The organism is Mycobacterium sp. E1386, assembly GCF_001672745.1.
Taxonomy (GTDB): domain Bacteria; phylum Actinomycetota; class Actinomycetes; order Mycobacteriales; family Mycobacteriaceae; genus Mycobacterium.
In genome coordinates this window covers 1-51,831 of sequence record NZ_LZKH01000145.1, presented here as the reverse complement: position 1 = coordinate 51,831, position 51,831 = coordinate 1, and the positions used below count along the sequence as shown (strand labels likewise).

Here is a 51,831-nt window from a genome sequence, read left to right as displayed (position 1 = left end):
TGTAGACCTCCTCCAGGTGCGACAGCAGCGCCGGACCCTCATACCAGGGCGTCTGGTCCGATTTGGTCACCACGTTGTCGCCGTGCAGTGCGGAAAGCGGGATGGTGGCCACGTCGTGCACATCAAGTCGGGCGGCGAAGGCGTGGAATTCGTCCCGGATGGCCTCGAATTTGTCTCTGTCCCAACCGATCAGGTCCATCTTATTGACGGCGAGAACGATGTGCTGGATGCCGAGCAGCGAGGCCAGGAAGGCGTGCCGGCGGGACTGCTCCAGCAGGCCGTGCCGGGCATCGACGAGCACGATCACGAGTTGGGCGGTCGACGCGCCCGTCACCATGTTGCGGGTGTACTGGATGTGGCCCGGGGTGTCGGCGATGATGAATTTCCGCTTGGGAGTGGCGAAATAGCGGTAGGCGACGTCAATCGTGATGCCCTGCTCGCGTTCGGCGCGCAAGCCATCGGTCACCAGGGCCAGGTCGGTGTAATCGTGGCCACGATCCTTGGACGTCTGTTCCACCGCAGCCCACTGGTCCTCCATGACGGCCTTGGAGTCGTAGAGCAGGCGGCCGATCAGGGTGGACTTGCCGTCGTCGACGGAACCCGCGGTGGCGAGGCGAAGCAACGTGGTGGGTGTGGCCATCAGAAGTACCCCTGCCGTTTGCGGTCTTCCATCCCGGCCTCCGAGATCCGGTCGTCGGCCCTGGTCGCGCCGCGTTCGGTCAGCCGGGAAACCGCCGTCTCGGCAATGACCTCCTCCACCGTCGAGGCCTCCGATTCCACGCATCCGGTGCAGGTGACGTCCCCGACGGTGCGGAAACGCACCGTCGCTTCGAACACCGGCTCGTCGTCGCGCGGCTGCATGTGCCGGTCGACCGCCAGCAGCATGCCGTCGCGACGGAACACCTTGCGCCGATGTGCGTAATAGATCGAGGGCAGCCCGATGTTCTCCGCGCCGATGTAGGACCAAATGTCGAACTCGGTCCAGTTCGACAGCGGGAAGGCGCGGATGTGCTCGCCCTTATGGTGCCGACCGTTGTAGAGGTTCCACAGCTCCGGCCGCTGCGCCTTCGGGTCCCATTGGCCGAACTCGTCGCGGAAGCTGAACACCCGCTCCTTGGCGCGGGCCTTCTCCTCGTCACGGCGCGCTCCCCCGAACGCCGCGTCGAACTTGTTCTCCCGGATGGCGCGCAGCAGCGTCACGGTCTGGATCGGGTTGCGACCCTGCTTTGGCTCGACCACGCGCCCGGCGTCGATGTCCTCCTGGACCGAGGCGACCACTAGGCGCACGCCGTGCTCGGCGACCAGCTCGTCACGGGTGGCGATCACCTCGTCGAAGTTGTGGCCGGTGTCGACGTGCATCACGGGGAACGGCAACCGCCCGGGCCGAAACGCCCGCAGCGCCAGGTGCAGCATGACGATGGAGTCCTTGCCCCCCGAGAACAGCAGCACGGGCCGCTCGAACTCGGCCGCCACCTCCCGGATGATGTGGATCGCTTCGGCCTCCAATGAGCGCAGATGGCTCAACTCGTACTGGCCGGCGGTGGGGGCCGCTTTCAGATCGCTGGTCATAGCTTCCTCGGGGTAAACCTGGTTGAATCGGTCATATTTGGCAGCTTTGCCCTCCATAGCATCAGTTCGCGCCGACGGTTGTCAAGTGGGGAGGACGGCCATGGGACGTATCGAGTCAAGACCGGCGGCCACCCTTTTCCGGGCGATGCCTGGTGCGACAGCATGAAGGGATGACCTCTGACCCTGCGCCGGCCGGCCCGAGCGGCCGCGACGTCATCGCGCAATTCCTCCCCCAATCGGCGTTCGTCACGAAGCTGGGCATCGTCGCCGACCAACTGGAGGAGCACGAGGTCAGGCTGCGTCTGCCGTGGGACCCGTCGAACGTCACGATCGGCGACATGGTCCATGGCGGCGCTATCGCCACCCTCGCCGACGTCACCGTGATGGCGGCTGCGTGGTGCGGGGCCGAGGCGCCCCCGGAACTGCGGGGCGTCACCGTGTCGATGTCGTTGGACTTCATGGCCCCCGCCCGGGCCACCGACGTGATCGGGGTCGGCCGGGTGCTGCGGCGCGGCCGGTCGCTGGTCAACTGCGAGGCCGACATCATCGACGCGCAGGGCCAGCTCGTCGCGAAGGCCCTCGCCACCTACAAGGTCGGCTAGTACATCGCCGAACGTGTTCTCAGGGCGCAGAAACGGGCAATTTCTCGCCCTGAGAACACGCTCGGCGAATGGGGCGACGCTAGAGCGTCACTTCCTCGAGCTTGCCCGTGGCGACGTCGAAGACGAACCCGCGAAGCGAGACATGCTTGGTGACGAACGGGCTGCTGTCGATGCGGCGCAGCGACTGCTGGACGTCCTCGCCCACGTCGGGAAACGCCTCGGCCGCCCACGGCGGCTTGAGGCCCGTCTCCTCCTGGATGGCGCGCTTGAAGTCGTCGTCGGTGAACGTCAGCATCCCGCAGTCGGTGTGGTGGATCAGGATGACCTCCCGGGTCCCCAGCAGCCGCTGGCTGATCGCAAGCGAGCGGATGACGTCGTCGGTGGCGACCCCGCCGGCGTTGCGGATGACGTGCGCCTCCCCCTCCTTGAGGCCGAGGAGGCGGTAGACGTCGAGCCGGGCGTCCATACACGCGACCACCGCCACGTGTTTGCTCGGCGGCATCGGCAGCGGGCCATGGAAACCGCTCGCGTATTGGGCGTTGTTCGCCAAGTAGTCATCGGTAACCGTCACGCACGCCTCCTCGGGATATCGCGGCCCGAAAGTAGCAACGAACCACTCGTAATTCACTCATGAGAATCAGCCGGATCACAAGGACGGGGGAGGCTCGTTAACCTGTCCCAATGCGAGGCGGGCGGTGCGGTCGGGGATGATCCGCTTCTTGGCGCGCCGATTGCTGAACTACGTCGTGCTGCTGGCGCTGGCGTCGTTTCTGACGTTCTGCCTGACGTCGGTCGCGTTCCGGCCACTCGACAGCCTGTTGCAGCGCAGTCCTCGGCCGCCGCAGTCGGTGATCGACGCCAAGGCTCACGCACTCAACTTGGACAAGCCGATACCGATCCGCTACGCGCAGTGGGCCTCGCACGCGGTTCGCGGCGACTTCGGCAAGACGATCACCGGACAGCCCGTCGGCGCCACCCTCTGGCGCCGCGTCGGGGTCACCCTGCGGCTCCTGGTCGTCGGGTCGCTGGCCGGCACGGTACTGGGCATCGTGGCCGGGGCCTGGGGAGCCATCCGCCAATACCGACTCAGTGACCGCCTCGTCACCATGGTGGCGCTGCTGGTCCTGAGCACTCCGACGTTCGTCATCGCCAGCCTGCTGATCCTGGCTGCACTGCGAGTGAACTGGGCTTTGGGTGTGCAGTTGTTCGATTACACCGGCGAAACCTCGCCCGGGGTGAGCGGCGGGCTCGGACACCAGTTGGTGGACCGGTTGCGGCATTTGATCCTGCCCACCCTGACCCTGACCTTGGCCGCCGCCGCCGGATACAGCCGCTATCAGCGCAACGCGATGCTCGACGTTCTGGGCCAGGATTTCATTCGCACCGCGCGCGCCAAAGGGCTTACCCGCCGGCGCGCGTTGGTCAAACACGGGCTGCGTACGGCGCTGATACCGTTGGCCACCCTGTTCGCCTATGGGGTGGCCGGGCTGGTCACCGGTGCGGTGTTCGTCGAAAAGATCTTCGGCTGGCATGGCATGGGTGAATGGCTGGTGCAGGGCATCGCCACACAGGACACTTACATAATCGCCGCGATCACACTGTTCTCGGGCACGGTGGTGCTGCTGGCCGGGCTACTCTCCGACGTCTTCTACGCCGCTCTCGATCCGAGGGTGCGGGTGTCATGACAACCGAGCCCAAAGTGGAAGGCGCTCAGGGACTCTCGGACCCGAAGGCATCGCGATTCACCTCGCGCCGGACCCTCGTGCTACGCAGGTTCGTTCGCAACCGATTGGCCGTCGTGTCGCTGACGCTGCTGGTGCTGCTCTTCGTCGGCTGCTACACGCTGCCTGCGGTGCTGCCGTATTCCTATGACGACCTCGACTTCGAGGCCCTGCTGCGACCACCGAACGGCCGGCACTGGTTGGGCACCAACGCACTCGGTCAGGACTTGCTGGCGCAAATCCTCCGCGGCATGCAGAAGTCAATGCTGATCGGTGTCTGCGTGGCGGTCATCTCAACCGGCATCGCCGCCACCGTCGGTTCGATCGCCGGCTATTTCGGCGGCTGGCGCGACCGCGCGCTGATGTGGCTGGTCGACCTGCTGCTGGTGGTGCCCAGCTTCATCCTCATCGCGATTGTCACACCGCGAACCAAGAGCTCGGCCAACATCCTGATGCTCGTCTTGCTGCTGGCCGGATTCGGCTGGATGATCAGCTCGCGCATGGTGCGCGGCATGACCATGAGTCTGCGTGAACGCGAATTCATCAGGGCCGCAAGGTACATGGGGGTGTCCAGCCGAGGGATCATCCTCGGCCACGTGGTACCGAACGTGGCCTCCATCTTGATCATCGACGCCGCCCTCAACGTCGCCTCGGCCATCCTGGCCGAGACCGGGCTCAGCTTTCTCGGTTTCGGCATTCAGCCGCCCGACGTGTCACTGGGCACGCTGATCGCCAATGGCACCCAGTCCGCGACCACCTTCCCCTGGGTGTTCCTGTTTCCGGCGGGCGTGTTGGTGTTGATCCTGGTGTGCGCCAACGTGACCGGCGACGGCCTGCGCGACGCGCTGGATCCCGGCAGCGGCATGCTGCGAGGTGGCGCCCGGTGAGCGCGCTGCTCGAGGTGAGCGACTTGGCCGTCACCTTTCCGACGGACGGCCAACCGGTGACCGCGGTGCGCGGCATCAGTTACAGCATCGCCCCGGGTGAGGTTGTGGCGATGGTCGGCGAATCGGGCTCGGGCAAGTCCGTTTCGGCGATGGCGGTGATGGGCCTGCTGCCGGAATACGCGCGGGTGCGAGGCTCGGTGCGGTTGCACGACACCGAGTTGCTGGGCCTCGGGGACGAGGCGATGTCGCGGTTTCGCGGCAAGACGGTCGGCATGGTGTTCCAGGACCCGATGTCCGCGCTGACGCCCGTCTACACCGTCGGCGACCAGATCGCCGAGGCGATCGCGATTCACCAGCCGCACGTGGGCAAGAACGCAGCCCGCCGGCGCGCCGTGGAGCTGCTCGAGTTGGTCGGTATCGCGCAGCCGGAACGCCGCGCCCGGGCGTTTCCGCACGAGCTGTCCGGCGGCGAGCGACAGCGGGTGGTCATCGCGATCGCGATCGCCAACGACCCGGATCTGCTGATCTGTGACGAACCCACCACCGCGCTGGACGTCACCGTGCAGGCGCAGATCCTCGAGGTGCTCAAGACGGCGCGCGACGTCACCGGCGCGGGGGTGCTGATCATCACCCACGACCTGGGCGTGGTCGCCGAGTTCGCCGACCGGGCGTTGGTGATGTACGCCGGCCGGGTCGTCGAATCCGCCGGGGTGCACGACCTTTACCGCGCTCGCCGAATGCCCTACACCGTTGGGCTATTGGGCTCCGTTCCCCGGCTGGACGCCGCCCAGGGCACTCGGCTGGTCCCAATCCCCGGCGCGCCCCCGTCGCTGGTAGGCCTGGAGCCCGGCTGCCCCTTCGCGCCGCGCTGCCCCCTGGTCATCGACGAATGCCGCGCGGACGAACCGGAGTTGCTCCCGGTCGGGGTGGATCACCGCGCGGCCTGCATCCGCACCGACCGGGTCAACGGGCGCAGCGCCGCTGACATCTACGGGGTCAATACGGAAGCCCCCCGAATCGAATCCGGTGACTCGACGGTCGTCGTGCGCGTGCGCGATCTGGTCAAGACGTACCGGCTGACGAAGGGCGTGTTGTTGCGCCGCACGGTCGGTGAGGTCCGCGCGGTCGACGGTGTCAGTTTCGAGCTGCGCCAGGGCCGCACGCTGGGCATCGTCGGCGAGTCCGGCTCCGGCAAGTCGACCACCCTGCACGAGATCCTGGAGCTCGTTGCGCCGCAATCGGGCTCGATCGAAGTGCTCGGTAGCGATGTCGCCACCCTGAGCGCCTCCCGCCGGCGATCGTTGCGACGCGACCTTCAGGTGGTGTTCCAGGATCCGGTGGCCGCGCTGGACCCCCGCCTACCGGTGTTCGACCTGATCGCCGAACCGTTGCTGGCCAACGGCTTCGACAACGACCAGACCAACGCGCGCGTCGCAGAGCTGCTCGACATCGTGGGGTTGCGCCGGGCCGACGCCGCACGCTATCCGGCCGAGTTCTCCGGCGGGCAGAAGCAGCGCATCGGCATCGCCCGGGCGCTGGCATTGCAACCGAAGATCCTGGCGCTCGACGAGCCGGTGTCCGCTCTCGACGTCTCCATCCAGGCCGGCATCATCAACCTGCTGCTCGACCTGCAGGAGCGGTTCGGCCTGTCGTATCTGTTTGTGTCCCATGACCTTTCGGTGGTCAAACACCTTGCTCACCAGGTGGTGGTGATGTATGCCGGTGCGATCGTGGAGCAGGGCGACAGCCGGCAGGTGTTCGGCGATCCGCAGCACGAATACACCCGGCGGCTTCTGGGCGCCGTGCCACAACCGGATCCGGGCAACCGTGTCTAGGCGGGCCGCGACGGCGGTTCTCGTTGTGGCGCTTACGCTCTCCGGCTGCTCACCGGCCATCAACGTCATGCCGGAAACCGGACATAACGCCGCCGAGATCGGCACGACCAGCGATATCAACCCCCAGGACCCCGCCACCTTGCGGGACGGCGGCAGCCTGCGGCTGGCGCTCAGCGACTTTCCGCCCAACTTCAACATCCTGCACATCGACGGCAATTCGGCGGAAGTGGCCGCCATGATGAAGGCCACGTTGCCACGGGCATTCATCATCGGCGCCGACGGCTCGACCACGGTCGACACCGACTACTTCACCAGCGTCGAACTCACCGGCACCGCACCGCAGGTGGTGACTTACACGATCAACCCGAAGGCGGTGTGGTCCGACGGCACCCCGATCACGTGGGAAGACATCGCCAGCCAAATCCACGCGCTGAGCGGAGCGGACAAGACGTTCGAGATCGCGGGACCCGGCGGAGCCGACCGGGTCGCGTCGGTCACCCGGGGTGTCGACGACCGGCAGGCCGTCATGACCTTCGCCAAACCGTATGCTGAGTGGCGCGGCATGTTCGCCGGCAACGGCATGTTGCTGCCCAAGAGCGTCACGGCCACGCCGGAGGCGTTCAACAAGGGCCAACTCGATGGGCCCGGCCCGTCTGCCGGCCCCTTCATCGTCACGTCGCTGGACCGCACCACCCAACGGATCGTGTTATCCCGCAACCCGAAATGGTGGGGCGCCCGTCCCCGCCTGGACAACATCACCTACCTGGTGCTGGATGACGCCGCGCGGCTGCCCGCACTGCAGAACAACACCATCGACGCGTCGGGCGTCGGTACGGTCGACCAGCTGACCATCGCGCAGCGCACGAAGGGAATCTCGATCCGGCGGGCCCCGGCCCCCGCGTGGTCGCACTTCACGTTCAACGGGGCGCCCGGATCGATCCTGGCCGACAGGGCGCTGCGCCTCGCCGTAGCCAAGGGCATCGACCGGCGCACCATCGCCAAGGTCGTCCAATACGGCCTCACCAGCGATCCGGTGGCGCTGGGCAACCACATCTATGTCGCGGGGCAGAAGGGCTACCAGGACAACAGCGCCGTCCTCCCGTACGACCCGGACGCGGCCAAGCGGGAGCTCGACGCCTTGGGCTGGAAGCTCAACGGCCAATTCCGCGAGAAGGACGGCCGCCCGCTGGTCATCCGCGACCTGTTCTACGACGCCCAGGGCAGCCGCCAGTTCGCCCAGATCGCGCAGCACAGTCTCGCCCAGATCGGCGTCAAGCTCGACCTCGTCGCCAGAGCCGGCAGCGGGTTCTTCACCAACTACATCAACGTCGGGGATTTCGACATCGCCCAATTCAGTTGGCTCGGCGATGCGTTCCCGCTGTCGGCGCTGACCCAGATCTACCTATCCGGCGGCGAGAGCAACTTCGGCAAGATCGGCAGCCCGCAAATCGACGCGGCTATCGAGCGGACCCTCGAAGAGCTCGACCCCGGCAAGGCGCAGGAGTTGGCCAACGATCTCGACAAACTCATCTGGGCCGAGGGGTTCAGCCTGCCGCTGACGCAATCGCCGGGCGATGTCGCGGTGCGCAGCACGCTGGCCAATTTCGGCGCCGCCGGGCTCGGCGACCTGCGCTACACCGCCATCGGGTTCATGCGCGGCTGACCCGCCGCAGCGGCGCCGGGATCGGCAGGAGGCCCTCCACCGCGGCCGCCACCCCGATCGCCTTCCACAGCAGGCGCAGCTCGGGGCGCGGCGGAAGCGCGTCGAGCGCCTGGGCTTTCGCGGCGAGCCCGTCGAATTCGCCGCGCGACACCGCCTGGGCGATCGCGATCGCGGCGGGCTCGCGGAAGTCCAGCGCGCTGTGCGCCATGGTGGGCAGCTTCAACAGCACCGCGTGAGGCAGCAGTGCGGCGACGCGCTCGGCGACCGCCGGCGGCGTGATGAGGTCGCGGCCCCCGGAAACCACCGCGGTGGGCCACCCGAAGTGGGGCATCTCGGCCACCAGGTCATAGGGCTCGTCCTCGAAAGTCGCCGTCTGCGTGCGCGCCTCGCGTTCCGCCACGGCCGGGTCCAGCGGAAGCCCGTCGGGTTCGGCGGCGTAGTTGAGTTCGCGGAACGCGATGCGGCTCACCAGGTCTTCCTCGTAGCGATATGGCAGGTTGCTCAGGGTGGTGAACCGGGACATGACCCACCACAACAGCTTTCGGCCATTCAGCAGCAGGTCGAGTTCACGCTCGAGCAGGTCGGCGCCGCCATAGCCGTAGATCGTCGCCACGACTTGGGTATTCGCCGCGGTCATCACTCCGGCGTCGACGAGCTTGCGCATCTTGGGCGCCAGCGCCGCGGTTTCAGGGCTATCGCCCCTGAGCAGCAGCCGACGGATCGCGCGGCGCACGATCACGATGTCATGCCGCGACAGCAGCGGAGAATCGAGGATCATCGCCCGCACCCGGCCGGGATGGCGCACACCGAACCCGGAGGCGATGTAGGTGCCATACGACGCGCCGTAGATGACGGCCGATTCGACGTGGGCGTCGTCGAGCACGGCGGCGATGTCGTCGACGACCTGGTTCACGGTGATCGCTTCGGGGGGCAGGTCCGCGCCCGAGTCGTCGTGGCGCGACATACCCACCCCGCGGTGTTCGATCATGATGACGTCCAGGCCGGCCGCGGCCGCACGGCGCCGCAGGCCCTTGTACATCTGCACCGACGCCACACCGGGACCGCCCGGAATGATGACCAGCGGGTGCGCCGACTTCCGGCCGGTGCGCACGTAGTACAGATCGAACTCTTCGCTGGTCTCCGGCGAGATCGGCCGACGCACGGGTCGCACACCCGGTAACGCCGCGAGCTTCTCCTGAACCCGGCGCCGTTTGGCATTCATCGTCATCGGTGTCGGCCCGCCATGGTCCCATTCTGCCGGGACGGCCGGCGGGCACCGTCGCAGCGGTCCACAGCCGGCGTTCGAGGCAGCTCAGCGGGTTGGCGCTAGGCGCTGAGATCGATGCGGTGCGCGCCCTTGACGCCGTCATACCGGTCGGGACTGCAGGTGAGCACGATCACCTGACCGTGCGTGCCCACCGTGTCGAAGACCTCGCCCATCTTCGCCAGCCGGTCGGGATCGGTGAACCCCAGCGCGTCGTCGACCACCACCGGAACGGCGTCTTCCTTGGCGACCAGGGCGGCGCCGGCCAGTCGCGCCAGGATGCCGAGCTGCTCCTTGGCACCGCCCGAGAGGGATTCGTAGGGCACCGTGACGCCGTCGAGCGTGCGGCTACGGATGCACAGGTCGCTGTCGATGTCGACCTCGAACGTGGGCCCGAACACCGGCCGGCCGAGCCGCTCCAGTTCCGCCCGGTAGGGCTCGACGTACCGCTGCCGAGTGGTGTCGCGGTGGCGCGTCATGACCGATCGCAACAGCCGCGCCGCACGGGCCCGGCCGCCGACCCGGATGTGCTCGCTGGCGGCGTGTTCCCGTTCGGTTTCCGCGGCGTCGAGCTTGCCCTGGCGTCCCTCGCTGCCGAACACCGAGAGTTCGATGGTGATCTCGCGCAATGCGCGCGCCGCCTCTTCGTAGCGTTCGCGCAGTTCCTCGGCTCCCTTTGTAGCAGAGGCTAATTCGCTGTGCACCGCATCCGGATTCGCCGCCGCGAGCCCGGCGGCGAGCTCGGCGTGCCGATGTTCGGCGGCCCGCGCCGCTTGCAGCGCCGCGTCCGCCGAGGCCGCGAGTTCGTCATCGCCGGCCGACGCCCGCTCCCGGGCCAGCCTGTCGGTGGCGGCGTCGAGCTCGCCGCGTTGCGTCTCCAAGTTGTTGCGGAGAACCGTTGCGCGGGTCGCCAACTCGGTGAGCCGGGCGGATTCGGCGGTGGCGGTCCGACGGCGGTCGTCGCACTCCGCCATCGCGACCAGGTGAGCCTTCTCGAGTGCATCGAGTTCGTCCCGGGCCGCGCCGATGTCCGCCACGGGGAGACCGGCCTGGGCCGGCTGCCCGGCGCGCAGCTCTGCGAGTCGCGTGCGTAGCTGGTCGATCTCCTGGTCACCGCACAGGCCGGCCAGCGTTGCGCTCAGCTGGTCGCGGCTGCCCTGCAGTTCGCGGCGATGCTGATCGGCGGATCGAGCGGCGGCGAGATCGGCCACTCGGGCAGCGGATAACGCGGCGGCCAATTCTTCTTGCGCGGCAGTGTGTTTCGCTTGGACATCGAGCGCCGTCGCGCCCGGACTGATCCGCGCGGTCAGCACGCCGGGGACTTGGACCGAGGTGGGTCCGGTGGTCGTGATGGACCAGGTTTGACCCGCGGCCAAAGACACTCGTTGCTCACCGATGGTGAGCTCGATGTCCGCGGCGGCGGTGAACTCGACCGCGGCGGACGTCGACGCCAACTGGTCGCCGATGCGATCGGCCGCGGCGGCGGCGTTCTCGATTCGCCGCAGCAACTGCTCGGTGATGGCGATCTCGCTGAGTGCCGCACACACTTGATCGCGGTCCCGCAGGATGGCCTCGATCTTGGCCACTCGGGCGCTCAACCGGTCGGCTTCTTCGCGGTCGGCTTGCTGAGCGACGGCGCGCCGGGCGGATTCGACGCGGGACTGCAGGCCGACAAGCGCCGCGGCGGCATTCTCGGCTGCGGCGTCGGCGGCCTCGGCCCCGGCGCGCGCCGTGTCGCACGCGTCGGCGGCGGCCTGCGCTTCGGCCTCGGCGGTAGCGACAACGGTTGTGCGGGTGCTGATTTCGGCGAGCAGTTGCAGCCGTGAGTGGTGGGCGGTTGTCGCGGCGGCGCTCGTCGCCGCCGCTGCGGCCGCGATCAACTCGGCCTCGCGCGCCTGACTGGTGAGTTCGTCGATCTTTTCCGCGGCCTCTTGCGCCGCGGCGAGCCGGGGGCGGCCGGCGATGCGCTGCTGCGACAACTCCGCGACGCGTTCGGTGAGGACGGCATGGCGACACACCCGCTCGTCGACCTCGGCGACCGCCGCCGCGTACTCGGCGACCGCGGCTTCTGCGTCGGCCAGTCGCGTGATCGCCGCGGCCCATTCGCCCGTCGGACGCCCGGTGGCGGTGAAATAGCGTGCGTATTCGGCGTCGATCCGCTCGATGAGCAGTGGCTCGGTGCCCGACAGGGCCCCGGAGTCGCCTGCCGCGACATCGAGCGCGCGCGAGAGCGCGTCGCAGCCCGACAGGTCCACCGCCGCGGTCGACGCGGACTGCAGCACCCGCTGGGCATGCCACAGGTCGCTGTCCACCGTCTCGGCCAGCATCGCGCGGACGCGTTCGTGCGCCTCGTCGCCGGTGAGCTGCTCGCGGTGCGGGGCCTGAATCGTCAGCTCGGTTTCACATTTCTTGTGGAACCGCTTCCGGTAGATGAATCGATAAGGGCCACAGCTCAATTCGGCGCTCACCTCGGAGCCGACATCACTGTTGGTGGGTTTGACCTGCTTGACTTCCTTTTTCGTCGAGCGGTCCCTGGACTCCAGCAGTAGGTCCAGGGCCTCGACCATCGACGACTTGCCGATCTCGTTGGCGCCACACACCACGACGACGCCATGGTCGGGGAACTCGATCTCCCGATGCGTGATACCGCGGTAATTCGTCAGGGTCAGGCGGTGCAACTTCACGCGGCGCCCCGATCGGTGAGGCGCAGTAACAGCGCCAGCGCGGCCTGCGCGTCGACGGCCGTGTCGCAGTCACCCTCGCGCGCGGTTGCCACCAGCTCGTCCACCGCCGCCGCGGCGAATCCCCCGATACCGAGGTCGCTGAATTCGCCGTCGGCCGGGATGACCGCCAGGTCGGTGCGGCGTTCCCACAGGCCGAGCCAGGCGTACAACCGCGCGTACTTGTCCAGGCAGGCATCCAGCGCCGCGCGGTCGGTCACCGTCAGCGATCCGGTGAGCGCCAACCGCACCACGGTGCGGTCCTTTTCGGCCATCAAGTCCAAGTTGACGTCGAGGTCGGCGATGTCGCGGCGAGTGTCGACCTGTCGGTGCATGGTGACGAACCGCCAGCGGCCGACATGCCGCGAGTCCACCGTGACGGCGCGGCGCGGATCGGCTTCGTCGATCTCGACGATGAGGACATGCCCCGGGTCGGATTCCACATCGTCGAAGTTGGTGACCTCCGGCGCACCGGAGTACCAGACCCGGCCGCTGTTGCCGACGTGCGTGCGGGAATGCTTGTCGCCCAGTGCCACATAGTGCACCGTGCCGTTCGCCAGGGCATCGTCGAGCGCGGCGAGCCGGATCAGGGAAGGCTTGTCGCGATCGGGGTCCAGCACGTCGACCCCGCCGTGGGCGACCAGGATTCGGGTGACCGGTTCCGGGGTCAGGTCGTCAAGGACTTCCGCGACCAGGTCGGTGGTCGGGGCCTTGGATCGCCAAGGCGCGGCCACGATCTCGAGCCCGGGCCTGACCTGGTGCACGCCGGCCCGGTCGAGCACCACCACGTTGTCGGGGCGTTCGGCGGTGAAGAGTGCGCTGGTGTAGACCGAGGACGCGTCCAGCGGGTCGTGGTTGCCCGGCAGCAGGTAGACGGGAATCCCGATCGCGCGCATGGCTTCCAGGGACTGCCCGACAACCCGCGGGGGAAGCTGATTGTGTTCGAAGACATCACCGCTCACCACGACGAACTCGGCACCCACCTCCGCCGCCAGCGCCCCCAAACCGGCCACCGCATCCCGCCGGGCCGCGGAGTATCGCGGCTGGGCGTCGCCGGCGAGGAAGTGCCGGGTCATGCCGAGCTGCCAGTCCGCGGTGTGCAGGAATCGCATGGCGGTGGCCCCCTTTCGAACTGCGTGGTTACCAGGGCATTGCGAGCTTAAGTCCGCGCACCGACAAGACGCGGGACCTCGCCCGGCAGGTCTCCGAGCGGGTGCTTTGCGATTCTTTGGGCGCCGCGATTGCGAGTTTCGCGAGCACGGGCGAAAGGTCTAGCGCGAGTGTGCGTCTGTGGCGGTTTCAGGGGCCCCGCACCAACAACTTCCACCACCGGAGAAAAGCTTTTGCCTGACGGCGACGATGACGACGACGCGGCATAGGGGTTAGCGTGGCTTCCGTGAAAGACCAGCGCACGTTGCTGTTGATGCGCCACGCGAAATCCGACTACCCACCGGGGGTTGCGGACCACGACCGGCCGCTGGCGCCCCGCGGGATCCGAGAAGCCGGACTCGCCGGTGATTGGCTGCGCGCCAACGTGCCGGCGATCGACGCCGTGCTGTGCTCCACCGCGACACGTACCCGGCAGACGTTGGCCAACACGCGCATCGGTGCCCCGGTGCGGTACAGCGACCGGCTCTACGGCGCCACGCCCGGGACCATGATCGAGGAGATCAACACGGTCGGCGAGGAAGTCGAAACTCTGCTCGTCGTCGGTCACGAACCGACGATGTCCGCGGTGGCCCTCGGCCTGGCTGGCAGTGGCACCGATACCGCTGCGGCCGAACGAATTTCGGTCAAGTTCCCGACGTCCGCGATCGCCGTGCTGACGGTCACGTCCGGATGGGGAGACCTCGAACTCGGTAACGCGCAGTTGACCGGGTTCGAGGTGCCGCGCTGAGCTACGAGTTCGTGGCCAGCGTGAGTTCCATCAGCTTGAGGGCCTGACCGCAGGCGTCGATGCCGGGCGCCTGGGGGTTGACCCACCAGCCGACCACTCCGGCCGCGTCGCTGGCCACTCCGCACGCGCCGTTCGGGTCATCCGGGCGCATCACGATCGAATCGATTCCCGCGATGTTGCGCGTCTCGACCTTGTACTTTAGGAAGTCGGCGACCTTGCGTTCGTTGCTCAAGCTGCCCTGCTCGAACCAGAACCGGGTGATGTCGATCAGCCCGGCCGGGTTGGCGGCCTGCCACCGGCAGATCGCGCCGACGAACGTGCTCTGGATGTCGAGCGGGTCGGCACCCACGGTCTTGGCCAGGATGTCGCTGGTCAGCACCTCACACTCCTTGAGCAGGTTTGGATACTGCTGCTGGGAGTTGTTGTTGCGGGTGGGGCCGCCCGCCTTCACGGCGTTGCCGGCGACGGACCTCGAACATCCGGTCAATACCAGTAAGGCCGCGATCAAGACGGCTACCACGGCGCGGACGCTTCTTCTGGTCATTTGGAGTTCGCAATCGACTGACGCGCCAATTCTTTGGCTATGTCGCACGGCGGGGGGAACGGCTTTTGGCTGAAGCTGATCGACCACTCGATGAAGTCGTCCTGAAATTGGATGCCCACCTCGCAGAGCGAGTCGCCCAGGTTCGGCTCGTTTCCAATCGCGATGAAGCCGCCGTGTCCGTTGATGTTGATGTCATCGACGCTGGCGCGCGACAGCTCCTCGGTCTTGCGCTCACGTCCGATCGGGCTGCCGCGATACCAGGAGAAGGAGAAGTGCGGACCGAGGATGCCGCCACCCGCCAGCCATTGGCAGCCGACGGAGTTTCGTGCGGTGTTGATCAGCCCGGTTACCTTGGTCAGCTCGGCCACCGTCTGATCGCTGATGCCGCCGCACTGGGGAAACATCGGCCCGTGGTGGCCCTCCGAATTCCCCGGCGCTGTCGACGACGTCGCGCCCGGTTTGTTGCCCCCCGAATCGGAGCACGCCGCAACCGCGGGGACCAGGATCGCCAAGGCTAACGCCGCACCGGCCAGCGCCCTCGAGTTACGCCGCACCGCTACCCTGCTTCTGCTCAGCCTGCTGCCGGTCCACACGATGCACTGTAGCGGCAGCTCAGCGGGTCAACCACCGACGCGCCTGAGCAGGCGTTTCAGGCGCCCCCACGCGGGTTGGGCCATCCGGTGGCTGCTGGCCACCGCGGGACGCGCCGTATGCGACCCTTACGAAATGCTCCTGGCACTGCTGCGCCAGTACATCCAGCCGTACCGGCGGCTGGTCGCAGTGCTGATGGCGCTCCAGCTGACCAGCACGCTGGCTTCGCTCTACCTGCCGACGGTCAACGCCGCGATCATCGACGAGGGCGTCGCCAAGGGCGACACGGCCACCATCGTCCGGCTCGGCATGGTGATGCTCTCGGTCACCGGGTTGCAGGCGTTGTGCGCGGTCGCGGCGGTCTACTTCGGCTCACGAACCGGGATGGGTTTCGGTCGCGACCTGCGTGCCGCAATGTTCGACCACATCACCACCTTCTCCGAGCACGAGACCGCCCGCTTCGGCGCACCCACGCTCCTGACACGCAGCACCAACGACGTCCGCCAGATCCAGTACCTGGTTCAGATATCGAGCACGGTGCTGGTCACCGCGCCCATCATGTGCGTCGGCGGAATCTTGATGGCCATCCACCAGGAGGCGGCGCTGACCTGGCTGCTGCTGGTGAGCGTTCCCATCATGGCCGTGGCCAATTACTGGGTGATGGCGCACATGCTGCCCCTGTTCCGCAGGATGCAAGGCCTGATCGACGGCATCAATCGGGTGATGCGCGACCAGCTTTCCGGTGTCCGGGTCGTCCGCGCCTTCGCCCGCGAAGGCTACGAGCGCGACCGATTCGCCCGCGCCAACGCCGCCCTGTCGAACACGGCGCTGGCCGCCGGCAACTGGCAGGCGGTGATGCTGCCGGTGACCACGCTGACCGTCAACGTGTCCAGCGTCGCATTGATCTGGTTCGGTGGACTGCGCATCGATCGCGGCCAAATGCAGGTCGGCTCGCTGACCGCCTTTTTGGCCTACTTCACCCAGATCCTCATGGCGGTGTTGATGGCGACCATGACACTGGTGGTGCTCCCGCGAGCGTCCGTGTGCGCCGAACGAATCACCGAGGTGCTCGCCACCCGGTCCGCGGTCACCGACCCGCCGCGGCCGGTGTTCCCGGCCGGCGGGATCACCGGGGTGGTGCGCGTGGCGGGTGCGAGATTCACCTACCCGGGCGCCGACAGCCCGGTGCTGCAGGACATTTCGTTGACGGCATTGCCCGGCACCACCACGGCCATCGTCGGCAGCACCGGTTCGGGAAAGTCGACGCTGGTGTCGCTGATCTGCCGGCTCTACGACGTGACCGGCGGCGCCGTCCTGATCGACGACGTCGATGTCCGCGATTACCACACAGAGCGGCTCTGGTCCGCGATCGGGCTGGTTCCCCAGCGCGGCTATCTGTTCTCCGGGACCGTGGCCGACAACCTGCGCTATGGCAAGGCGGACGCGACTGACGACGAGATGTGGGAAGCGTTGCGGGTGGCCGACGCCGATGGATTCGTCCGCGCACACGATGACGGGCTGCGAATGCGGGTGGCCCAGGGCGGAATCAACTTCTCCGGCGGTCAGCGGCAGCGACTGGCGATTGCGCGCGCGGTCATCCGCCGCCCCACCATCTACCTCTTCGACGACTCGTTCGGGGCTCTCGACGTGCACACCGACGCGCGCGTGCGGACGTCGCTCAAGCAGGTAGCGGGCGAGGCCACCGTCATCGTTGTCACCCAACGGGTTTCGACCGCCGCCCAGGCCGACCAGGTGATCGTCGTCGACGGCGGGAAGCTGGTGGGCACCGGCACGCACGAATCGCTGGTCACCGACTGCGCCACCTACGCGGAGTTCGCCGACTCGCAGTCGGTGAGCGCATTGCGCTCAGGCCAGGCCGGGGGCGCCCCATGACCGTCACGGCCACCCGAGGGGTGACCCCGGCCCCGGCCGGGCGGTCGCGCGACTTCTGGGGTTCGGCCGCCCGGCTGGTGAAACGGCTTGCGCCGCAACGCCGGCTGAGCGCCGCGGTGATCACGCTGGGCGTCACGGGGACGGTGATCGGGGTCGTCGTCCCCCGAATCCTCGGGCATGCCACGGATCTGCTGTTCAACGGCATGCTCGGCCGACAGCTCCCAGCGGGCATCACGAAGGCGCAGGCCGTCGCCGCGGCCCGGGCCCGGGGCGAGGGCACCTTCGCAGACCTGCTGTCGGGGATGAATGTGGTGCCGGGCAAAGGAGTGGACTTCGGCGCGGTGGCGCGGACCCTGGTCCTGGCGCTGGGCCTGTATCTCATTTCGGCGCTGCTGATTTGGGCGCAAGCGCGGCTGCTCAACGTCACCGTGCAACGCACCATGGTCGCGCTGCGTTCCGATGTCGAGGACAAGATCCATCGGCTGCCGCTGTCGTACTTCGATGGGCGCCAGCGCGGCGAGCTGCTGAGCCGGGTCACCAACGATATCGACAACGTGCAGTCGTCGCTGTCGATGACCATCAGCCAGCTGGTGACGTCGATCCTGACCGTGGTGGCGGTACTGGCGATGATGGTGTCGATCTCGCCGCTGTTGGCGCTGATCGCGGTGGTGACGGTGCCGTTGTCGTTGATGGCGACGCGCGCGATAGCGCGGCGCGCGCAGCGCCTGTTCGTGGCGCAGTGGACCAGCATCGGTCGCCTCAACGCCCACATCGAGGAGACCTACAGCGGCTTCACGGTGGTCAAGACGTTCGGCCACCAGGCCGCGGCGCGCCAGCATTTCCGCGACTGCAACGACGACGTCTACCACGCCAGCTTCGGCGCTCAATTCTTCTCCGGCCTGGTGGCCCCGGCGACGGCGTTCATCGGCAACCTCGGCTACGTGGTCGTCGCCGTGGTAGGCGGCCTGCAGGTGGCCACCGGCCACATCACTCTCGGTGGTATCCAGGCGTTCATCCAGTACGTCCGGCAGTTCAACGCCCCGATCAGCCAGGTGGCCGGGATGTACAACACCCTGCAGTCCGGGGTGGCCAGCGCTGAGCGGGTGTTCGATCTGCTTGACGAGCCCGAGGAACCGCCGGATCCGGCACCCACCCTGGCGCCGCCCAACGGCGACGCCGCGCGGCCGGCGGGACGCGTCGAGTTCCAGCACGTGAACTTCGGCTACCGCCCGGATATCCCGGTGATCCATGACCTGTCGATGGTGGCCGAGCCGGGTACCACCGTGGCGATCGTCGGACCCACCGGTGCCGGCAAGACCACGTTGGTGAACCTGCTCATGCGGTTCTATGACGTCGACTCCGGCCGGATCCTGGTCGACGGGATCGACATCACCACGGTGAACAGGCAGTCGCTGCGGTCCCGGATCGGCATGGTCTTGCAGGACACCTGGCTCTTCGACGGGACGATCGCCGAGAACATCGCATACGGGCGGCCCGACGCCAGTGCGGACGAGGTGGTGCAGGCCGCCAGGGCGGCTTACGTCGACCGGTTTGTGCACACCCTGCCGGCGGGCTACGAGACGCGGATCAGCGGCGGGGGCGGCAACATCAGCGCCGGCGAGAAGCAACTCATCACCATCGCGCGCGCATTCCTGGCCAGGCCACAGCTACTGATCCTGGACGAGGCGACCAGCTCGGTCGACACCCGCACCGAAGCGCTCATCGCCCGGGCCATGTCCGAGCTTCGCCGAGACCGGACGAGCTTCATTATCGCGCACCGGCTTTCGACGATCCGCGATGCCGACCGCATCGTGGTGGTCGAGGCGGGCCGCATCGTTGAACAAGGCAGTCACGCCGAGCTGTTGGCCCGTCAAGGCGCCTACTACGCGATGACACGGGCATAGCGCGAGATCCCACGGCACGGCTTGGCCGCAATCGCGTCGCGGGGAACGCATTTCACTGCCGGTGCCAAAAGTTAGTGTCATTGCGTCGGCCCAGTGAGGGTTGCAGCACAATGGCGAAGGTAGTGACCGGAAGGACCGATGGTGGACAAGCGTCTCGAACTCGGCCTGCTCGGACCGCTGGAGATGAGCGTCGATGGCACGCTGGTGCCCCTGGGCACCCCCAAACAGCGGGCGGTGCTGGCTATGCTGCTGATGAACCGGAACAGTCCGGTGGGGGTGGACCGGCTCATCACGGCCCTGTGGGACGACAAGCCACCGTCGGGGGCGCGGGCCAGCATTCATTCCTACGTGTCCAACCTGCGTAAGCTGCTCAGCGGTGCCGGCATCGACCCGCGTGCGGTGTTGGCGGCGGCGCCTCCCGGATACCGGCTCAACATCGCCGAAAACGCTTGCGATCTGGGGCGGTTCATCGCCGAAAAGACGGCGGGCGTGCACGCCGCCGCCACCGGCAGATTCGAAGAGGCCAGCCAGCACTTGACCGCGGCATTGGCACAGTGGCGGGGGCCGGTGCTCGAGGACCTGCGCGAGTTCGGATTCGTCGACACCTTCGCCACTTCCCTTGTCGAGGAAAAGATTCTGGTCCATGGCGCAAAGGCGGAGGCCGAAATCGCCTGCGGGCGTGCGTTCGCCGTGATCACCGAGCTGGAATCGCTGACCGCGGAACATCCCTACCGCGAGCCGCTGTGGGCCCAGTTGATCACGGCCTACTACCTGACCGACCGCCAATCCGACGCGTTGGCGGCCTACCGCCGCGTCAAGACCGCTCTCGCCGACGACCTGGGGATCGATCCCGGACCGACACTGCGGTCGCTCAACGAGCAGATCCTGCGCCAAGAACCGCTGGACGTGAAGCGAACCGCCAAGACCGCCGCGGTCGACACGGTCACGGTCCTCGAGCAGCACACGATGGTGTCCGGCCAGCAGGCCATCGCTTATCTGCACGAGGCCTCGGGACGCAGCTATCCGCTGCGAGCGGCGGCGACCCGGATCGGGCGGCTCAGCGACAACGACATCGTCCTCGACAGCCCCAAAGTCAGCCGCCACCATGCGGTCATCGTCGACACGGGCACCAGCTTCATCATCAACGACCTCCGCTCGTCCAACGGGGTGCATGTGCAGCACGAGCGGATCCGCTCCGCCGCCACGCTGCGCGACGGCGACCACGTCCGCATTTGCGACCACGAATTCACGTTTCAGATCGCCGCGGACGACGACAGCGCCCCGGGCTAAATCGGTTGATTGTCGTGCGTCGGGCTGGGCGGGGGCTTACGGTCATGGTTGCTGGGTCAGGGGGTTGCGGCTGACCCGTGTGCCCGGCAATTGTTGGGTCTCGATGGCGTGGTGGCTGGGTGTGAAGGATCGGCGATGAGTGACGAGCAGGCCTCGCGGGCGGGGACGGAGTTTGGGCCTTATCACCTAAAGCGGCTGCTGGGCCGGGGTGGAATGGGGGAGGTCTACGAGGCCGAGCACACCGTCAAGGAGTGGACGGTGGCCGTCAAGCTGCTCTCGGAGACCTTCAGCAAGGACCCGGTGTTCCGGGAGCGGATGAAACGCGAAGCTCGCACCGCCGGTCGTTTGCAGGAGCCGCATGTGGTGCCCATCCACGACTACGGCGAAATCGATGGCCAGATGTTTTTGGAGATGCGCCTGATCGAGGGCACCGACTTAGACAGTGTGCTCAAACGCTTTGGCCCGCTGGCCCCGCCACGCGCGGTGGCCATCATCACCCAGATCGCCTCGGCGCTCGATGCCGCCCACGCCGCCGGGGTGATGCACCGCGACGTCAAACCGCAGAACATCCTGGTCACCCGCGACGACTTCGCCTATCTGGTCGACTTCGGCATCGCCAGCGCCACCACCGATGAGAAGCTCACCCAGTTGGGCACCGCGGTCGGCACCTGGAAATACATGGCGCCCGAACGGTTTTCCAACGCCGAAGTCACCTACCGCGCGGACATCTACGCCCTGGCGTGCGTGCTCTACGAATGCCTCACCGGCTCACCGCCGTACACATCCAGCAGCGCGGGCGCACTGGTAACCGCCCACACGATGAACCCCATCCCCCAGCCCACCGGGCTGCGCCCGGGCATCCCCAAGGGTTTCGACGCGGTAATCACCCGGGGGATGGCCAAGAAGCCCGAGGACCGCTACGCCAGCGCCGGCGACCTGGCCCTGGCCGCCCACGAAGCACTCAGCGACCCCGACCAAGACCACGCCGACACGATCTTGCGCCGCAGCCAAGAAGCCACCCTGCCGGGCACCGTCATGGCGCCTCCCCCGCCGCCGCACCCGGCGGCCAACACCCCGCCACCGTCGCCGGGCCAGAACTCACCGACGCCCCATTTGCCGCCCGGCTCGACTCCTGTTCCCGCGCAGGGCGTTCCGCCCTGGCGGCCCGACAGCGGGCCCATCCCGGCCGCCGCCCAGCCCCCGGTCACGCCCCCCTATTACCAAGCCGCCAACGCCAATTGGGGCAGCGCCCCACAACAGTTCGGCGGCCCGCCCGCCTGGAACCAGCCCCCACCGAGGCGACGCAACCCCTGGCCCATCGTCGCGGCCGTCGCCGCGCTGGTGATCGTCGTCGTCCTGGCCGCCGTGGGCATCGCAATCTTCATGGGAGGCGACGACGGCAACCCGCAGGCCAACCGCACGTCGACGACGACCACCACCACCACCAGGACCGTCCCCACCACGACAACCACCCGGCCCGCCAACCCGCAGAGCAAGCTGCTGGGCATGCTGCCCGCCGGGTATCCCAGTGGCAGCTGCACGCCCGCGACCCCGAAGTCCAACAGCATCTGGGTGAACGCGCTGGCTATGGTCGACTGCGACCAGAACACCAATCAGGGCGGCCCGTCCCGCGGGGTCTACGGCCTGTTCGCGAATGCGGACCTGCTCAAGAAGGCGTTCGACGACGACGTGGCCGCCGTGCAGCTGATGAATTGCCCCGGAGCCGGGGCATCACCGGACGGCTGGCATCACGACAGCACGCCGTCGGTGACCGCGGGCATGATCGCCTGCGGCACCTATAAGAACCACCCCAACGTGATATGGACCAACGAGGCGAAACTCATGCTCTGTGACGTCTACGGGGATCCCCCGGCCATCGAGGACCTGCACACGTGGTGGACCAATTACGGTGGCTGAGCGGATCCAAATTCGTTGCCGCACTGCGGCTTCGAATTACGACTGAAGGTCGGGGCCCTCGGCGCGCAGGTCGTCGACCGCCGACATGGCGCTACGCAACTTGGCCAACCATTCCTCGGCATGTTCGCCGACGAGCTTGACCGACCACGCGAGCGCGTCCGCGCGGGACCGGGCGACACCGGCGTCGACCAATGTGTCGAGCACCTGCCGTTCCGGCTGCTTCAAGCGCGTCATCACAGGTACTGCGATGTGAGTGAAGAGGATTCGCTCCGCGCCGGTGCTGGAGCCGACCTCGACGCCCCAGGAGACCTTGCGGCCGTAGCGATCCTGTGCCTCGTCGGCGATGCGCATTCGCTCCGAACGGGTTTCCTCGCGGAACCGCGATGCACGTCCTTCCGCGCGGGCCTCGGTCTCTTTCTCCGAGCCCTGCGGTTCCGGCAGTCTTCCGATGACCGTGATTTCTTCGCGGTCGACGATGACCGTCGGGTCGCCGTCGAACCAGCTTTCGGGCAGGCGCCCGGCGAACCATTCGGCGGCGTCGCTCGCGTCGGGTTGCTGAGCCTGCTGCCAGCCGCCGGGGCGGCCGTAGCGCCGGCCGTGCGTGTGGTGAGATTTCATAATTACATGATTACACCGTTACACCCGTAATGGAATGGCGTTCACCGCCGGCGAACGCGGCGCCGCGGCGGGCCGCGCGCGAATGGTGCGTCAAGTGCGGAGAACCCGTTGATATGGGCTGTTCAAAGTTGTATTTTTGGTAGCGAAGCAGGCCCGGAAACGACCAATTCCCAAGCGCCGGATGTCAGGGTAGAAAACCGGCCGCGTAGGACCCGCGCATGACGGAGCCCAACGCCCCCTAGAGTCGTCCGGGCCTGCCCATGTCCGCAGGTCTCCCAGTCAGTCGCTGCCGCCAGACCCGTCTCCGCGGCGGATCCGGAAGAGCTTGACCTCGTTCTTGATGCCCTTGAGGCGGCGGGCGCCGGCGAACGACCCGTCGAATATTCCGGTCTCGCCGATCGCCTCCCAGACCGAGTCAGCCGCCAGCACCGTGCCCGGGCGCGCCACACTGGTGACCCGGCTCGCGACGTTGACCGGGCTGCCGAACCAGTCGCCGGCCCGGCTCACCGCCATGCCAGAGGCCACGCCCGCTCGCAGCCGCGGGAAGTCGGCGTCGGTGTCGATGGTGTCCACGAGCTTCACCACGACGTCGAGCATCGGCAGCGGGTCGGGGCAGACGAACATGACGGCGTCGCCGATCGTCTTGATGAACCGGACGGGCGGGACGGTGATGTCTCGGGCGAGGACCGCCAGCCGGTTGGCCAGGTGACCCAGCTCCTCCGCCGATACCGCTTCGCCGATCCGGGTGAAGCCGACGAGGTCGGCGAAGGCCACCGTGATCTGACGCGCTCCCGGCAGCGGCTGGCCGGCGGCGCGCTCGGCGGCGTTGACCGCCTCGGTCTCCATCATGTGGCGCAGCTGCATGAACATCATGTGCTGAAGCATCGGACCGAGTTCGGGCGCGATTTTGCTGACCAATGCCTTTGACGCCTTGGCGATTTCCAGCTCGGTGGCCCCGGGCCGCATGATCGCCGAGAGCGCGGTGTAGCGCATGACCTCGGCGGCGCGTGACAGGCCTTCGGTGAGCACCCGGACGACCAGCACCACTTGCTCGGGATCCAGGCCCAACTCGACGAAACGCTGGGCGTAGGCGGCGGCCTCACCGTCGGCGCGCATGTGGATGACGGCATCGGGGTCGTCGACTCTGGCGAGACCGATCGCGCGCTGCACCTGTTGCAACAGCCCAAGGTCGATGCCGTACGCCTGGCTGATCTCTCGGGTCGACACGTAGGTGCCGTCGTCTCCGATGAGGTGGCGGGTTGCCAGCAGCAGTGGCGGGTTGGTCGTCCTGATCTCCTCGGGGGTGATGCCCTGCTCGAGTAGCCACTCCACCAATTCCGCCCGTTCGGCGCGTGCGCTGCCCTCGAGTCCGTCGAGCAGGTCCTCGTCCACTTCGCCAACGTACAACGCGCGCCGATCGCGAGCTCGGCAAAGCCGGGCGAAGCGGGTCGGCGCTAGGGGACGCCGCCGATCGCGAGCCATGATGGGAAGCGATGAGCACACCACTGCTACGGGGGTTCCCGCCGATCGTCGATGAGCACGCGATTGTGCTGATCCTGGGGTCGTTTCCGAGCGCGCAATCGCTGGCGCTCGGTCAGTACTACGGCAATCCACGCAATGCGTTCTGGCCGATCATGGGCGAGCTGTTCGGGTTCGACGCGGCCGCGCCGTACGAAACACGGCTGGCCGCGCTGCAATCGGCGGGTGTGGCCCTCTGGGACGTCTTGCGCACATGCCGTCGCCCCGGCAGCGCGGATGCGGCAATCGAGCCGAAAAGCTTGGTGGTCAACGACTTCGGTGAACTGTTCGCGCGGTACCCGACGATCGCGCGGGTCTACTTCAACGGCGCCAAGGCCGCGGAGCTGTATCGCAGGCTCGCCGAGGTCGACGAGCGGGTCGTGTACCGGCGGCTGCCGTCGACGAGCCCGGCCCACGCCGTCCGGCCGGACGCCAAGCTGGCCGCGTGGCGCGAGATCTCAGCGGAGCTATGACACCGGCGGTTGCCGGTGTGCCCACGGCCTGGCGGATTCGATCTGCGCGGCCAGCGACAACAGCGTCGCTTCGTCGTACGGCCGGCCCACCAGCTGCACGGCGATCGGCAGGCCGTCACCGTCGAAGTCCCACGGCACGGCCGCGGCGGGCTGTCCGGTCAGGTTCCAGACCTGCTGGTAGGGCACCCGCTGCGCCACCGCCAGCAGCGTCCACACCGCACCGCGGCGCTGGTAGGCGCCGATGCGGGAGGGGCCCGTCGCGTTGCCGGGCGTGACGACGACATCGACGTCGTCGAAGATCGCCTGGATCCGGGCGGCTGCCGCCGGCTCCGCGTCGCGAAGGGCGGTCATCCGGCGATCCGAGAAAAACGAGCCGGCGCGCGCCAGGTTGCGGGTGCGCGCTTCGAGGCGTTCGGGGTGAGCCAGTGAATCGGCGTCGTCACTGATACCGCGCAGATAGCGCGGCAGGTAATTGGTCATGATGGCCGACGGCGGATAGTCGGGGTCGGCGGTGATCACGTCATGACCCAGGTCGCGCAGCAACGCGCCGGCCTGTTCGACCGCCGTGAGCTGTTGCTTGCCGATCCTGACGGGCAGCGGGGTTGGCGACTTGGTGCTCAAGGCAATTCGCAGCTTGCCGGGGTGACGGGTCGCCGCGGCCGCGAACTCCCCCTCGGGTCCCGGAACGGTCGAGGTCGCATCGAGGAACAGCGCCGCGTCCAGCACCGACCGGGCGAGCGGGCCGTTGACACTCAACCCGTGCCACGCATCGTCGTGCGGCTCCAACGACACCCGATCCCGTTGAGGTTTGACACCGAACAGGCCGCACCAGATCGCCGGGATGCGAATCGACCCGCCACCGTCGGACCCCAGCGCCAGCGGAGCGAGCCCGGCGGCCACCGCGGCGGCACTACCGCCACTGCTGCCGCCCGGAGTGCGCCGGGGATTCCAGGGGTTGCGGGTCGCACCGAACGTCAACGATTCGGTGTAGGGGAACATCATCAGCTCGGGCACATTGGTTTTGCCGAGGATGACGGCGCCCGCGGCGCGTAACCGCCGCACCACCTCCGCGTCGGAGGTCGCGGCGGGGCGATGTCCGCCGCTGCCGTAGGTCGTCACCTCGCCGGCGACGTCGACATCGTCTTTGATCGCGATCGGCACCCCGAGGAGCGGGAGCCGCTCGCCGGCGTCGAGGCGGTCCTGCGCGACGGCGGCCTCGTAGCGCGCGCTGTCCGCGAGCACCACGCGATAGCAGCGCAACTGGCTGTCCAGCCGCGCGATCCGTTCCAGATAGATTTCGAGCAGCTCGGGCGCGGTCAGTTCGCCGTCGGCCAGCATTCTCGCCTGAGCGGCCGCGCCGGCAAAGGCCACGTCGCGAGCGTCCACTGCGGCAGCGTATCCCCCGCACCGGACCGGCCAGTACCGTGGGCGACATGTCCTGCGTGTTCTGTGCGATCGTCGCCGGGGAGGCCCCGGCGATCCGGATCTATGAAGACGACGACTACCTGGCGATCCTCGACATCCGCCCATTCACCCGCGGCCACACCCTGGTGATCCCCAAGGGGCACAGCGTGGATCTCACCGACACGCCGCCGGAGACGCTGGCGGGGATGGTCACCATCGGCCAACGGATCGCCCGCGCCGCCCGCGCGACGGAGTTGGCCGACGCGACCAACATCGCGATCAACGACGGCAGCGCCGCCTTTCAGACGGTGTTCCACATCCACCTGCACGTACTGCCCCGGCGCAACGGCGACAAGCTGTCGGTCGCCAAGGGCATGCTGCTGCGGCGCGATCCCGACCGGGACGCCACCGCGCAAATCTTGCGCTCGGCCCTGGCCCGCATTGACGCCAGCCAGTAATACTGGGCGGATGGCACTTCCGTCCTGGGTCGAGCAGCGGTTGCTGCCTCAGGTTCTGCGCGTACACGACACCGTTTATCGCCGGACGAACGGCTGGATCGGTCATCGCATGCTGCTGATACCCAGCCTGCTACTCCATACCGTGGGCGCGAAGACGGGCCAGGCGCGAACAGCGGCGCTCACCTATGCCCGCGACGGCGACGACTACCTGATCGTCGCCTCCAAGGGCGGCGACCCGCACGCACCCGGCTGGTATCACAACCTGCGCAAGCATCCGGACGTGGAAATCAACGTCGGGCCAAAGCGTTTGGCGGTGACCGCCCGCGCGGTGCTGCCGGACGACCCCGACTACCCCCGGCTGTGGCAGATCGTCAACAAGAACAACGGCGACCGGTATACGGCCTACCAGCAGAAGACCTCGCGGCCGATTCCCGTCGTGGTACTCACGCGACGTTGACCCTGATGCCGACGCGGAGGTTTATTCTCCACTAGCGCGCGGTGAACGCCTCGATGGTTCATCAAACGGCGCGGGATCGGCTGGAGCGGGTATGAGACCGTGGGCGGGAAACCCCTGGCGGCGATTCAGGCTGCCCCCGCGGCTCTGCTGGCTCTTCGCCGGTGCATACGGTGTGGCCGCCGCGCTGGTGGTGGCGTCCTCGATCGGCGGCTGGGAGGGCGCCTACGCAACCCGGCCCGTCGACGAAATCGCCCTGGCGGTCTGCCTGCTGTTCGGGGCGGGGTGTGCCGGCTACGCCGCCCGGTCGGCGGCCGGCCGGCACCGGGCCGGATGGCTGGCAATGATGACGGCCCAGCTGGGCTGGGCGGCGGGCGAGGTCATCTGGGCCGTATACGACGTGCGTCCGAAACTGGCCCACGCCACCCATCCCGCGGCCGCGGAGATCGTGCTGTTGCTATGGCCGTTCGGCGCCTACGCATCGTTGGTGCTGTTGTCGCGCTTCTCGCGGCAGAGCCCGCGGCGACTGGTGCTCGACGGCCTCATCGTGGCGACGTCGCTGTTCGTGGTGTCGTGGGTCTTCGTCCTCGAGAAGCAACTGCGCGAGGACAGCGGTTCGCAGGCGACGACGATCGCCGAAGTCTTCAACGACGTTCTCCTGCTGACGACCTCGATCCTGATGCTGTCCCGGGTTCGTCGCGGCGACCCGCCGAGCCGCAATCTGCTGGCCGGGGGCGTGACGACCATCAGCATCGCCGACATCACGATGGTGTTCAAGAGCGGGATCGGCAGCTACCAGGTCAGCGATCTCGTGGACCTCGGCAGAGTGGGTGGGCTCGCCATGATCGCGCTCGCCGCGCTGTCGAGCGTCTATGAGGCGCCCGCGCCGGGGACGCGTGACGACGAAATACGGTCGCGCACCCGGCTATGGCTGCCGTACCTGCCGCTGCTGGTGGCCGCCGCAGTCGGGCTGACCCGCGCGGTCAGGTTGATGGCGCACGGACCCCTGCTGATCGCGCTCGGAATCCTGGTGGCCGCGGTGCTCGTCCGGCAGTTCGTCATGCTGATGGAAAACCAGAGGTTGTTGTCCGAGGTTGCGCGGGAAGCGTTCCGTGACAGCCTGACGGGCCTGGCCAATCGCGCTTACTTCCTCGATCGGCTCGAGCAGGCCGTCGCCCGGCAATGCTGCGAAATTACGCCCATTGCGGTGTTGTGCCTCGATCTCGACAACTTCAAATCCGTCAACGACGCCCTCGGCCACCCCGCCGGTGACGAATTGCTGATCCGGGTCGCCGGGCGGCTCACCGCCGCCTTGGATGACAAGTGCGTCACGGCTCGCCTCGGTGGTGACGAGTTCGCCGTGCTAATCGAGGGGTCAATCGAGGAATCACAGGCGGCGGCGAGTCGAGTTCTCGAGGCGTTCAACGCCCCGATTGTCGTCGACGGCGTTCCTATACCGGTCCGGCCGAGCGTCGGTTACACGGTGGCCACCGCCTCGTCGGACTGCAGCGTCGAGCAGCTCCTCAGGCACGCCGACCTGGCCATGTACACCGCCAAACGCGAAGGCGGCCAATGCGTTCGCAGCTTCGTGCCGGATCTGTCCCTCTCGTTCTCGACCGCGCAACTAGCAGGGCCCGCCCCGGCGGCAGCGGAGGTCGCTGAGCCGAGTGCCGCACCGATGCTCAGGCGCGCCGCCGACGTGGGGGCGTCGAGACCGGTGCAACCCCAGGAAGGTATCGACGGCATCCGGTGGCCCCCGATGGCGATCCGGATTGCCCTGGGCCTCTTGATGATTGGCGTGATCGCCTTCACCGCGACCAGTGTCATCTACCCGAATGCCGGCCACAGCGTCTTCTTCGCCAAATCCCTCTACTCGGCGTTGAACCTGCTGGCGGCCGGGTTGATCGCCGTTCGCGCATACCGCCTCAAGGCCGATCGCCTTGCGTGGTCTTTGATCGCGGCCGGCATGGCATTGTCGGCGCTCGGTGACGTCGTCTATGCCGTGTGGGTCCCGAACGCCAAGTCACCCTCGGTTGCCGATCCCGAATACCTGGCGTTCTATCCGTTCGTCTATGCCGGGATTGTGCTGCTGATGCGATCGCGCCTGAAGCGGGTGCCGATGCCGATCCGCGTTGATTCCCTGGTGTGCGCATTGGCCGTCGCCGCACTGGCCGCGGCGCTGCGGGCCGGGCCCATGCATGCCGCCGCCGCAAAAGCGCCCGCGACCGTGCTGGTGGGCCTGATCTATCCGTGGGGCGATCTGGTACTGCTGGCGCTGGCAGTCGGCATGCTGCCGATCCTCGGTTGGCGCAGCGAGTTTCGCTGGGGTTTCCTGGTGGTCGGGCTGGTTGGCTTCGCGGTCGCCGACACCGCCTACCTCATTCAAACGTCGGACGGCTCATACCGGGTCGGCACCACCCTAGACGCGCTCTGGCCGGCTTCCTCGCTGCTGGTGGCGATGGCCAGCTGGGCGCGTGGGTCGTCGGCGGCGCCGACGCCGCGGCGCGGACTCGCCTCCTACGCGGTTCCGGTGACCTGCACCGTCATAGCGCTGGGCGTCGCCATCCTTGGGCACGATTCGCGGCTCGCGTCGACGCTCGCCGCACTGAGCCTCGTCGCGGTCGCCGCCCGATTCTCGGTTACCTTCCGGGACATCAGCATGCTGGCCGAAAGCCACCAGCAGGCCATGACAGACGAATTGACCGCCCTGCCCAATCGGCGATCACTGGCGACGGCGCTGACCGAGCTGTCGGCTTCCGCGTCATCCGTCAGGACGTCGTCGAATCGTGCGCTGCTCCTGCTGAATCTCCACAAGCTGCGGGAGATCAACGACTCCGTCGGTCGCCACTTCGGCGACGAGCTGGTGTGGCACATCGCAAACCGACTGGCGCACAGCGTTCGCCGCGATGATCTGCTCGCGCGCGTGAGCGACGAGGAATTCGCCATCCTGCTCGGCGAGGGATCGGATCTCGTCGCCGCACGCGCCCAAGCGGGCCGGTTGCTCGAAGGCGTCAGCATCCCATTCGAACTCGATGCCATCAGCGTGCAGATCGATGCGTCCATCGCCATCGCGCTCTACCCCGACCATTGCGACCATCCGCAAGAGCTGTTGAACCGCGCCGAGGCGGCGATCCCGCACGCCAGGTCCGCCCTCAGCAGGATCGCGGTGTACGAGTCCGCCTTCGAGATCGACCGGGACCACGACCCCAACCTCGTCGGGGAGCTGCGGGCCGCGGTGATCGATGGCGACCAGTTGACGGTGCACTACCAGCCCAAGGTGAATGCCGGCGACGGGAGCGTCCACAGCGTCGAGGCGCTGCTGCGCTGGCAGCATCCCACCCGCGGGTTGCTGCTGCCGGAGGAATTCCTTCCTGCCGCGGAGCGCGCCGGTTTGATGCGCACGGTCGCCAATCGCACCATCAACCTCACGCTCGAGCAGATCCGGTCCTGGCGCGACGACGGCATTCCGCTGACCGTTGCGGTGAACCTGTCCACGACGAACCTGCTCGACCTCGACCTCGCCGTCACCATCGAGCGGCTGCTTCGGGTCCACGGCCTACCGCCCGACGCGCTGATCGTCGAGATCACCGAGAGCGCGCTCGTCGACTCGGAGCGCTCCCGCAACACCGTCGCCGCCCTGCAGCTGCTCGGCGTTCGTATCTCGCTGGACGATTACGGCACCGGATGGTCGTCGCTTGCGCGCCTGCAGGATGTCTCGGTCGACGAGCTGAAACTCGACAGGCGATTCGTCGCGCGGCTGGCCCACGACCCGCGGTCGGTTGCCATCGTGCAGTCCACCGTGGACTTGGCGCAGAACCTGGGCGCCGACCTCGTCGCCGAGGGGGTCGAAGACGAGGAGACGCTGAGTGCGCTGCGCGGTTACGGCTGCACCATCACCCAGGGGTTCGTGCACAGCGAGCCGTTGCCGCCGGACGAACTGCAACGCTGGATCACGAGCAGGGGCGCGATCGCGGGCGTCGAATCTTAAGCGTTCGGCTGTGACGGACTGACCGGTTAGAACAACTCCTTGGCCAGCAATTCCAGGGTCAGCACCCGTGCCGGCGCGGTGGCCGGGTCGGTGCCGCGGCGCGCCGAGGCGACCGGATGCACCATCACCTCGTCGACGGCGAACCGTTGCGCAAGCGCCCGCAACTGGTCGGCGGCCTCGGCGGGTGTACCGAGGACCGCTCGTTGCAGCCCGCTCGCAACGATGTGCTGCTGCTGCGGCGTCAGCTCGGCGCCTTGGGCTTCCTCGACCAGGGGCACCGGGCCGAGGGGCTCTCCGGTGCGAAGCTTGGCCATGATCTGCAGGTTGGGCATCATCAATGCCGTTGCCTCTTCGCGTGTTTCGGCCACGGCGGCGTTCACCGTCAAAAACGTCACCGGCTCGGGCGTTAGGGCGCTCGGCTTGAATCGGGATCGATAGAGCTCGAGCGCCTCTTCGGTTCCGGTGCCGGAGAAGTGATGCGCGAAGACGTACGGCAGCCCCTTGGCGGCGGCCAGGTGCGCCGAGTACATCGACGAGCCCAGCAGCCAGAGGCGGGGCTCACCGGCCGCCGCCGGGGTCGCCTTGAGGCGATAGTCCCCCGAGCGCAGCGGCACCACCACGCCGCGCGCGCTCATCAGCGCCGCCACGTCGTCGAGATACTCCGGAAAGTTCTCGATGTCTTCTTCGCCGCGGCCGCCGCGCAGCGCGTAGGCGGTCACCGGGTCGGAACCGGGCGCGCGGCCGATGCCCAGGTCGATGCGGCCCGGCGCGGCGGCTTCCAGCAGGGCGAACTGCTCGGCCACCGCCAGCGGCGCGTGATTGGGCAGCATCACACCGCCGGACCCCAGCCGCAGCTGCGTGGTCTGCGCGGCCAGATAGGCGATCAGGACCGGCGGGCTGGTGGCGCCGACGGACGGCATGTTGTGGTGCTCGGCGACCCAGTAGCGCGTGAAACCCAGGCGGTCCGCGGCCTGTGCCAGCTGCACGGTCGCGGCGAGCGCATCGCTGGTCGTCTGGTCGGTGCGCAGCGGGACGAGATCAAGAACGGAAAGACGCACGTTCGCGTCAACGCCTTCGGGCCCGCGAACGTTCCCGGCGGTCAGTAGTCCTTGAGCGTGATCGAGCTGACGATGCGGTCGAAGACCTCCTGCGGGATCGGTGCCCCACCCGGGATGTTGTCGACGACCAGCCATTGGTTCCGCTTGACGTAGTCACTGAACTCTTTGTGGTAGTTGGCGAAGCCGAGTTCGTAATCGTCACCCGCGGCGGCGAGTTCGCCGGCCAGGATGTAGCCGCCCAGGAGAGCGACGCTGGTTCCCTGGCCCGACAACGGCGAACAGCAATACCCGGCATCGCCCACCAGCGCCAACCGGCCCGTCGACCAACGATCCATCTTGATCTGGGACATCTCGTCGAAGTAGAAATCCGGTGCGCCGCGCATGTACTCCAGCAGTTGCGGACGCACCCACCCGTCGTCGGCCATCCGCCGCTCCAGCTCGGCGAACTGCGCCTCGGTATCGCGGTAGTCGATGCGCAGGTCGGTGTCCATGAAACCCAGCATGGCGCGGGCCTCGCTGTTGTTGCGGGCGCTGTAGACCCCGGCCATCGTCGAATCCCCGTAATGCCAGGTCTGCCAATAGTCCAAACCGAGGAAATTGGGCACGGTGAAGATCGCCGCGTAAGTGCCCAGCCGCTCGATGAATTGCTCCTCGGGGCCGAACACCAGTCGGCGCACGTTCGAGTGCAGTCCGTCCGCCCCGATGACCAGGTCGAAGCTGCGGCCAGGAGCACGTTCGAAGGTCACGTTGACGGCCGCGCCGTCGTCGTCCAAGCCGGTGATGGTGTCATCGAAGATGTATTCGGCCGTCCATTGGCTTGCGCCGTACAACAATTCGACGAGGTCGTCACGCAAGAGCTCGATATCGGGACTGTCGATGGGCCCGCCGGTGGGCGTGGACTCCGTGTCTCGGGAGAGCTCGTTGCCGTCGCGGTCGACGACGGAAGCGCCGCGAATTTGCGTCTTCCGTTTTTGGGCGGCAGCCAGCAGCCCCATGCGTTCCAGCACTCCCAGCGCCGGCCCGCGCACGTCGATCGCCTGACCGCCCGGCCGCGGCCCGGAGTGCCGCTCCACCACGGTGACCGAATAGCCGTGCCGTCCAAGCCAATAAGCCGCCGTTGCACCGGCCACGCTCGCGCCGGAAATCAGAACGTCAGTCACTTGATCCCTGCCAGCCTTTTCGCGTCTCGGAAAACGTCGTCGAGCATTGCTGGTGTCAACCTACCGGTAAACATGTTTTGCTGGCTTGGGTGGTAGCAACCGAGTAACCGCACACCAGGGGCGAATTGCGCTACCACACCGTGGCCGAACCGCGGTTTGCGCATGGCGGACGCGCCCGGCAGGCGCAGCGCGATTTGCCAGGCGAAGCCGCCCAACGCCACGATCGTGCGCACATGATCGGACACCAGCCGCCATTCGGCCTCCAGCCAGGGCCAGCAGGTGTCGCGCTCCGCCGGCGTCGGCGCATTGGCCGGAGGCGCGCACCGCACCGGCGCCGCGATGCGAACCCCGTTGGCCCGCAATCCATCCGCGCCATCCACGCTGGTCGGTTGGTTCACCAGCCCGGCCCGGTGCAACGCCGCGTAAAGCTGATCGCCGGACCGGTCGCCGGTGAACATGCGTCCTGTCCGGTTGGCCCCGTGCGCGGCGGGCGCCAACCCGACGATCAACAGCCGCGGTCGCTCCGACCCCCAGCCCGGAACGGGCCGGCCCCAATACGGCTGGTCGGCGAAGGCGCGGCGCTTGAGGACGGCCACGTCTTCGCGCCATTCCACCAGCCGCGGGCAGGCGCGGCAGACGCTGATCAGGGCGTCGAGCTCGGGGATCGACGCGGCGTGCGGAGCGAGCGCGGCGACCTGTGCGGCATCGGCGGCCACGGTGGTCTGCGGGGTCGCCGGATCACCCGGCCATCCGGTGCCGGGAACCACTGGAGAATCGAACGCCTGGCCGGTACGAGGGTGGACGAGCACATGAACATCCTGCAGTGAACCGGTAGGCGGCGGCCGAACGCCCCGAATATTCAGTGGTCGCGCCGCAAATCGGCGGCTAAGTTCTCCCCGGGACATCTCATGAGCCATACGAGCCGCGGCCCGGCGTTTCTGATCCTGTCCGCCACGCTGATGGCGACGGCCGGTACCGGCATCTCGGTGATCGCGTTTCCGTGGCTGGCGTTGCAGCATCATGATCGCGCGCGCGACGCGTCGATCGTGGCCGCGGCCATGACGCTGCCACTGGTGCTGTCCACCCTGGTCGCCGGCACCGCGGTCGACTTTTTCGGGCGCCGCCGGATCTCGCTCGTTTCCGATTCGCTCTCCGGCGTGGCGGTGAGCGCCGTCCCCGTGACTGCCTGGCTGTTCGGCGCCGAGGCGCTCAACGTCGCCGAGCTGGCCGGGGTCGCCTTCTGCGCGGCCACCTTCGACCCGGCCGGGATGACCGCGCGCCAGTCGATGCTGCCCGAGGCCGCCGACCGCGCGGGCTGGTCGCTGGATCGCACCAACAGCCTCTACGAGGCGATCCTCAACCTCGGTTTCATGGTGGGCCCCGGCATTGGCGGCCTGATGATCGCAGCGGTCGGCGGCGTCAACACCATGTGGGTCACGGCGGGTTGTTTCGGCTTGTCGCTGTTGGCTATTGGTGCGCTGCGGCTCGACGGTACCGGCAAGCCCCACCACGCGACCCGCCCCGACGGGTTGGTCTCCGGCATCGTCGAAGGCCTGCGGTTCGTCTGGAGTCTGCGGGTGCTCCGGACGCTCGGCCTGATCGACCTGGCCGTCACCGCGTTGTACCTGCCTATGGAAAGTGTGCTGTTCCCAAAGTATTTCGCCGAACAGCACCAGCCCGCGGAGCTGGGTTGGGCGCTGATGGCGCTCGCGGTCGGCGGTGTGGCGGGCGCCCTGGGTTATGCGGCGCTCTCGAAATACACCCGGCGGCGTACGGCCGTGCTGACGGCCACCCTGACCTTCGGCGCGGCGACGGCGGGCATCGCATTCCTGCCGCCGCTGCCGGTGATTCTGCTGCTCTGCGCGGTGACCGGCCTGGTCTATGGGCCGATCCAGCCCATCTACAACTACGTCATGCAGACCCGGGCGCCGCACCATCTGCGCGGCAGGGTGGTCGGCGTGATGGCGGGGCTGACCTATGCCGCCGGGCCCTTGGGCCTGCTGGTGGCCGGTCCGCTCGCCGACACCGCCGGGTTGAAGGTCACCTTCCTGGCGCTGGCGGTGCCGATTCTGCTGATCGGCTTGTCGGCCTTGCGGCTGCCGTCGCTGCGGGAGTTGGACCGGGCGCCGGAGTCCGAGGCGCAAACGCCGTTGTGATACGTCAGTCGGCGAGGATCTTGCGCTTTTGCTGCTCGAATTCCTCATCGGTGAGCAGCCCCCGGTCTTTCAGCGCGGCCAGCCTCTCGAGCCGCTCGACCGGGTCCGCACCCGGTTGGGCCTGTGGCGCCTGCATGGCGTTGAGCGCCTGCTGCTGCATCTCGGCTCCGCGCCGCATCATCTCGTCCCGGAATGCGGTCGGATCGGCAATGGCCTGGCGGATGACGTCGGCCATCGGCATACCCATGACCTGAGCGCCCGCGAGGTCGGGACGGGCCGAGGTCACGGCGTCGATTGCGACATCGGCCGTCTCGGCCGGCTGATGGTCCAGTTGGACGCGGCTGTGGTCCTTGGGGTCGTAGAGCACCGGCACCCTCATGCCCGGACGCGGTGGGCTGAGTTGAGGTAGCAGCGCGGTGAGGCTGGCCTCGAACGGCGGTTCGGTGTCCGGCGTGACCCGCAGCAGCAGCTTCCAGCGAACTTCGGTGTTGTTGACCAGGTTCGGGTTGCCGATCGTGACGGCGATCGCCGACTGCTCGGCGGCGAGGACGTCCGCAAACGCGCGGATACCGACTTTGCTGAGATCTCGCCGTCCGAACATCTCTGACCCACCTTTCGCCAGAATCGCTCAACTGTACAGCGCCGAAGGGCCCGTAGGATCGGTCCGTGACCGCTGATGTCCTGGCCGAGCTCATCGCCGGCCTGCCCGACGGCATAGTCGTCACCGACCCGACCGTGACCGAGGGTTACCGCCAGGACCGCGCCTTCGACCCGTCGGCCGGCAAACCGTTGGCCGTGGTCCGGCCGCGGTGCACCGAACACGTGCAGACCGTGCTGCGCTGGGCCAGCGCCCACCGGGTGCCGGTGGTGACCCGGGGCGCCGGCAGCGGCCTGTCCGGCGGGGCGACAGCGCTGGACAACGGGATCGTCCTGTCGACGGAGAAGATGCGCGACATCACGGTCGACCCGGTCACCCGCACCGCGGTGTGCCAGCCCGGGCTGTTCAATGCCGAGGTCAAGACGGCCGCCGCCGAGCACGGCCTGTGGTATCCCCCGGATCCGTCGTCGTTCGAGATCTGCAGCATCGGCGGCAACATCGCCACCAACGCCGGTGGCCTGTGTTGCGTCAAATACGGCGTCACCACCGACTACGTGCTGGGCATGCAGGTGGTGCTGGCCGACGGCACGGCGGTCCGGCTCGGCGGCCCCCGACTCAAGGACGTCGCCGGGCTGTCCCTGACGAAGCTTTTCGTCGGCAGCGAAGGCACCCTGGGCGTCGTCACCGAGGTCACACTGCGACTGGTGCCCAAGCAGAACGCGTCCAGCATCGTGGTGGCCGCCTTCGCCACGGTCGAGGCGGCGGTCGATGCGGTGCTCGGGGTCACCGCGCGGTTGCGCCCGTCGATGCTGGAGTTCATGGACTCGGTGGCCATCAACGCCGTCGAGGACACCTTGCGCATGGATCTGGACAGGGGCGCGGCCGCGATGCTGGTTGCCGGGTCCGACGAGCGCGGCGGGGCGGGCAGTGAGGACGCCGAGGTAATAGCCGCGGTGTTCACCGAAAACGGTGCGACGGAAGTGTTTTCGACCGACGACCCCGACGAGGGCGAAGCGTTCGTCGCCGCCCGCCGGTTCTGCATCCCCGCGGTCGAGGCGAAGGGATCGCTACTGCTCGAGGACGTCGGCGTCCCGCTGCCGGCGCTGGGCAGACTGGTCACCGGCATCGCCCGCATCGCCGCCGAGCGTGACCTGACCATCTCGGTGATCGCCCACGCCGGTGACGGCAACACTCACCCGTTGATCGTGTACGACCCCGCGGACGCCGCGATGACCAAGCGGGCTCACCTCGCCTTCGGCGAGATCATGGACCTGGCCGTCGGGCTCGGTGGGACGATCACCGGCGAGCACGGCGTCGGCCGGTTGAAGCGCCCGTGGCTGGCCGGCTATCTCGGGCCCGAGGTGATGGACCTGAACCGGCGGATCAAGCAGGCCCTGGACCCGCAGGGCATCCTCAACCCGGGCGCGGGGATCTAGGGCTTTGCTCCTACTCGAGTGAGTGTGCGGCCGCCCGCACACTCGGTGCTCAGCGTGCGGCTGGCCGCACACTCGCCGCGGCCGCATTGACATTCTGGCCTGTGTGTCGTACGAATGAGACATGACTCCGGTTATGTCTCACAATGCGCCGGTCATGTTCGAGCTGGCGACCGCCGACACCTGGGCGGATCCCTGGCCGATGTACCGCGCGCTTCGCGACCACGATCCGGTGCACCACGTCGTCCCGGCCAGACGGCCCGAGCACGACTATTACGTGCTGTCCCGGCACGCGGACGTGTGGGCCGCCGCCCGCGACCACGAGACGTTCTCCTCCGCGCAGGGACTGACCGTCAACTACGGCGACCTGGACATGATTGGGCTGCAAGACAATCCACCGTTTGTGATGCAGGATCCGCCGGTGCACACCGAGTTCCGGAAACTGGTGTCGCGCGGCTTCACGCCGCGACAGGTGGAGGCGGTGGAGCCCAAGGTGCGCGAGTTCGTCGTCGAGCGCATCGAGCGGCTGCGCGCGAACGGCGGCGGCGACATCGTCACCGAGCTGTTCAAACCGCTGCCGTCGATGGTGGTCGCGCATTACCTCGGTGTGCCCGAAGAGGATAGGGTTCAGTTCGATGGCTGGACCGAGGCCATTGTTGCGGGAAATACGGCGGACGGAGGGATCGGCGCGGCGCTGGAGACGGTCGGCGGTGCAGTCGGGTCGATGATGGCCTACTTCACCGAGTTGATCGAGCGGCGCCGGACCGAGCCGGAGGACGACACCATCTCTCACCTGGTCGCCGCGGGGGTAGGGGCCGACGGCGACATCGCCGGGACCCTGTCGGTGTTGGCCTTCACGTTCACGATGGTCACCGGCGGCAACGACACTGTCACCGGAATGCTCGGTGGCTCAATGCCTTTGCTACATGAGCGCCCGGATCAGCGGCGGCTTGTCGTCGACGACCTGGGGCTGATTCCCGACGCCGTCGAGGAACTGCTGCGACTGACCTCGCCGGTGCAGGGACTGGCCCGCACGACCACCCGCGACGTGACGATCGGCGACACCACCATCCCCGCCGGCCGCAAGGTGATGCTGCTGTACGGGTCGGCCAATCGAGATGAGCGCCAATATGGCCCGAACGCCGGCGAGCTTGACGTCACCCGCCGCCCGCGCAACATCATGACCTTCAGCCACGGCGCACACCATTGCCTGGGCGCGGCAGCGGCACGGATGCAGTCCCGGGTCGCCCTGACCGAACTGCTCAGCCGTTGCCCGGATTTCGAGGTCGATGAGTCCGCGATCGTCTGGTCGGGCGGCAGTTATGTGCGGCGCCCGCTCTCCGTGCCGATCCGGACGGGGTCCTGATGGCGAACGACTGGCTGGGGGCGCACCGTACCGAGGCGGCCGCCGACCGGATCCTCGACGCGGCCGAGCAGCTCTACACCGAGCGGGACCAGGACTCGATCGGCATGAACGAAATCGCCAGGGCCGCAGGCTGTTCCCGGGCGACACTGTACCGGTACTTCGAGAACCGCGAGGCGTTGAAAACCGCCTACGTGCATCGCGAGACCCGCCGGCTCAGCCGTGCGATCAAGGAGGAGATCGGCGGCATCGACGATCCCCGGGAACGACTGGTCGCGAGCATCACCGCCACGCTGCGGATGGTTCGCGGCAATCCGGCGTTGGCCTCATGGTTCGCCATCACCCGGCCACCGATCGGCGCCGAGGTCGCCGGGCAGTCCGAGGTCATCACCGCCCTGGCCGCCGCGTTCATCGGCTCGCTCGGGCCCGAAGACCCCGCCGTCGTCGAGCGCCGGGCGCGATGGATGGTGCGAGTGATCACCTCGCTGCTGCAGTTCCCCGGTCGAGACGACGCCGACGAGCGGGCGATGATCGAAGAATTCGTCGTCCCGATCGTCACGCCGGTATCCGCCCGGGGGTAGGCGCCGCCCAACCGCTCAAGCCCGCACGCGCGTGAAGCGGTGCAGCAGCCAGGCCAAGGGGATGGTCAGCACCATCGTCGCGACGAAGAGTCCGAGCATCGAACCCGTGTACACGTGGGCGCGCACGACGTAGACCATGGCGAATTCCATGGTGATCAGGTGGATGAGGAAGATTTCGTAGGAGATCTCCCCCAGCCACACCATCGGCCGCGTCGCCAGCAGCCGCCAATACCAACCGTGGTCCCCCAGGGCCAGCGGCGCCACCGCGAGCGCGGCGATCACGGCGTAGAAACAGGTCTTGAACAGGGCCTCGCTCAGCGTCGCCGGCGACGTGGTGGGAGCGCCGGCGATGGGAGTGGACACGATGAAGTAGCAGACGACGGCCAGCGGTATGGCCACGAACGCGTAGCCGCGCACGCCCATCGCCTGCAGCACGGCCAGCAGCATCCCGGCAAGGAACCAGGCCAGGTAGGTGGGCAGCCACAGCCGCGCGCCGTCGGGGAACCAGTGATCGGTGTGTACGAGGACCAGCCAGGCCGGGCTGATCAGCGTCAGCGCGGACAGCGCGAACAGCAGTAACCTCGGCTGCCACCGCCGCCGGCAGACGACTACCAACAGCAGGTATGCCAGCAGCGGGAGTAGCACGTAGAAGGACGCTTCCACCGCGAGGCTCCACATCTGCGTCAGGCCCTGATGGAGGTACTTCCCCAGGTAGCCGTTGCAGTAGATCTGCGTCAGCGTCAGGTTGCGCACCAGGCCGAGCCAAGTGTGTCCGGGGTTGGGTCCCGCCTCGCGGAAGTGGTACAGCACGTAGGCGAACAGCACGGTGACGACGTAGGCCGGCATGATGCGCCGAACCCGGTTCCGTGCATAGCGACTCAGCGACGGTGGCGGCCCGCCGGTGGCGGCTGATTTCAACCACGGCCGGAACAGCAGGAAGCCGGACAGCACGAAGAAGATCGGTACGCCGATCTCCAGCCGGGAGCCGACCAGGCCCCAATAGCCGTGGGTGTACTTGCCGGTGGTATAGGCCGCGTGGGTGCCGACGACGAGAAGCGCGGCGACGGCACGGATTCCGGTGAGGGAGGCGACCCGGTCGACGTGGGCGGTCTGCTCGAGTCCGCCCTGGGCGTCTTCTTCGGATTCTTCTTCGGACAGGGTCATCCGGTGTGTTTCCTGCGCGGCTTTCCGCCGTCCCGGCTGCGGGGCTTGTTCGCCGACCGGTCCGGCTGAAGGTTGATCAGCACACCCGAAATGCGGGTGTGCTCAAGTTTTTTCAGCGTCGACTTGGGCAGCTTGGCCGGCAACTCCACCAGCGAGAAGTCCGGGCCGATCGCGATGTGGCCGAAATCGCTTCGATGCAAACCGCCCTCGTTGGCGATGGCGCCGACAATCGAGCCGGGACCGATCTTGTGCCGCTTGCCCACCGCGATGCGGTAGGTGGTGAAGGGCTTTGTTTGCCTTGGCTTTTCGGGACGCTCGCGATGTTCGGTGTGCCGCTCGCGCCGCTCGCGCGGCGGCTCGGGCGACATCAAGAACTCTTCGCCGTCGCGGGACTGCAGCGCCAGGGCCGCGGCTATGTCGGCCAACGGGACGTCGTGCTCACGTTCGTAGTCCTCGACCAGCTTGCGGAACAGCTCGATTCCCGGACGGCCCAACGCGGTGGTGATGGAATCGGCGAACTTCGCCACCCGCTGGGCGTTGACGTCCTCGACGGTGGGCAGCTCGGACTCGGTGAGCGTTTGGCGCGTTGCCTTTTCGATCGCCTTGAGCAGGTGGCGCTCCCGCGGGGAGACGAACAGCAGCGCCGTCCCCGAGCGCCCGGCCCGCCCGGTGCGTCCGATGCGGTGCACGTAGGACTCGGTGTCGTGCGGGATGTCGTAGTTGAGGACGTGCGATATCCGCTCCACGTCCAGCCCCCGCGCGGCCACGTCGGTGGCGACCAGGATGTCGATTCCGCCGTCTTTCAGCGCGGCGACGGTCCGCTCCCGCTGCCCCTGGGGGATGTCGCCGTTGATGGCCGCCGCCGAAAAGCCTCGGGCCCTTAACTTTTCCGCGACTTCCTCGGTCGCCTGCTTGGTGCGCACGAAGACGATCATCGCCTCGAACGGCTCGACTTCCAGCACCCGGGTCAGCGCGTCCATCTTGCGCGGACCGGCGACCTGGATGTAGCGCTGTGAAATGTTCTCCGCGGTAGCCGTTTTCGCTTTGGTGGTGACCTCGAGCGGATCGTGCAGGTACTTGGTGGTGAGCTTGCGGATCGCCGCCGGCATGGTCGCCGAGAACAGAGCGACCTGTTTGTACTCGGGGGTGTCGGCCAGGATGCGTTCGACGTCCTCGGCGAAGCCCATGGTGAGCATCTCGTCGGCCTCGTCGAGCACCAGGTAGTCGACGTGCGAGAGGTCCAGCGTCCCGCGTTCGAGATGGTCGATCACCCGGCCGGGAGTACCGACCACCACCTGGGCGCCGCGCCGCAGCCCGGCCAGCTGAACCGTGTAGGAGGAACCGCCGTAGATCGGCAGCACGTTGATCTTCGGCAGGTGGGCCCCATACCGGCTGAACGCCTCGGCCACTTGCAGGGCCAGTTCCCGGGTGGGGGCCAGCACGAGCGCCTGAGTCGCCTTGCTGGTGGCGTCGATCTTGGACAGGATCGGGATCGCGAATGCCGCGGTCTTGCCGGTGCCGGTCTGGGCGAGACCGACCACGTCCGAGCCCTCCATCAGCGCCGGAATCGTCGCCGCTTGGATGCCCGTGGGTGACTCGTAGCCGACGTCGGCGATCGCCCGCAGCACCGAGGGGTGGATCTGCAGGTCGGCAAACGTCGGAGAGGCAGCCTCAGGCGAGGTGTCCGGGAGGGTCATCGTCCAAGGAGTCTAGTGGTCGTGGCCCCGTGATCATGAGCACAGCTGCGCCGGGCCCGGCCATGCCTGTCACACCGGCGCGCGGGATGACGGTACGGTGCGCGATGTGTGGTCGATACCCCGCCGTACCGAGCCACTGACCGGCTCGGCCGCTCTCGCGTTGATCGCCATGACGTTGACCGGCTGTGGTTCGGGAGACTCCACGGTCGCCAAGACGCCGCAGGCCACGACGACTACGGACACCCCGTCCATCACCGCCCCGGCTCAGCCCTCCGGCGCCGCCGCGCCGCCCGGCAGCAGCGCGGCGCCGGCGGACCCGTGCGCGGTCAACCTCGCCTCCCCCACGATCGCGAAGGTGGTCTCCGAGCTCCCGCGCGACCCGCGCAGCCAGCAAGGCTGGAACCCGGAGCCCCTGGCCGGCAACTACAACCAGTGCGCCCAGCTGTCGGCCGTGATCATCAAGGCCAACACCAACGCCGTCAACCCCACCACCCGAGCGGTGCTGTTCCACCTCGGGCAGTTCATCCCGCAGGGGGTTCCCGACACCTACGGGTTCAACGGCGTCGACGCGTCGCAGACCACCGGCGACACGGTGGCGCTGACCTACCCCAGCGGCATCAACGGGTTGAACACCGATGTGCGGTTCCACTGGAACGGCAACGGCGTCGAGCTGATCGGTAACGCACCGGGTCACTGACACCGCCGTTCCGTCGGTCCCCTCACCTACAGTTGCTGCTGTGTTCGTCACCGGCGACAGCATCGTGTACAGCGCGTCGGACCTGGCCGCCGCGGCCCGCTGCGAGTACGCGCTATTGCGGGATTTCGACGCGAAGCTGGGCCGGGGACCCGCCGCCACCGTCGAGGATGACCTGCTCGCGCGGACCGCCGTCCTCGGGAACGAACACGAGCGACGCGAATTGGACCGGCTGCGCGACCAGTTCGGCGATAACGTCGCGGTCATCGGCCGCCCGGCCTACACGCTCGCCGGCCTCGCGGCGGCCGCCGAGGCGACCCGGCGCGCCATCGCCGGCGGCGCGCCCGCGGTCTACCAGGCCGCCATGTTCGACGGCCGCTTCCTCGGCTTCGCCGACTTCTTGGTCCGAGACGGCGAGCACTACCGAGTGATCGACACCAAGCTGGCCCGTTCGGCCAACGTCACCGCGCTGCTGCAGCTGGCCGCGTACGCCGACGCGCTGGCCGCCTCGGGTGTGCCGGTGGCTCCCGAGGCCGAGCTGCACCTGGGCGACGGGACGGCGGCGCGTTACCGCGTCCGCGACCTCGTTCCTGTCTACTGCTCCGAGCGCGCCCGATTGCAGCGGCTTCTCGACGAGCATCATGCCAAGGGCGCCGCGGTTCGCTGGGACGACGAGGGCGTGGGCGCCTGTTTGCGTTGCCCGTTGTGCACCGAGCAATTGCGGGCCACCGACGATCTGCTACTGGTCGCCGGCATGCGAGTGGGCCAGCGGGACAAGTTGATCGACGCCGGAATCACGACGGTCTCCGATCTCGCCCGGCACACCGGCTCGCTGCCGGAACTGTCGTCCGGCGCCATCGGCAATCTGACCGCCCAGGCGAAACTTCAAGTCCGGCAACGCGAAACCGGCGCGCCGCTGTTCGAGATCGTCGATCCGCAGCCGCTGACGCTGCTACCCGAACCGGACCCGGGCGACCTGTTCTTCGACTTCGAGGGCGACCCGCTGTGGACCGTCGACGGGCGGGAGTGGGGTCTGGAATACCTGTTCGGCGTCCTGGAAGCGGGACCGGCCGGCGCGTTCCGCCCGTTGTGGGCGCACAACCGGGTTGACGAACGCAAGGCCCTGACCGATTTCCTGGCGATGGTGGCCAAGCGCCGCAAGCGCCGTCCGCACATGCACATCTACCACTACGCGCCGTACGAGAAGACCGCGCTGCTGCGGCTCGCCGGCCGCTACGGGGTGGGCGAGGACCAGGTTGACGAACTGCTGCGCAGCGGAACGCTCGTAGACCTTTATCCGTTGGTGCGCAAGAGCATTCGCGTGGGCGCGGAGTCGTTCAGCCTGAAGGCGCTGGAACCGCTCTACATGGGAGCGCAGCTGCGGGCCGGCGACGTCACCACGGCCACCGGTTCGATCACCTCCTACGCCCGGTACTGCGAACTGCGCGCCGACGGCCGCCGCGACGAGGCCGCCTCGGTGCTCAAGGAGATCGAGGATTACAACCACTACGACTGCCGCTCGACCCAGGAGCTGCGTAACTGGCTGATGTTGCGCGCCTACGAATCGGGCGTCGTACCGGTCGGCGCCCAGCCCGTCCGGGACGGCAACACCGTCGAGGACCGTGACCAGTTGGCGACGACCTTGTCGGCGTTCACCGGTGACGCCGCCGTCGGTGAGCGCACGCCCGAACAGACGGCGGTGGCACTGCTGGCCGCGGCGCGCGGCTACCACCGGCGCGAGGACAAGCCCTTCTGGTGGGCACACTTTGACCGGCTGAACTTCCCCGTCGAGGAGTGGGCGGACAACACCGACGTCTTCGTCGCCGAGCGCGCCTCGGTCAGCGTCGACTGGAACACGCCGCCCCGCGCGCGCAAGCCGCAGCGACGGGTGCAGTTGCACGGCGAACTGGCACGCGGGGAGCTGATGACCGACGTCTTCGCGCTCTACAACCCGCCGGCGCCACCGGGGATGTCCGACGATCCCGAGCGGCGCGCGGCCGCACGCGCGACGGTCGTCGCGGCCGATGATCCGGCGCTGCCCGCCGAGGTGACCATCGTCGAGCGAGTAGGCAACGACGGCAAGCCATTCCACCAACTCCCGTTCGCGCTCACCCCGGGCCCGCCGATTCCGACGACCGCACTGCGCGAGTCGATCGAGGCGACGGCCGCCGCGGTCGCGGCCGACTTGCCGCAGCTACCCCGCAACGCCGTCGTTGACATTCTGCTGCGCCGCGCGCCCCGCACACGCAGCGGCACCGCGCTGCCGCGTGGCGCCGACACGGTAGCCGACATCGCTACCGCGGTAATGGATTTGGACTCGTCGTACCTGGCGGTGCATGGACCGCCGGGCACCGGCAAAACGCATACCGCCGCCCGCGTGATCCAGCGCCTGGTCACCGAGCATGGTTGGCGCGTCGGCGTGGTGGCGCAATCGCATGCCGCGGTCGAGAACCTGCTGGACTGTGTCATCGACGCCGGGCTGGAGCCGGCACGGGTGGCGAAGAAGCGCAACGACCACAGCGCCCCGCGCTGGCAGGAGATCGACGGCGGCGCCTACGCCAGTTTCATCGCCGACACCGCGGGCTGCGTAGTCGGCGGAACCGCATGGGATTTCGCCAACGCCAATCGGGTCCCGCGCGACAGCCTGGACCTGCTGGTGATCGACGAGGCGGGCCAATTCTGTCTGGCCAACACCATCGCCGTGGCGCCGGCCGCCGCCAACCTGTTGCTGCTCGGCGACCCCCAGCAGCTGCCGCAGGTGAGCCAGGGAACGCATCCCGACCCGGTCGACACGTCCGCCCTCGACTGGCTGGTGGATGGCCAGCGCACGCTGCCCGACGAACGAGGATATTTCCTGGACCTCTCGTACCGGATGCACCCGGCGGTGTGCGCCGCGGTGTCGGCTCTGTCCTACGAGGGCAGGCTGCATTCCCACGAGTGCACCGCCGCCCGGCGCCTTGCCGGATACCCGCCCGGCGTGCGGACGCTCACCGTAGGGCATCACGGCAACTCGACGGAGAGCCTTGAGGAGGCGGAGGCGATCACCGGCCAAATCGAACGACTGCTCGGCATGCCCTGGACCGACGAGCACGGCACCCGGCCCTTGACCGCTTCCGACGTGTTGGTGCTGGCGCCCTACAACGCCCAGGTGGCGCTGCTGCGCCGGCGGTTGACCGCCGCCGGGCTCGGCGGGATCCGGGTCGGCACGGTCGACAAGTTCCAGGGTGGGCAGGCGCCGGTGGTGTTCATCTCGATGACGGCCTCTTCCGCGGACGTGGTGCCACGCGGAATGTCGTTCCTGCTCAACAGGAACCGGCTCAACGTCGCCATCAGCCGGGCCCAGTACGCGGCGGTCATCGTGCGCTCGGGGTCGCTGACCGAGTACCTGCCCAGCACGCCCGCGGGGCTGATCGAGCTGGGCGCTTTTCTGGCGTTGACGCAGCCGGCCTGATGACCGGCCCGGCCCTAGTCGCCGGACGAGTGGCGACCGTAGCCGGTCGGGTCGTCGTCGGCATCGCGGCGGTGCCGGTGACCGCGCGCGGAGCCGTTCTGCGGCCGTGGCGGCGGCGCGGGCCGATCGCGGGGGGTGGACCGGTATGGGCGCGCCGAGAGCTCGGTTACCGGACGGAAGCGCTCGCGGGTGTCGACATGGGAGCCGTTGTGCGCGAAACCGATTGGGCCACCGTTCGGAGCGGGTTTGTCGTGCCGGCTGTGCCACGCGGACGGCGGGCGCGGGCGCGCGGGCCGATCGGCCGGTGCCCCGGCACCGCTTTCGCGCCCGTACGCCGCGCGCGATGCCGGGGCGGCCTCGGGTTCACGAAGAAGGATGAATTCGACGTAGTCGTCGTCGTCATAGTCGTCGCCGAGCAGGTCGCCCGCCTCCGACCGGCCGCCGGCCACGGCCGACGGCGCATAGCCGATCAAGAACAAGGCGGCCACGATCCCGAACAGCGCGACGAACGCGGGCAACAGCACCGATTGCGACATGGCGGCCGCGAACGGGTCGCGCAGGAACTCAGGCAGTTGCAGCGTGGCGGGCGTCTCCTCGCCGACACCGCCGGACGGCTGCGGCGGCATCTCGGCGCCGATCCGTGCGGTCATGAACGCGGCCATGCCGGCGCTTCCGAGCACCGCGCCGAGCTGGCGGACCGAGTTGTACACGGCGGAGCCCGCGCCGGCCAGGCGCGGCGGCAGGTTGCGCGTCGCGGTGGCGGTGAGTGGCGACCAGACGAACGCCATCCCGACGCCCGACGCGAAGAACGGCAACACCAGCCGCCAGACCGGTGTCGTTGGGGACATCTCGAAGGTGAGCCAGGTCAGCGCTATCGCCAGCACCGAGAAGCCGAACCCGAGGACCGGGCGTGGATGGTATTTGTCGACCATCCTGCCGACGAAGGGGGCGAACGCTCCGTTGGCGATCGCCATCGGCGCGATCAGCAGGGCCGAGCGCGTCGGCGACAACCCGCACACGGCCTGCGCGTAGAACGTCAACGGCAGCATCATCGCGGTCGCGGCGAACGAGACGATGGCCACCCCGACGTTGCACAGGCCGAAGTCGCGGTCACGGAAGATCACCAGAGGAATCAGCGGCTCGTCGGTGTTCATCGACTGCCAGAACACGAACACCGTCATGAACCCGACTCCGGCGACCAGCATCGCCCAGATCCATGGCTGCCAGTGCGCGGCCTGGCCCTGTTGCAGCCCGAACACGATCAGGAACATCCCCGCACCGGACAGCGCGACGCCGACCACGTCGAACCGGTGCGACTGGGTGGGCAGCACCGGGACCAACCAGTACGCGAGCGCAAGCCCGGCCACGCCGATGGGGACGTTGACGAAGAAGATCCACTGCCACCCCAGCCCGTCGACCAGCACACCGCCGGCCAGCGGGCCCACCAGGCTGGCGACCCCGGCCGTGGCCCCCCACAGGCTGACCGCGACGCCGCGCCGCTCCGCCGGGAAGATCCGGGTGATCGTCGACAAGGTCTGCGGCGTGAGCACCCCGGCGCCGACACCCTGCACCACCCGGGCGGCGATCAGCATGGCGGCGCTGCCCGACAGCCCGCACCAGACCGAGGCGACGGTGAACACCACCAGGCCGATCAGGTACAGGTTCTTGGGGCCGAACCGGTCACCGAGCCGCCCGGCCACCAGCAACACGACCGCGTAACCCAGCAGGTAGGCGCTGGTCACCCAGACCACCGTGTCGTAGCCGATGTGCAACTTGGTCATGATCGTCGGGTTCGCGATGGCGACGATGGTCGAGTCGACCATGATCATGAAGAAGCCGATCATCATCGCCCAGAGCGCGTTCCAGGGCCTCTGGGATTGCGGCGAGTTCTGGGTGAGGAAGTTCCAGCGCTTCGTGAGGTGGGCTGGGTTCGGCGCCGCGCGCCGGGTTACCCCGGACGACGGAGGCGTCGCCGCGGTCATCTACCCACCTCGTTTCAGCTTCCGAGGATGCCCGGCTGCGGGGGCTGGTCTGTCGACGGGCCCCCGGACCGTCACGGACATCCAGCCTGCATTATGGCCGCTGACGCGATTGAGGGCAGCGACGGACCCGATCCGGGGTACACCACGCGGAGGTTTCATGTTCGGTCGGCGTTCCGGAGCGCGCACGTTAGCCTGGTAAGACGCCATTTGCAGGAGAGGCAAGATGCGGGCCCGACGGAAGCGGTCTTCGAACCGGTTTTTCAGCATGTCGCACGACGACCAGGCGCCGCCCACCAACGGCCGGCCCAAGACCTCCGCGCGGGCTTTGGCGCAGGTCATCGAGCGGAGCTCACGGATTCAGGGACCGGCTGCCGAGGCCTATGTGTCCCGGCTGCGCAACGCCCACCCGAGCAGCAGCCCGGCCGACATCCTCGCCAAGCTGCAGAAGCGCTACGTGGGCATGGTGACGGCCAGCGGCATGGCGGTGGGCGCGGTCGCGACGATCCCCGGCATCGGCACGCTGAGCGCGCTGTCTGCCGCCGCGGCCGAAACGGTGACGTTCCTGGAAGCCACCGCATTCTTCGTGTTGGCCGTCGCGGTGGTGTACGACATCCCCGCCGACCACCGGGAACGCCGCCGGGCCCTGGTGTTGTCGGTGCTGGTCGGCGACAACAGTAAGGCAGCGGTCGCCCAACTCTTCGGCCCGAGCCGCACCAACGGTGGCTGGATTTCCGAGAGCGTGGCCGCCGTGCCGCTGTCGTCGATGTCACGGCTGAACTCGCGACTGTTCAAATCGTGGGTCAAGCGATACACGCTGCGGCGCGGCGCCCTGGTGTTCGGCAAGGTGCTCCCGGTGGGCATCGGGATCGTCGTCGGGGCCGTGGGCAACTACTTCGCCGGCAAGAAGATCGTCCGCAACGCCGATCGGGCATTCGGCGCCCCGCCCGTGCGGTGGCCGCGCGCCCTGCACCTGGTGCCGCCGTTCCACGAAGCCGGCTAGCGCCCTGCGACCCCCGTCTCCCTGGCGAATTGCTGGCGAAAGGTTAGCCTTTATAGGGCGGGAAACGTAGAGCATCGCCACTGCTGTGACATGCTCCACAATCCGGGGGCCGAGAAATGTACAGGCGCCGTGCAACAGCTGCGTAAGCGCTTGCAGGACAGAGGAATTGAGGCGAACAGCGGTCGTGAGCAACATAAGTTCACCATTCGGGCAGAACGAATGGCTGGTCGAGGAGATGTACCGCAAGTTCCGCGATGACCCCTCGTCGGTGGATCCGAGCTGGCACGAGTTCCTCGTCGACTACAACCCCGAGCCGACCGGCGAATCGGCCTCGAGCGCCGGCGACGGCCAACCCGCCGCGCAAGCAAAACCCGAGCCGGTCACCCAGCCGGTCGCCCAGACCGCGGCGCCGGCCCAGCCCGCCGCGGGCAACGGTGCCGCCAGCGCCCCCGCGGCAGCACCGGCCAAAGCCAAAGCCCCGACTCCCCCGCCCGCGGAAGGCGACGAGCTGCAGACCCTGCGCGGCGCCGCGGCCGCCGTCGTCAAGAACATGTCCGCCTCGCTGGACGTGCCGACCGCCACCAGCGTTCGGGCCGTCCCGGCCAAGCTGATGATCGACAACCGGATCGTCATCAACAACCAGCTCAAGCGCACCCGTGGCGGCAAGATCTCCTTCACCCACCTGCTGGGTTACGCGCTGGTGCAGGCGGTCAAGCAGTTCCCGAACATGAATCGGCACTACGCCGAGATCGACGGCAAGCCCACCGCGGTCACACCCGCCCATACCAATCTGGGCCTGGCCATCGACCTGCAGGGCAAGGACGGCAAGCGTTCGCTGGTGGTGGCCGGCATCAAGGGTTGCGAGACGATGCGCTTCGCGGAATTCGTCTCCGCCTACGAGGACATCGTGCGCCGGGCCCGCGACGGCAAGCTGACCGCCGAAGACTTTGCGGGCGTGACGATTTCGCTGACGAACCCCGGCACCATCGGAACCGTGCACTCGGTGCCGCGGTTGATGGCCGGCCAGGGCGCCATCATCGGCGTCGGCGCGATGGAATACCCCGCCGAATTCCAGGGCGCGAGCGAGGAGCGCATCGCCGAGCTGGGAATCGGCAAGCTGATCACGCTGACCTCGACGTACGACCACCGGATCATTCAGGGTGCCGAATCCGGCGACTTCCTGCGCGCCATCCACGAGATGCTGCTGTCGGACGCGTTCTGGGACGACATCTTCCGCGAACTGGGCAACCCGTACCTGCCGGTGCGGTGGAGCACCGACAACCCGGACTCGATCGTCGACAAGAACGCCCGGGTGATGGAGTTGATTGCGGCCTACCGCAACCGCGGCCACCTGATGGCCGACATCGACCCGCTGCGGCTGGACGGCAGCCGCTTCCGCAGCCACCCCGACCTCGAAATCCTCAACCACGGGCTGACGCTGTGGGATCTCGACCGGGTGTTCAAGGTCAACGGCTTCGCCGGCTGCGAGTACAAGAAGCTGCGCGACGTGCTTGGCCTGCTGCGCGACGCCTACTGCCGCCACATCGGCGTGGAATACACCCACATCCTCGAGCCCTCGCAGCAAGAGTGGCTGCAGCAGCGCGTCGAGACCAAACACGTCAAACCGACGGTGGCCGAGCAGAAATTCATCCTGAGCAAGCTGAACGCCGCCGAGGCATTCGAGACGTTCTTGCAGACAAAATACGTTGGGCAGAAACGGTTTTCGCTAGAAGGTGCGGAAAGCGTGATCCCGATGATGGACGCGGCGATCGACCAGTGCGCCGAGCACGGTCTCGACGAAGTGGTCATCGGGATGCCGCACCGCGGCCGGCTCAACGTGCTGGCCAACATCGTCGGCAAGCCCTACTCGCAGATCTTCAGCGAGTTCGAGGGCAACCTCAACCCGTCGCAGGCGCACGGTTCCGGTGACGTCAAGTACCACCTCGGCGCCACCGGCGTCTACCTGCAGATGTTCGGCGACAACGACATTCAGGTCTCGTTGACCGCGAACCCCTCGCACCTGGAGGCCGTCGACCCGGTAACCGGGCAGGTCCGCCATGTTGAGCGTCTCGGCGACGATGCCCTGGCCCGCGAAGGCGGCGTCGCCGTGCAGCATCATCGGCACCACCGAGAAGGCCTTCTCGTCACCGTCGTCGTGGGCGCCGCGATTCAGCAGGTCCTGCTTGGCCCGGACCAGGCCCTCGAGCACCGGGTCGACGGCCTCCAGGTGCGAGGGGTTCGCGGTCAACGAGACCTGAATGTCGTTGTCGCCGAACATCTGCAG

General features: G+C 67.9%; 39 protein-coding genes and 2 pseudogenes. 22 read left to right on the top strand and 19 right to left on the bottom strand.

Annotated features, from left to right (window positions below):
* Positions 1-640, bottom strand: a 640-nt coding sequence (locus tag A5709_RS15360) for a GTP-binding protein (RefSeq protein WP_197520158.1), incomplete at its 3' end; no start/stop codon positions are given.
* Positions 640-1,626 carry a sulfate adenylyltransferase subunit CysD gene (cysD, locus tag A5709_RS15355; protein ID WP_156768054.1) on the bottom strand — a complete coding sequence of 329 codons (987 nt, stop codon included), beginning with the start codon at positions 1,624-1,626 and terminating at the stop codon, positions 640-642. The genes cysD and A5709_RS15360, both read right to left, overlap by 1 nt.
* Before the next feature lie 113 nt (positions 1,627-1,739).
* Here cysD and A5709_RS15350 point away from each other — a divergent pair, with 113 nt between their 5' ends.
* A complete protein-coding gene (locus tag A5709_RS15350) occupies positions 1,740-2,171 on the top strand; it encodes a PaaI family thioesterase (RefSeq protein WP_068120585.1) in 432 nt (143 codons plus the stop codon).
* A gap of 79 nt (positions 2,172-2,250) precedes the next feature.
* Here A5709_RS15350 and A5709_RS15345 read toward each other — a convergent pair whose 3' ends face one another.
* Positions 2,251-2,742 (bottom strand): carbonic anhydrase, encoded by a 492-nt coding sequence (locus A5709_RS15345; RefSeq protein ID WP_068120597.1) that lies wholly within the window; start codon positions 2,740-2,742, stop codon positions 2,251-2,253.
* Positions 2,743-2,878: 136 nt separating this feature from the next.
* Between A5709_RS15345 and A5709_RS15340 the strand changes: the two genes are divergently transcribed.
* The 4 genes from A5709_RS15340 (at position 2,879) to A5709_RS15325 (ending at position 8,277) form a co-directional block, all read left to right on the top strand.
* On the top strand, positions 2,879-3,856 hold the full coding sequence (locus A5709_RS15340; protein ID WP_068009782.1) for an ABC transporter permease: 978 nt from the start codon (positions 2,879-2,881) through the stop codon (positions 3,854-3,856).
* Positions 3,853-4,779, top strand: coding sequence for an ABC transporter permease (locus A5709_RS15335; protein ID WP_068120579.1), 927 nt, complete (start codon positions 3,853-3,855; stop codon positions 4,777-4,779). The genes A5709_RS15340 and A5709_RS15335 overlap by 4 nt, the downstream gene beginning before the upstream one ends.
* On the top strand, positions 4,776-6,614 hold the full coding sequence (locus A5709_RS15330) for an ABC transporter ATP-binding protein (protein WP_068120577.1): 1,839 nt from the start codon (positions 4,776-4,778) through the stop codon (positions 6,612-6,614). The genes A5709_RS15335 and A5709_RS15330 overlap by 4 nt, the downstream gene beginning before the upstream one ends.
* Before the next feature lie 67 nt (positions 6,615-6,681).
* Positions 6,682-8,277 (top strand): ABC transporter family substrate-binding protein, encoded by a 1,596-nt coding sequence (locus A5709_RS15325; protein WP_231986981.1) that lies wholly within the window; start codon positions 6,682-6,684, stop codon positions 8,275-8,277.
* Here the strand turns inward: A5709_RS15325 and A5709_RS15320 are convergent.
* The 3 genes from A5709_RS15320 to A5709_RS15310 form a co-directional block, all read right to left on the bottom strand.
* The gene (locus A5709_RS15320; RefSeq protein WP_068120576.1) at positions 8,264-9,505 is read right to left on the bottom strand and encodes an alpha/beta hydrolase; all 1,242 of its coding nucleotides are present in this window, start codon (positions 9,503-9,505) and stop codon (positions 8,264-8,266) included. The genes A5709_RS15325 and A5709_RS15320 overlap by 14 nt on opposite strands.
* A gap of 98 nt (positions 9,506-9,603) precedes the next feature.
* Positions 9,604-12,225, bottom strand: a complete 2,622-nt coding sequence (locus tag A5709_RS15315; RefSeq protein ID WP_068120575.1) for an ATP-binding protein — start codon at positions 12,223-12,225, stop codon at positions 9,604-9,606.
* Entirely contained in the window at positions 12,222-13,373 is a 1,152-nt protein-coding gene (locus A5709_RS15310; protein WP_068011421.1) for an exonuclease SbcCD subunit D, read from the bottom strand. The genes A5709_RS15315 and A5709_RS15310 overlap by 4 nt, the downstream gene beginning before the upstream one ends.
* Before the next feature lie 284 nt (positions 13,374-13,657).
* On the opposite strand from A5709_RS15310, the gene A5709_RS15305 reads away from it, so the two are divergent.
* Positions 13,658-14,158, top strand: coding sequence for a histidine phosphatase family protein (locus tag A5709_RS15305; protein ID WP_156768053.1), 501 nt, complete (start codon positions 13,658-13,660; stop codon positions 14,156-14,158).
* Between the two features lies 1 nt (position 14,159).
* Here the strand turns inward: A5709_RS15305 and A5709_RS15300 are convergent, their stop codons facing one another.
* A complete protein-coding gene (locus tag A5709_RS15300) occupies positions 14,160-14,702 on the bottom strand; it encodes a DUF3558 domain-containing protein (protein WP_067949363.1) in 543 nt (180 codons plus the stop codon).
* Positions 14,699-15,256, bottom strand: coding sequence for a DUF3558 domain-containing protein (locus A5709_RS15295; protein ID WP_066952984.1), 558 nt, complete (start codon positions 15,254-15,256; stop codon positions 14,699-14,701). Before A5709_RS15295 ends, A5709_RS15300 begins: the two co-directional genes overlap by 4 nt.
* 172 nt (positions 15,257-15,428) lie before the next feature.
* Here A5709_RS15295 and A5709_RS15290 point away from each other — a divergent pair, with 172 nt between their 5' ends.
* From A5709_RS15290 to A5709_RS15275, 4 genes are all read left to right on the top strand, one after another.
* Positions 15,429-17,186: an ABC transporter ATP-binding protein gene (locus tag A5709_RS15290; protein WP_068120573.1), complete on the top strand. Its 1,758-nt coding sequence runs from the start codon at positions 15,429-15,431 to the stop codon at positions 17,184-17,186.
* Positions 17,183-19,090 (top strand): ABC transporter ATP-binding protein, encoded by a 1,908-nt coding sequence (locus tag A5709_RS15285; protein ID WP_067949367.1) that lies wholly within the window; start codon positions 17,183-17,185, stop codon positions 19,088-19,090. Before A5709_RS15290 ends, A5709_RS15285 begins: the two co-directional genes overlap by 4 nt.
* A 138-nt stretch (positions 19,091-19,228) precedes the next feature.
* Complete coding sequence (embR, locus tag A5709_RS15280; RefSeq protein ID WP_067949369.1) at positions 19,229-20,380, top strand: ATPase/transcriptional regulator EmbR; 1,152 nt, start codon at positions 19,229-19,231, stop codon at positions 20,378-20,380.
* A gap of 135 nt (positions 20,381-20,515) precedes the next feature.
* Entirely contained in the window at positions 20,516-22,297 is a 1,782-nt protein-coding gene (locus A5709_RS15275) for a serine/threonine-protein kinase (RefSeq protein WP_067949372.1), read from the top strand.
* A 36-nt stretch (positions 22,298-22,333) separates the two neighbouring features.
* Here A5709_RS15275 and A5709_RS15270 read toward each other — a convergent pair whose 3' ends face one another.
* Complete coding sequence (locus tag A5709_RS15270; protein WP_067949374.1) at positions 22,334-22,915, bottom strand: hypothetical protein; 582 nt, start codon at positions 22,913-22,915, stop codon at positions 22,334-22,336.
* Between the two features lie 279 nt (positions 22,916-23,194).
* Entirely contained in the window at positions 23,195-24,322 is a 1,128-nt protein-coding gene (locus A5709_RS15265; RefSeq protein WP_068120571.1) for an adenylate/guanylate cyclase domain-containing protein, read from the bottom strand.
* 86 nt (positions 24,323-24,408) lie between these two features.
* On the opposite strand from A5709_RS15265, the gene A5709_RS15260 reads away from it, so the two are divergent.
* Entirely contained in the window at positions 24,409-24,906 is a 498-nt protein-coding gene (locus A5709_RS15260; RefSeq protein WP_068120569.1) for a DNA-deoxyinosine glycosylase, read from the top strand.
* Here the strand turns inward: A5709_RS15260 and A5709_RS15255 are convergent.
* Positions 24,901-26,292 carry an amidase gene (locus tag A5709_RS15255; protein ID WP_082974046.1) on the bottom strand — a complete coding sequence of 464 codons (1,392 nt, stop codon included), beginning with the start codon at positions 26,290-26,292 and terminating at the stop codon, positions 24,901-24,903. The two genes, A5709_RS15260 and A5709_RS15255, sit on opposite strands and share 6 nt — an antisense overlap.
* 47 nt (positions 26,293-26,339) lie before the next feature.
* Here A5709_RS15255 and A5709_RS15250 point away from each other — a divergent pair, with 47 nt between their 5' ends.
* The 3 genes from A5709_RS15250 (at position 26,340) to A5709_RS15240 (ending at position 31,210) form a co-directional block, all read left to right on the top strand.
* A complete protein-coding gene (locus tag A5709_RS15250; RefSeq protein WP_067949382.1) occupies positions 26,340-26,768 on the top strand; it encodes an HIT family protein in 429 nt (142 codons plus the stop codon).
* A 10-nt stretch (positions 26,769-26,778) separates the two neighbouring features.
* Positions 26,779-27,225: a nitroreductase family deazaflavin-dependent oxidoreductase gene (locus A5709_RS15245; RefSeq protein ID WP_068120567.1), complete on the top strand. Its 447-nt coding sequence runs from the start codon at positions 26,779-26,781 to the stop codon at positions 27,223-27,225.
* 91 nt (positions 27,226-27,316) lie between these two features.
* Positions 27,317-31,210 carry a bifunctional diguanylate cyclase/phosphodiesterase gene (locus A5709_RS15240; RefSeq protein WP_082974044.1) on the top strand — a complete coding sequence of 1,298 codons (3,894 nt, stop codon included), beginning with the start codon at positions 27,317-27,319 and terminating at the stop codon, positions 31,208-31,210.
* 26 nt (positions 31,211-31,236) lie between these two features.
* Here the strand turns inward: A5709_RS15240 and A5709_RS15235 are convergent, their stop codons facing one another.
* Genes A5709_RS15235 through A5709_RS15225 form a run of 3 tightly spaced genes read right to left on the bottom strand, consistent with a single transcriptional unit; the run spans position 31,237 to position 34,252 of the window.
* On the bottom strand, positions 31,237-32,268 hold the full coding sequence (locus tag A5709_RS15235) for an LLM class flavin-dependent oxidoreductase (RefSeq protein ID WP_068120565.1): 1,032 nt from the start codon (positions 32,266-32,268) through the stop codon (positions 31,237-31,239).
* 41 nt (positions 32,269-32,309) lie between these two features.
* Positions 32,310-33,428 carry an FAD-binding protein gene (locus A5709_RS15230; protein WP_068120564.1) on the bottom strand — a complete coding sequence of 373 codons (1,119 nt, stop codon included), beginning with the start codon at positions 33,426-33,428 and terminating at the stop codon, positions 32,310-32,312.
* The gene (locus A5709_RS15225; protein ID WP_068120589.1) at positions 33,425-34,252 is read right to left on the bottom strand and encodes a uracil-DNA glycosylase; all 828 of its coding nucleotides are present in this window, start codon (positions 34,250-34,252) and stop codon (positions 33,425-33,427) included. The genes A5709_RS15230 and A5709_RS15225 overlap by 4 nt, the downstream gene beginning before the upstream one ends.
* A gap of 84 nt (positions 34,253-34,336) precedes the next feature.
* On the opposite strand from A5709_RS15225, the gene A5709_RS15220 reads away from it, so the two are divergent.
* Positions 34,337-35,584 (top strand): MFS transporter, encoded by a 1,248-nt coding sequence (locus tag A5709_RS15220; RefSeq protein WP_068120563.1) that lies wholly within the window; start codon positions 34,337-34,339, stop codon positions 35,582-35,584.
* Between the two features lie 4 nt (positions 35,585-35,588).
* Here A5709_RS15220 and A5709_RS28485 read toward each other — a convergent pair whose 3' ends face one another.
* The gene (locus A5709_RS28485; RefSeq protein WP_067949394.1) at positions 35,589-36,185 is read right to left on the bottom strand and encodes an SHOCT domain-containing protein; all 597 of its coding nucleotides are present in this window, start codon (positions 36,183-36,185) and stop codon (positions 35,589-35,591) included.
* A 65-nt stretch (positions 36,186-36,250) separates the two neighbouring features.
* Between A5709_RS28485 and A5709_RS15210 the strand changes: the two genes are divergently transcribed.
* From A5709_RS15210 to A5709_RS15200, 3 genes are all read left to right on the top strand, one after another.
* Positions 36,251-37,618, top strand: coding sequence for an FAD-binding oxidoreductase (locus A5709_RS15210; RefSeq protein WP_068120561.1), 1,368 nt, complete (start codon positions 36,251-36,253; stop codon positions 37,616-37,618).
* A gap of 121 nt (positions 37,619-37,739) precedes the next feature.
* Positions 37,740-38,981, top strand: a complete 1,242-nt coding sequence (locus A5709_RS15205) for a cytochrome P450 (RefSeq protein WP_197520156.1) — start codon at positions 37,740-37,742, stop codon at positions 38,979-38,981.
* The gene (locus A5709_RS15200; protein WP_156673335.1) at positions 38,978-39,559 is read left to right on the top strand and encodes a TetR/AcrR family transcriptional regulator; all 582 of its coding nucleotides are present in this window, start codon (positions 38,978-38,980) and stop codon (positions 39,557-39,559) included. The genes A5709_RS15205 and A5709_RS15200 overlap by 4 nt, the downstream gene beginning before the upstream one ends.
* Before the next feature lie 15 nt (positions 39,560-39,574).
* Here the strand turns inward: A5709_RS15200 and A5709_RS15195 are convergent, their stop codons facing one another.
* Both A5709_RS15195 and A5709_RS15190 read right to left on the bottom strand, forming a co-directional pair.
* On the bottom strand, positions 39,575-40,723 hold the full coding sequence (locus A5709_RS15195; protein WP_068120560.1) for an acyltransferase: 1,149 nt from the start codon (positions 40,721-40,723) through the stop codon (positions 39,575-39,577).
* Positions 40,720-42,420, bottom strand: coding sequence for a DEAD/DEAH box helicase (locus tag A5709_RS15190; RefSeq protein WP_067949411.1), 1,701 nt, complete (start codon positions 42,418-42,420; stop codon positions 40,720-40,722). Before A5709_RS15190 ends, A5709_RS15195 begins: the two co-directional genes overlap by 4 nt.
* Before the next feature lie 97 nt (positions 42,421-42,517).
* On the opposite strand from A5709_RS15190, the gene A5709_RS15185 reads away from it, so the two are divergent.
* Both A5709_RS15185 and A5709_RS15180 read left to right on the top strand, forming a co-directional pair.
* The gene (locus tag A5709_RS15185) at positions 42,518-43,117 is read left to right on the top strand and encodes an LppP/LprE family lipoprotein (RefSeq protein WP_067949413.1); all 600 of its coding nucleotides are present in this window, start codon (positions 42,518-42,520) and stop codon (positions 43,115-43,117) included.
* A 40-nt stretch (positions 43,118-43,157) separates the two neighbouring features.
* The gene (locus tag A5709_RS15180; RefSeq protein WP_068120559.1) at positions 43,158-46,565 is read left to right on the top strand and encodes a TM0106 family RecB-like putative nuclease; all 3,408 of its coding nucleotides are present in this window, start codon (positions 43,158-43,160) and stop codon (positions 46,563-46,565) included.
* A 14-nt stretch (positions 46,566-46,579) separates the two neighbouring features.
* Here the strand turns inward: A5709_RS15180 and A5709_RS15175 are convergent, their stop codons facing one another.
* A complete protein-coding gene (locus A5709_RS15175; RefSeq protein WP_068120558.1) occupies positions 46,580-48,547 on the bottom strand; it encodes an MFS transporter in 1,968 nt (655 codons plus the stop codon).
* A gap of 223 nt (positions 48,548-48,770) precedes the next feature.
* Between A5709_RS15175 and A5709_RS15170 the strand changes: the two genes are divergently transcribed.
* Entirely contained in the window at positions 48,771-49,547 is a 777-nt protein-coding gene (locus A5709_RS15170) for a hypothetical protein (protein ID WP_067946001.1), read from the top strand.
* Positions 49,548-49,731: 184 nt separating this feature from the next.
* Positions 49,732-51,624: pseudogene (locus tag A5709_RS15165) on the top strand (multifunctional oxoglutarate decarboxylase/oxoglutarate dehydrogenase thiamine pyrophosphate-binding subunit/dihydrolipoyllysine-residue succinyltransferase subunit); the annotation flags it as partial.
* A 15-nt stretch (positions 51,625-51,639) separates the two neighbouring features.
* On the opposite strand, the pseudogene A5709_RS27540 reads toward A5709_RS15165, so the two are convergent.
* A pseudogene (locus tag A5709_RS27540) lies at positions 51,640-51,825 on the bottom strand (hypothetical protein); the annotation flags it as partial.
* Positions 51,826-51,831 lie beyond the last annotated feature (6 nt).

Bases quoted from the DNA above. Each gene is read 5' to 3' on its own strand.
- cysD (WP_156768054.1), bottom strand. From the start codon at position 1,626: ATGGAGGGCAAAGCTGCCAAATATGACCGATTCAACCAGGTTTACCCC.
- A5709_RS15350 (WP_068120585.1), top strand. From the start codon at position 1,740: ATGACCTCTGACCCTGCGCCGGCCGGCCCGAGCGGCCGCGACGTCATC.
- A5709_RS15340 (WP_068009782.1), top strand. From the start codon at position 2,879: ATGATCCGCTTCTTGGCGCGCCGATTGCTGAACTACGTCGTGCTGCTG.
- A5709_RS15335 (WP_068120579.1), top strand. From the start codon at position 3,853: ATGACAACCGAGCCCAAAGTGGAAGGCGCTCAGGGACTCTCGGACCCG.
- A5709_RS15325 (WP_231986981.1), top strand. From the start codon at position 6,682: ATGCCGGAAACCGGACATAACGCCGCCGAGATCGGCACGACCAGCGAT.
- A5709_RS15320 (WP_068120576.1), bottom strand. From the start codon at position 9,505: ATGACGATGAATGCCAAACGGCGCCGGGTTCAGGAGAAGCTCGCGGCG.
- A5709_RS15310 (WP_068011421.1), bottom strand. From the start codon at position 13,373: ATGCGATTCCTGCACACCGCGGACTGGCAGCTCGGCATGACCCGGCAC.
- A5709_RS15300 (WP_067949363.1), bottom strand. From the start codon at position 14,702: ATGACCAGAAGAAGCGTCCGCGCCGTGGTAGCCGTCTTGATCGCGGCC.
- A5709_RS15290 (WP_068120573.1), top strand. From the start codon at position 15,429: ATGCTCCTGGCACTGCTGCGCCAGTACATCCAGCCGTACCGGCGGCTG.
- A5709_RS15285 (WP_067949367.1), top strand. From the start codon at position 17,183: ATGACCGTCACGGCCACCCGAGGGGTGACCCCGGCCCCGGCCGGGCGG.
- embR (WP_067949369.1), top strand. From the start codon at position 19,229: ATGGTGGACAAGCGTCTCGAACTCGGCCTGCTCGGACCGCTGGAGATG.
- A5709_RS15275 (WP_067949372.1), top strand. From the start codon at position 20,516: ATGAGTGACGAGCAGGCCTCGCGGGCGGGGACGGAGTTTGGGCCTTAT.
- A5709_RS15270 (WP_067949374.1), bottom strand. From the start codon at position 22,915: ATGAAATCTCACCACACGCACGGCCGGCGCTACGGCCGCCCCGGCGGC.
- A5709_RS15260 (WP_068120569.1), top strand. From the start codon at position 24,409: ATGAGCACACCACTGCTACGGGGGTTCCCGCCGATCGTCGATGAGCAC.
- A5709_RS15250 (WP_067949382.1), top strand. From the start codon at position 26,340: ATGTCCTGCGTGTTCTGTGCGATCGTCGCCGGGGAGGCCCCGGCGATC.
- A5709_RS15245 (WP_068120567.1), top strand. From the start codon at position 26,779: ATGGCACTTCCGTCCTGGGTCGAGCAGCGGTTGCTGCCTCAGGTTCTG.
- A5709_RS15240 (WP_082974044.1), top strand. From the start codon at position 27,317: ATGAGACCGTGGGCGGGAAACCCCTGGCGGCGATTCAGGCTGCCCCCG.
- A5709_RS15220 (WP_068120563.1), top strand. From the start codon at position 34,337: ATGAGCCATACGAGCCGCGGCCCGGCGTTTCTGATCCTGTCCGCCACG.
- A5709_RS28485 (WP_067949394.1), bottom strand. From the start codon at position 36,185: ATGTTCGGACGGCGAGATCTCAGCAAAGTCGGTATCCGCGCGTTTGCG.
- A5709_RS15205 (WP_197520156.1), top strand. From the start codon at position 37,740: ATGACTCCGGTTATGTCTCACAATGCGCCGGTCATGTTCGAGCTGGCG.
- A5709_RS15195 (WP_068120560.1), bottom strand. From the start codon at position 40,723: ATGACCCTGTCCGAAGAAGAATCCGAAGAAGACGCCCAGGGCGGACTC.
- A5709_RS15190 (WP_067949411.1), bottom strand. From the start codon at position 42,420: ATGACCCTCCCGGACACCTCGCCTGAGGCTGCCTCTCCGACGTTTGCC.
- A5709_RS15175 (WP_068120558.1), bottom strand. From the start codon at position 48,547: ATGACCGCGGCGACGCCTCCGTCGTCCGGGGTAACCCGGCGCGCGGCG.
- A5709_RS15170 (WP_067946001.1), top strand. From the start codon at position 48,771: ATGCGGGCCCGACGGAAGCGGTCTTCGAACCGGTTTTTCAGCATGTCG.